This window comes from Paenibacillus sp. FW101-FHT12H11, assembly GCF_058790355.1.
Genome location: NZ_JBYTCO010000003.1, coordinates 381504 through 439174, shown reverse-complemented (window position 1 = coordinate 439174; position 57671 = coordinate 381504). Strand labels below are relative to the sequence as shown.

The window sequence follows — 57671 nt, the reverse complement described above, 5'->3', positions numbered from 1 at the left end:
TGTAACTAACCGCAGGGTTGCCCTTTGAATCTGATGGAATAGTCAAGTTCGCGCTGAGGGTATTGTTCACATCGTCAACCGTTCGGCTGTTGCGTACTGGAGGGATAGTACTATCTGACTTATCCGGAGCATTCAGCAGGCTGATGTCGCCGTTGGTGGCGATACGGCGTCCGGACTGGATAAGCTCGATGCCCGCATTCTTCTTGTCGCCGGGTGCAGCGTCAAAGGTGTTATCATACATGAACAGGTTGAAGCCTGGGGTCTGCAGATATCCATCTGTGGAACTCGTCTTCTTAATACCCATCATGAAGTTATTTTTGAAGTCCTTGGTTGGTGCTTGAGTCTCAGTGGAAGACTCGTTGGCGATCATACTCGCAGCCATACCTACAGAAATCCACTTAGACTGGTAGTTGATGATCGACTCGTTTTCAAACCACAGGAAGTTAAAGTCACCAAGTGATTCCACGAAATCTGGCGCAAAAGTGATGTGACCAGGCAGAATGGAACCGGGAATGAAGGACTGGTCCGCACGGTTGCTGTTGTAGGGTTTCAATTGGGACTTCGTGCCCACACCTGACACCCACGAATTATTGTTGGCAGGGTGTCTGCCCAGGATATAGTTCGCAGAGCGTAGAGTATACATTTTCAAGGAATCGATAGTTGGGAAGTATTTATACATAATGGCCAGGCGCTGACCAAAGCCAATTATGGTCGGTGATCCGCCCCAACCTGCTCCTGTGGTAAACTGCACTCCGAATGGGTTGGTTATGGTAGGATAACTAACCGTGGCCGCGTATTGAGTTACAGCATTTTGCACCTGAGCTCTAAAAGTGTCGTCCATAAGATCCATGATGAACAAGGAGTTGTATCTTGAACTTATACCGTTTGAGTTAAATGCAGTGGATGTTAGTGATGAAAGACGGTTCTTAAAATATTCAAACCTGCTGCTGTTGCCCATCTTTTTGGTCGCAAGCATCAACTGAACCAGCGTATTCCATTCGGTGCCCAAGTTTGCCGGCTGGGATGCTCTTTCTTTGTCCCATATGGCGAGTGCAGTGTTCAGGGATTTGGTCGCAAGCTCAGGATAATAATCATACAGTAAGTATGCGGCTCCTGCGATATCCGCTGAGGTGTTGCTGGTAAGAGTGCTGGTGAAGTTTCCTCCGCCGCCGCCGAGCAATAATACTCGATCGTCAGGTTTGCCAGAATATACGAGACCGTTGCGCTCAACGATTTCATTTGGGCCAAGGGTGGAGTCGTATATATAACCGTCGGTATCGGAAGAAACATCGCCTAGATGAGTGTACTGGCGCAGAGTACGTAATTCCATTGTTCCGCCGTAGCCGCCGAGATTATCGATCTGTGCAAGGACATACTTGATTCCGTGTGCAACCTGCTGCACAATATCAGGAATTCCGTCAGGCTTGTGCATCTGTACCACACCGCCTGTTTTGTCATCCCACTTAACAGATAACGTATCGCTGTTGTCCATATTGTTGAAAGCCTCAGCCGCAAAAATAAGGTCCTGAAGCACTTCGATTTCTCTGGAACCCTGAAGGTCAAAATCACCAGCGTCATACCACCCGCCGACATTCAATCCAGGAATATGCTGCCCCGGTTTGATGCCTTTCGCAGTGATTGAATCCGGCATCGTTGCTGGCATGCTCATACCGTCAAACCAGGAAGCACCTAGAGGTCCTATGCTACCGTCATCCATATGCGCTGCTCCATGCCAGATGCGGTCGCCGTCGCGAACCTCGATATGGTCCATTTGAACCGCAAGAAAGCCACTCAGAGCCGATTGCCAGGATTTATTATATACGTCGTCCGCAATCGGAAATACATCACTTTCCTTATCGCCATACTTTATGACGTACATACCAGTCTTGATTTCGCTTGTAAAGTCAAAATTCACATATTTATACCGTTGCCATGATACGGGAGCAGATACGTTGGCAGTGTATACCACTTCCTTAGAACCGTCTGCGTTTACATGGAGCAGGGATGCCGACGATGGAAAATTATTTTCATACTTGTCTAATTCAATAACTGCAAACTTCTCCTGGTTGGGAGAATAACCAACCTGGCTGAAAGCTATATTTGGCTCTCGCACCCAGTTCTGAACTACCTTGGGACGGATATGCCATTTTGCAACAGTGTCGCCTTTCTTGCCATCCGTAATCAAGTTACTGAGCACATACCAACCATTCTGCGCGCGGTCGCGAGCGTCATACAGCTGGAGTTTGCCTGTATCAGAGGTAATACTGATATTATTCAGCTCGTCCTCAGCGGCAAATGTAAAGCCATATCCCTCGACAAACGGAAGCGGCTGAGAATTGCCCCTATCCGTGTTCCAATCTTGTACGTACCATGACTGGGTCGGAAAGTTGGGACGCTCAACTTCGGACATTGTGCTCTGTGGATGAAGCGGGAATACTCCGAAGGTGTCATAAGGTCCGTTTTCTACGGAGATTGCCTGAAATGTCTTGTTCTCAAATTTTGAGGGGATGAACTCCATGTTGAACCTGGCCTTGCCAGCAAGGCTTGCTGGTAAATCCGAGGTAAGTACGACTGAGAGCAATGCGCCGCCTTCCTCTGGGGTGGCGATCAGATCATACTTGAGAGTTCCGTCCGTGGCCCCGTTGAAAGTCATCGGGCTGGTGATTTTGTTAGTCGTCATGTCAAATATTTTGGTACCACGGGTAGGCGCTGGAGTCGCGTCCCACTGCTCGGGAGTGGGCATATAGTGAATGTCACCATTGGTAGCTATACGATTCCCATGGAGAAACAGTTCGATTCCCCCCATGTGCTGGTCGCCGAAGACACCGGAATAGGTGTTGTTGTACATAACTACGTTGAAAGCATTGGAGTTTGCCGTTGTGAGATATCTGTTTGCGTCGGTTGAGCTGCTGAGAACCATGGAGAAGTTATTGTCATATCTGCCAGCGGCTTGTACGGGAGGAATGGCTCCGAATGGCGCTAAACCTAAAACCATGCTAGCGCTCAGAGCTATCGACACGATTTTTCTCTTTAAAGAGTTAATGATAACTGCACTTCCTTTCAAAATTTTTTTGAAATAAGATTCTGGGCAGTCAAAAGTTCTAAGCATCATTGATTTAATTCGCTTGCTCTTACCTTCTCCTTTGGTTTCGATACATTTTGTATCTATATTTGCACACATCCCCCCTATTCAGATTGTGCCTTGTCATTGCACTAAATGAATGCGTGGTACACTTTCAGGAAAGAGACTTGTGCGAAGTCTCTATGCGAAGTCTCTTTGGTTCCCTTCCATGGGTTTGGCGCAGAACGGGAGCCGCCATACAATTGAATCTGTTTTGCTTCAGTCAGGATTTGAATCTTTTTCACTTTGGCTTCCTGTTTTCCTTGTTTGGCAGGGTCGCCTCACCCGAGCTTCCCACCATTTGTTCATTTCCGGTTGCCCCCTTTAATTAGATAAACGAATTGATTCTGCTTACACGATCTATTCTATCAGCGTTAAAGGCGAGCCCGCTACAGCGGCAGTCTGCATTCTTTTGCTCCCTATCAGCATTCATTTAATCCGGCATGAAAACGGATACAATATTTTTTCAGTTTCTAGCATTATTTTATACCTTTAGTAAATGAGTCCTTTCATGCTACCTATTCATGCACTTCGAGTTAATTCATGGTAAATTCCCGGTTTAGGAGTAACCCGAAGAAGCATCAAATAAAAAGCGATCATTAAGCTGCTTGTTGTAACTCGGTAAATCGAGGGATATCCCGGATCATCTCTTCTTCACTAAACTCACGGCCCTTCTAACATTCCCTATTCGCTAAGGAAATGAATCATAGAGAGGGAAGCCAGCCTCCCTCTCTATCTATCTCTCTATTGCTGCTGAGTGCTACTTAGTTAAGTATTTTCCTAGCCAAAGACGCAAGGTCCAAGATGTCGATCTTACCGTCGTTATTCAAATCGGCATTCTTATAGCTGGACCAGTCCGAATCAGCGGAGGTTTTGCCGTAGGCTGCCGCAACGATTGCCAGGTCACCCACGGAATAACGGCCGTCACCGTTCGTATCGCCAGGCTGCGTGCGAATCACTGCATCGTTAAATGTCTGCAGGGCTGCATTCAACGTGCTTACTGCCTGCTCAACTTGATACTGGGTCGCCGCAGCGTTATTCGCTACTGCCTTCGCCTGATTGATAGCTGCCTGCAGCGTTGCTTTGGAGCCCGCCGGATACTGACCTACCTGGGTTCCCACAACGGCCGCGTCATGCTTGCTTTGTGCATCGGCAATTAAGGTATTGAGGGCTGTTTTATCAACGACCACACTGTTCAGCTGAACCGTATAAGACGTGCTCTGCAGTTCTTTTTCGACGCCGACTTCATTGGCAACGACAGCCTTGGACAAGGAAATCGTAGCTGCTGCAGCCTTAGTGTCGAATTTTGCTTTCCAAGAAAGCTTCAGAAGACTACCGTCAAGATGGGCGTTTTTCCCAGTTGTTGCTACAAGGAACCGAACTTCCCCTCGCTTCTGAGCCTTGTCGACGATCACAACTTCAGTCGGCTTCACGGATTCGGCCGATACGTATTCCAACTGACTCGGATCATAAGTAAACGTTAAGTCCTGGGCATAAATATTTTGATCCATGCCGCTCAAGCCATAATTCAGATCAAAGGCTTCTTCTTTGGAAGCTTCCGCTGGGCCTTCAAGAACAGCGCCCGCTTTCAATACCGGTATTGCTGCCGTCAAAGCGTTTGCGGCGTCCTTCACGTTATTTACGCCATTAATATCATAGATTCTTACGCCCAGAACATCATTGGCTGCTTTGCGGGCCGCAACAAATTTGTTCCAGCTGTCAGGAGTGTACTTATCCTTGGAGGAATCCTGAGGAAGATTACTCAGCATCTTTTTCAATTCAATCCGGGCCACGCTGCCTATCATCGCATAGTAGGACATCTTAGCCGTATAGTTCGTATTTCCATTGCTGTCAGCCGACATGAAGATATGCGCACCCTTTCTGGCGTTGAAGGTGCTTGTATCGCTGACTCCGTCAAAGGCGTACACGCTCAGCTTGCCGCCATTGCCCTTACTGTTCTCCAGCAGGAAATCGAATTGATCCGCCTGCCAATCAGCTTGTTCCCTTTGGATTTCTGGCAAATTCGCCATAGCAGCCGTCCAGCCGTTTCTAACCAGTGCCACATGTGCGTTGGGCGTGTTATCCCAATTCGTTTTCGTCCAGTTCGGATTCTTCGAGCCGTCCGACAAATAGTACGGCAGTGCGTTCGGATCATAATTCGGATTGGCCACAAGATCGGAACGTGTGTCGGATTCGGTAAATTGGATTTCATCGCAGATGGCGGCGAACTTATTGAAGGTCTCTTTAAACACGTTCAGGTCGAGTGAAACCGCGTTCCTGTTCTGCATACCCACGACGAAGGTTGTACCGTCTTGCTTCATCTGCTGATAGATAGGCTTCAACATGGTGATGGTGGCGCTGCGCTTTGGCTCATAGGGTTTATCTGCGTCGTAAAAGTCATTGTATACAAACGTCCAGTTTGCTCCCAATGCTTTGTTGTATTTCGAGGCTGATGCAAAAGCCTGCCTGATATACTCACTCTCTGCCAGGAGCCTGTCTTCACCGGTCAGATCCGTTTTTTTGAAAATGCGACCCCAATTGCTGACCTGGTAATCGCCTTCATTACGGATATAGCCTGTATAGTCATCAATAGCCTCGTTGACCACATCCCACGAGTAGATGACATCGTTGTAAGGGGAGAATTTTTCAAATACAGCTTTGATATAGGAATCGATTCTAGCCAGCATAACCTCCCTGCTTGCCCAGGGCTTAGTGGTTGAAAATCCTTCATGGAAGAAAGCTTCCGGCGTCTGGTTGTGCCAAAGGAGCGTATGACCTTTGATCTTGACCTGATCGTTAGGCCCCCGGTTTTTGTTCAAATTCCTGACATTGTTCAAGAAAGCCTCTTGAGAGGTTGTTGAGGCAAGTATGGCGGTCTTATTTGCCTTATCAATCGCAGCCGCACGCTCTTCATCGCTGGAATAGGCTGCGTTTAAAGCGCTGTTATATGCTGCAGCCGACTGGCTGGAGCCAAACAGAGATTGCGGCTTTAATTCATTAGCCGGGGACCAGCTGTTATAGTGGTGCTGCAGCATGCTTTGCGGATCGCCGCCCCCAAAAAAGCTGTTCATCCCATTAAATGAACCGAACTTAAAATAGTTTTGAAAAGTCTGGTAAAGCGATGGAAGCTCAGGCTGATAGGTTGCCGAAGCAGGCTGAACTAAAAAAGTCATCAGCATGGCAACCAAAAGTGATAATGCTGTTATCTTCTTTCTCATCGTGATTTCCTTCCCTCTATATGAGATTCATTACAGCAATCTGTTTCTCCACCATTTCATCCGATAGTAATTCTCAAAAGAGGACTTTAAATAGCACCTCTTATCTTTTTGATACGTTTTGTATCATAAATTGCATAACCCCTCCAATTCAGTGGCTATCCTTGGCTGTGCTCCAAGTGCCTTCAGGTAAATGTCCCCATAACTTTCAATTCATAATCTTGTCTACCATTTGTTCATGTTCTGCTTTCCCCCTCTATTGGTTTAACATACTGATTACGCTTACATCATTTATTGTATCAGCGTCAAAAGCGGGCCGCTATGGCGGCGGCCCGCATTCCTTTGCCCCCTATCAGCATTCATTTAACCCAATATGAAAACGAACACAATATTTTTACAGTTTCTAGCATTATTCTGCGTTCGCCAAAAATTTACTGTTCCCTTCATTAACTGAAGAGGAGGGCGCAGAAGCGCCCCCCTCTTTACTCTACTTTCATCAATTGTTTATTACTCAAGCCAATTCGCTACAATCATACGTGCTACTGCTGCTAATTCAAGAATCGTAATCTCATGATTATCGAACAAATCAGCCTTCTCTACCTTATCCCAATCAGGTTGATCTTTCTTAACACCGTAATATTTAGCAAGTATCGACAGATCCTGGATCGTAATGGAGGTAGCACCAGGTACAAGAGTCACAATCTTCGTTGTGAATGTTGATATAGCATCATTCAATGTTACTACCGCTGCATCTACCATCGACTGTGTAGTACCACTGTTGACCTTCACGTTGTTCGCTGCATCAATAGCTGCTTGAAGGTTCATGATTGCAACTTCTGGATATTGACCGATTTTGTTGCCCGCTGTAGCTTTAGAAACCTTAGCTTGAGCTGCAGCGATCGCTTGATTTAATGCTTCTAAATCAACTGAAGGTGAAGTCGTTGAGTTCACGCTAGCTCTGAATGTGCTCTCTGCTGTCGTTAATGTCGACACTGCTAAGTTCACCTCAGATTGCGTTACCGTAATACTATCACGGACACTGATTGCAGCATCAATCGCAGCTTGAAGTACAGCCTTCGTACCCGTTGGATATTGACCCGGCGCTGATCCTTCCACTGCAGAGTTCAACACTTGCTGAGCATCTGCAATTGCTGTATTCAATGCCTCCTTATTGATATGGATAATCGAACCAGTGAAACTTGTAACTGCATTATTCAATGTAACAAGTGCATTAGCAACGTCAGATGGTGTCGAAGCTCCATTGTGCACCACTACTGATGCACTATCAATTGCAGCTTGTAAGATTGCTTTGGAACCTGCTGGATATTGGCCCTCTTGATTTCCTTCAACCGCTGCTTGAAGAAGTGATTGCGCAGCTGCAACTGAAGCAATCAATGCCGTCTTATCTGCCTGCACAACTTGTATGCCAACCGTAGCCTGAGATGTGTCGGGTAATGAATAATGGTTCTCGTCACCGACAATTTCCTGCTTGGTTACAGTAACATTTGTAGTCCCGGCAGCAGCATCAGCCTTGGCTTTGCCGTGAAGAACGAATAATTCCCCGTCACCTGTTAAGAATTTGCCTGTGACACCCATAATAATCAGGATTTCTCCAGTTTCCGGTTTCACAGCTGTCTCAAGAACTTGGAGTCCATTCCGTGTAGAAGTAACTGAACCTGCTTGCAAGACGTTGACACCATTATTCAGTGAAGTAGCAAACTCAATCATAGCCGGATCGTACTTTAACTCCACACTTAGAATATTAAAATTATGAGTCAATCCAGTAACGCCAACCGGAAGATTAACCGACTGACCCACGACCACTGGCGATGAAGGGCCACTAATGCTGGCCTTTGCACCAACTTGAGGTGCTGATCCTTCCGATCCAGGTACGCTTAAGTGAATAGGAGTACTTACTACATTGTTAGTTCCATCAGAAATCGTATACGTGTACGTGATTTCTCTTGTGTAGACAGATTGAGTAACACTACCTGTTGCAGAGAGGATACTCGCGTCACTTGAACCGTAGCTGATGGTATACGTTGGAGTGATGCTATTAACGAGTTGTACAGTGTTTGATCCTTCACTAAATTGTACGGTTTCGGGTAATAGCGTTCTAACATATTCAGAAACTTTGGTTGCAGCATTAATTTTCATTTGAACTGGAGTGACCGGTAGTGCATCATTTGTATTCAGTACCTGAACATATTCTACATAGGTATCTATCACTGGGCTACTAGCTGTGTTCTTCGTTGCAAATAGTCCCATTTTGATATTGTTAAGGCTTAAATTAATTGCTCCACCTACATTAGTATAATTGATACCATCTAACGAATATGAGCTCTGGTAACTATTTCCCGTCTTGGACATTCTTAGATAAACGGTTAAAGTGGAGTCTCCATTCGCATTGACAGCATTTGTTCCAGATGAAGCGAATACCTTATTGACTTCACGTCCAGATTGGACTTGAATGCCACTTCCGTTGTTTTCGGCATCCAGCTTAACATAGTTATCCTCATCCTGCCATGCTAAGAACGCAAATTGTTGATAGGTTGCAGATGGTGCTACAGGATAGTGGACCTTAGTAACAATATCCCAATCACCACCGGCAGGGGCTGTAAATACGTTATTCCAAGCGGCATTTGTTTGATAGATATCCCCCGTTAATGTAGGAAGACGTAGTCCCTTACCTTGTACTAATGAGTAATTAGCAGCATCTTGTTTAAGAATTGTCCAGAAGTTTGACAAATTCTCAGAGGTTGTATGAACAAAGTTGAAGCTTTCAGCCCCATAATTAAGCTTAAAGGTATATGTTGTTGTACCGAAAGGACTAGTTATAACAGCAGTGGCATTTCCTGGAATGGTTGTTGCTTGGTTCACGACACACGTTAAACCATCTCCACACTCCACTGAGTACTCGTAATCTTCAGGCAATGCATCCTTTGGTACAACTACATCATAGGTTGTAATACGCGGATCAAACCCTGGAATATCTACTCCGCCCTTTTGGATTTTATCCGCCACAGGATTTAATGCATCAAGGCTTCCAATTCTCAAGTATTCAAAAGATACATTGAGTGCATCCGCGCTTACATTACCATTAGTTGCAATTAGGCCTAATTGTGGCGCAGCGAAATTCACTGCAGCTGTTCCGGAGTAACTAGACCAAGTGACACCGTCAGCGGACCATTGTGCTGAAATCGTTCCATTGCTTCTAATCAGACGTAAATACATCTTTGTGTTGCCTGCTGAATTTGTGTTGCCCGTAACTACAGTTGCTGTCCCATTGACGACTTTATACAATGCAATTCGGTTTGTAGTTCCCGTAGAACGTTCATAAACAAATTTTACGTAATTAGAGTCATCTTGATAATAAATCAACCCGCCTTGCTGATTGTTAACAGTAGGAGTGGCTGAAAAATTCATAGCAGTCTGAGATACGAAATCGCCAATCGCTGGCTGCATAACTAAGTTCTGAACTGCATTTACTGCTGCCTGTTTTGTTCTGATAGTCACTCCATTATTCGTGTCGAAAAAATAATTCGAATCTTGTCGTACGATGGAGTAGTGACTATCCAAAGCTGTTGTTCCTTTGAATTCAGCACTTACCGGTGGCCGACCAAAGTTAACTGTATAAACCTTACTAATCGTTGAATCGGTTACTGTAATATTTGCTGTGCCAGGAATACCATTTGCTTGCACGATTGTTACAACGCTATCAGCGTTAGCAGAAGCAGCCGTTACCACTGGAGCTGCACTCTGTTCGAAAGGAACTACTACATTATACTGATTTATGGAAGGATCAAAACCGCTAATTGTAGTCCCGTTAATCTTGAGGTCCTTAAGAGTGGTAGCAGGATTAACATAGACTATAAAGTCAGTTGAACGTTGTTCTCCTGCATAACTAACGGTTGCGGTAATCGTTGCGACGCCAGCTGCGACAGTCGTGATTTGGTCGCCAGCTACTGAGACCACCCCAGGTCTATTGCTGCTGTATGTTACGGTCATTCCAGCTGGCATAGCTTTGCTGGAACCCTTGGCAATATATCCGTACAGCGAATCATCATTCATTGCCACTGTAACTTGTGGAAGTACAGTTTTTCCTTTGTCGAAGAATACCCGAGTCGGGATATCTAATGCCACGTCATTGTCCTGACGAGGTTTTGCTGTTACAACACTTAACTTAGGAGCTAATGAGCCTGTAACAAAAATATCCTTGTTAAGTTTAATGTCAGCATCTGCACTCGATGTGCTGAACTGCAAATTGTGTTTCCCTGTATCCATAACCCATTTGCCTGCTGCTTCATCATAAAAACGTAAATCTGGCACTTTAACGGTTATGGTAACTGGAACTGTTTGCCCTGCATTTACCATTACTTTCTTGAATCCAATAAGACGTTTGATAGGACGTTGATTAACACCTGTTTGGGTAGAGTCTGGTGTTGAAGCATATAGCTCTACAATATCATTTCCGTCTCTATCACTTGTATTCGTAATATTCATAGAGACATTGATCGTATCGTTAGCATCAACAGAATTCCCTGCGCCTAAACCTGTTACTGTCATATTGGAATATGCGAAGTTTGAATAGCTCATTCCATATCCAAAACTGTAGAGAGGAGCTCCTTTTGATCCATCATAATACATATATGTGCGACCAGGGGAAGTAACCGTTGTGGATGCACTTGTATTATTACCTGTTTTATAGGTATCAGGTCCAGGTGTAATTCTGTAACTTCTTATGCTAGGGAATTGGTCATTTTTGAACCAAAGGGTTGATGTACGCCCACTTGGGTTATACTTACCTAGTAAAACATCTGCTAGTCCCAATCCCTTAACTTGACCGTTGTATCCACTCCATAACAGGGAAGGAACATCTGCAGATAAAGTTGATAGGTCGTCTGGGCTGGTACTTTCAATAACGGTGACTGTTTTAGGATTTTTCAGGGCAACAGCATTAGCCAGCGCCAGCTGCGCTCCTGGTAATGTGTTATTAGGGTTTGTATTGCCGCCTCTGTCACTATCCTCTGCAGCAGTGGCTTGTTCTGTGCCAAGAGCAACGATAGCTAAATCATAACCTGATGCAAGATCAATCGCTGCATTATCAAGTGTCGTCATACCTGCATAAGTTGTCCCCGTATTGGTGAAGCCCTTTTTCCAGTCAACCACAGCATTGGGATTGATTTTTTGAATTTCTGCTTTGATACCGTTATAAGGGTTTACCATTTTAGCGATGCCGCTAGCGCCGGAACCTGAAGAATAACCACCTAAGAAAAAGCTATTATTCGTTGTATTGTAGTTAGCATTAAGACCATACACGACAACTTTAAATTCACCAGTTGAAGGCACATTGATTGGAAGCACTGGTTTGTTGCCATTTGATGTGACTGGATTGTTTCTTAACAAGATCAAGGATTCTGCTGCTGCTTGACGAGCAATATCAGATCTTTCTTGAGTTATGTTCTTACCGTCACCGCCGGTACCCGAATTAAATGTCCACAAGCTTCCATTTCCTAAAGCAGTTCTTCTAGCAATTGCATCATCATACCAGGAAACTTTGTTTGTCGATGATTGAATGATGCCTGCCGCATTTCTAACCGTATCATCAAACTCGCCCAGTTTCATTCGAGTAGTATACAGATCAAGCATATCTACATCTATCGCATTCTCTGTGAATATGCCTGAAGGAGTAGGCAGTTTTGCTGCTGCTGCTCCTGGAAGTTCTGCGCCATAGTTAGAGCCGGCATACCCTGCATTACATACTAAATTCGTACCAAACATTGCAGCCCATGCGTATCCTTCTTGCGTAGTCATGGCCCTGGTCGTTCCGGGATACATATAGTTCTGTCTGGATGGTGACACAGCCATAGCTATACTATCGCAGTCCGTTGTTACATAACCGGAGAACCCAAAGGTTTGACGAAGAAATGTTTCCATTAAATTTCGGTCTAATGTAACCGGTGTACCATTAACACTATTATAAGAGCTCATGATAGAGGTAACATCCGTATTTTTAATAATCTCTCTATAAGGTTTAGTATAGAACTCTCTGAGCTCCCGACCTGTTACATCAGAGCTGCCATTCAGACGGTTTACTTCAGAATTATTCGCAGTATAATGCTTTATGGTACTTACAGTCTTTAAGTACCCATTGGGATCAATTAGGCTACCGTCCATATTCTTACCTTCCAGGCCATTTACAAACTGCCCGGCTATTCCAGCTGTTAACAAGGGATCTTCAGAAAAGGTTTCATCCGTGCGTCCCCAACGCGTATCACGAGCTAGATTGATAGTTGGTGAGTAAAAGGTTAACATACGGTCGCTATCAGGAGCTGTTTCACGAGCTTCATCACTAATAGCCGTTGCTACTTTGTGCATAAGCTCTGGATCCCATGAACTTCCCATGGAAAGCCCAATTGGATATGAAGTTGCATTATTAATGGTTGTCGCGTTACCAGAAGCATTAAGCTGGTACCGGGATACACCGTGCAGCGCCTCATTCCACCAGCCATATGAAGGAATTACTTTGCCGTCGGAAAGGGTGATTGATGGCGATGCGCTTCCGTTCATTTGAGATGCCTTCTGTGAAATAGACATCTTTGAAATCATGTCTGCTGCCCTTTCCTTAAAGGAATAGTGCTCAGAATCCATATAAATCGGCAATGTCTGTGGTGCAGGCTCAGCTGCATAACTTCTTTGAGGAGCCAGCCCTGTTAATAGTGGTGTTGCACATATGGCCCCACATAATGTAATAGAAATAACTCGTTTCCACTTTTTTAGCATTTTTTCCTTTCCCCCTATGACTACTGATTCGGTGATAGCTACCTAGAAGCTAAAACTTACCCTACCTTTTTCCTATAAATGCAAGTTCCTACAAAAGTAATTATTAGATTCATTGCTGTAAACTGCTTCTGCGCCATATATTCCGAAAGTAATTTCCAAAAAGGGGCACAAGTAGTACTCTCTTTTGAATTAGATACATTTCGTATCAACGCTTGCACACACACCCCTATTCAGATTGCGCCTTGCCATTGCCCCAAGGCCCGCCTTCTGTCACCATACTACATTTCCGGTTTCCCCCTCTTATTAGTTAAACGAAATGATTCCGCTTACACGATTTATTGTATCAGCGTCAAAGTAACATTGTATACAACGTAATCTTGCAAATCGCCCTTACCCAAGTAACGCGAAAGGCAGCGCCAAACCCGCCATCGGAAAATGACGGGCGGAACTCTTATTTAGCCGCTTTTTTATTTCTATTTGAAATGTCCAACCATACGGCGAATACAAGAATGCTTCCCTTCACGACGTACTGCCAGAACGATTCCAACCCCATGAGTGACATGCCGTTGTCGAGAGATGTCATCACGAGGGCACCGATGATCGCTCCAGACACCTTGCCCGAGCCTCCCATCAGTGAGGTTCCCCCGATGACGCAGGCGGCGATCGCATCCATCTCCGCCATGTTGCCCGCCGAGATGGTGGCCGAAGATAAGCGGGATGTCAGCACGATCGAAGCGATAGCGGCCAGCAGACCGCTGAACATGAAGACAGTCATGGTTTTCTTTTTGATATTGATGCCGGACAGACGCGCCGCCTCCACGTTGCCGCCAAGCGCGTAAATGTGTCTGCCGAAAGTCGTCCTCGTAGCTATGAAGGAAAACAAGAAGGCTAACACGATGACGAAAATAATCGGAAACGGGATGCCCTTGTAGCTGTTCACGACGAGCACGAACAAGACCACCAGCAGGCTATAACCAGCCGCCTTCAAGATATCCACTCCCAGAGGCTGCACGCCGAAGCCGTATTTAAGCTGGGATCTCCGCTTGCTGAACATCGACCAGACGATGGCGGCGATGGCCAAAACGGCGAGAATCAAGCCGAAGCCTTTGGCGAAGTAGGCGTTGCCCATTAACGCCAAAGCCGGATCGGACACCGAAATCGTCGTCGATTTCGTCACGCCCATCAAGGCCCCGCGAAAGACGAGCATGCCCCCTAGCGTGACAATAAAGGCGGGCACCGCCTTGTAAGCGACGAGCCAACCTTGGAAGATACCGAGAATCGCCCCGGCCACCAGCGTCCCCAAGATGACGACGCCTGCCGGCATGCCCCACCAATTGCTGAGTATGGCGGCGATCCCACCGGTCAGCCCGACGATGGAGCCTACCGACAAATCGATATGGCCGGCGACGATCACAAGCACCATGCCGATCGCGAGGATGGCGGTTACAGACATCTGCGTGAACAGATTGGACAAATTCCGCGGAGTGAGAAAGGTATCGTTCAATAAGCCGAAAAGCAGCCAAATCAAAATCAATGCGCCTACCATCGTATAAGCGCGCGCATCCATGTTGCCGAACAAGCTTTTCCATGCCGGCCGGTTAGGGCTGACGGAGCTCTTCGTTTCTGTAGTGTGTGTGGCAGGTTGCATCGTTATTTCCCTCCTGTAGCGGCCAGCATAATATTTTCCTGGGTCGCTTCTCGATAATCCAGCTCGCGGACGAATTGTCCTTCGCTCATGACAAGTATCCTGTCGCTCATCCCGAGAATCTCCGGCAGCTCCGAGGAAATCATGATGATGGCCACGCCCTGATCGACCAGCCGGTTCATCAGGTTGTAAATTTCATACTTTGCTCCGACATCGATTCCTCGTGTCGGTTCGTCCATGATCAAAATTTTCGGATTGGACATGAGCCATTTTCCGATGACGACCTTTTGCTGGTTGCCCCCGGACAAGGTGCCCACCGGAGTGTCCAACGACGACGTCTTTGTCTTTAATTCCTGTACATACTTCTGGCCCCACTTGATCTCTTCGTTATCGTTGATCACGCCGTATCTGGATACTCGATCCATCGTAGCCAAGGTCGTGTTTGTTTTCACGTCCATAGACAATACGAGCCCCTGACGTTTGCGGTCCTCGGTCACTAGCCCTATTCCGGCCGAGATGGCGTCGGCTACCGAGCGGATCCTCGCCGGTTCGCCGTCAATCTTCACTTCCCCTTCGGCCCTTCCTTCATAGGCCCCGAACAAGCTCGTAACAAGCTCCGTCCTTCCCGTTCCCATCAAGCCGGCGATCCCTAAGATCTCCCCCTTGCGCAAAGCGAAGCTGACGTTGCGGATGACGCGGTGGCCGGCTTTTTCCTTATGCCATACGGAATAGTTGCTCACTTCAAGCACCGTTTCCTTGGGGGTGTGCGCGACGCGGGGATATCGCTCGGTCAGTTCGCGCCCCACCATCAAAGAGACGACTTCATCGTCATTCGTGTCGCACCTGTCCAGCGTCGCTATAGTCCGACCGTCCCGCAGAATCGTAATGCTGTCGGCAAGACGGAACACCTCGGGCATTTTGTGCGAAATGTAAATGCAGGAAACCCCATTCTCGCGAAGCTGATGGAGAATGCCCATCAGAATCTCGACCTCGCTCTCCGTCAGAGCTGCGGTCGGTTCATCCAGAATGAGGATCCTCGTATGCTTGGACAGCGCCTTGGCGATTTCGACAAGCTGCTGCTGGCCGATGCCAAGCGAGCCGACCCGCGTATCCGGTCTGACATGGAGACCGACGCGCTTCAGCCAAAGCGCGGCATTGTAATACAGATCATCCCATTGAATGACACCTCGCTTGGTAGGCTCAGCCCCCAGAAAAATGTTCTCCCCGATCGTCATATCCTTCACAAGCGCAAGCTCCTGATGGATGATGCCGATACCGGCCTTCTCGGCATCGGCGATGGAACGGAACTCCTGCTTCACGCCGTTGACCCGGATTTCACCCGTATATGTGCCGGCTGGATAAAGTCCGCTCAGCACCTTCATCAGAGTAGATTTGCCTGCTCCGTTCTCACCGCAGAGCGCGTGGATTTCTCCCTGACGCACCTTAAAATTTACGCCGCTCAAGGCTTTGACGCCGGGAAATTCCTTCGAGATATCGATCATTTCCAATACGTGCATCTTCCCAGCTCCTATCGGATCGTTACTTTTGAGGAAGGGGCAAGACGGCCAGGTGACGGCGCCTTACCCCGAATTCGAATCCCGTTATTGCTTTGGCCATTGGTCCTTCGGCACGTTCTTGTACACATCCTCCACCTTGTGGAAGCCGTCCTTGATGACCGTGTCCGCCAGGTTCGATTTGTCAACAGAGATCGGATCCAGCAGGACAGAAGGAACATCGATTTTTCCGTTGTTGACCTTTTTCCCGGCATCTGCGACTTGGCCTTGCTTCGCCAGCGCTACAGCCATTTCAGCCGCCTTCGTGGCGATCGCTTTAATCGGTTTGTACACCGTCATCGTTTGCGTGCCTTGGGCGATACGCTGAACAGCCGCTAAATCGGCATCCTGTCCGGATACCGGGACTTTACCCGCCAGCCCTTGCGCCGTAAGCGCCTGAATGACTCCACCCGCCGTACCGTCGTTAGCCGCAACCACCGCTTGGATGTTGTTGTTGTTGGCAGTTAACGCATTCTCCATGTTTTTCAATGCCTCTTCAGGCTTCCAATCCTTGGAGAACTGGTCGTACACGATCTTGATGTCGCCCTTTTCCTTCAACGGATTGAGGATATTCATTGCTCCTTCTTTAAACATGTGGGCGTTATTGTCCGTATCCGCACCGCCGATGTAGACAAAATTGCCCTTCCCTACTTTGTCGGTCACGGCTTTAGCCTGCATTTCGCCAACCCTGACATTATCAAAGGAGATGTAATAGTCTACATCGGAATTTTTGATCAGACGGTCGTAGGAGATGACCTTGATCCCCTCCTTGTGGGCTTTTTCCACAATCTGAGCCGTCGCTTCCGCATTATGCGGAATAACGACCAACACGTTAACGCCCTGCGAAATCAACTGCTCCGCCTGGCTCAACTGCGTGGCGTCATCTCCGTTGGCCGCCAGCGCCTTGACTTCCCCGCCGAGCTCTTTCACTTTTTCCGTAAAGATGTCGCGGTCTTTCTGCCAGCGCTCTTCCTTCAATGTGTCCATCGACATGCCGATGACGATCTTGCCGCTATTTTTAGCTCCTGCAGCGGTCTGGCTAGGTGCTGCCGCCGCACCCTTCGTCTCCTTGCTGTTGTCCGATACGATGCCGCAGCCCGCTACGGAAGCGGCCAGCACCAGCGTCACCATGCCAAAACCCGATCTTTTCAACCATTTGTTCATGTCCAGGTTTCCCCCTCTAATTGGTTAAACGAATTGATTCCGCTTACACAATTTATTGTATCAGCACCAAAAGCGGACTCGCTACATCGGCGGTCCGCACTCCTTTGTCCTTTAACAGCATTCATTTGATCGAATATGAAAACGGATTCAAAAATTTTCAGTTTCCAGCACCATTTTGTGCAGGAAGCAAAAAAGTCCTTGCCGGAGCAAGGACTTCAAGGGCTGAGATGCTGACGGTATTCCGTCGGCGTGACTCCCGTCGTTTTTTTGAAAATGCGGCTGAAATAGTTCGGATCGTTGTAGCCGGCCATATAGCATATCTCTTTAAAGCTGAGCTCCTCACTTTCCAGCAGCCGCTTGGCCTCATCAATCCGCAGCCGGGTTACGTAATCGATGAACGTTTCCCCCGTATGCAGCTTGAATGTTTTGCTGAAATAATACGGGCTCAAATTCACGTATTCCGCCGTCTGCTCCATGGAGATATCGGACTTGTAGTGCTCGCCGATATACGACTTCGCCCGCTCGATCACGCGGAATTGGCGGTGCTCCCGCTCCTCGGTCATATCCTCGAGCATCCGCTCCAGCTGCTCTGCCGCGGCCTGGCGCAGGGAGGCCATCCCCGCCACCCCAGCGAAGTAGGATACGATTTCCGCCGGGGACCGATGCGATATTTGCCGGGCCAAGGAGATCAATAACCCAACGACCTCATCCCGGCATACACGGTCGTCAGCTCCTGAGCCGGCGATCAGACGTTCCAGCACATCCAAGAAGCGGATACGCGCTTCTTCCTTATGCTGCCGCTGCAGCGCGTCCAGCAGCTTTCTTTCCTCATCGAGCGCGATACCCGGTATACCGTCGCGCTGGCAAATATCTTCATAATGCCGAATGCGTACGACATCCGAGGAGTCCGCCGAGGCGGCGGCCGCTTCCTGGTAGGAGCGGCGAAGCCCCTCCATCCCTTCCCCGACCGTGCCGATCCCGATGGACAGGGACAGCTTGAATCGGTGTTCGGCGAAGGCCTGCAGCCGTTCCCCAAACACAAGGGCATCCACTCGGTTTGTAAAGCCCGCACCAGAAGACGGAACCGGGACGAAAACCGCCATCCGGTTGCCGAGCATAGGAGAGACCATGCAGGCAAGCTGCAGCTTGGCGTACTGCTTGAGATCTTCGTGCAGGACCTTTCGGACACTTTGCAGGTGTTCCCAATCCTTCCGCTCCCCGAAGGGAAAGGATAGCACCATCGCATAGCCCTGCTCCCAGCTTATATTCAGCAGCTCCACAAGATACCGCAAATCAAACTCCTGGATGCAGTCCATCATCAACATCATCGTCAGCTCATTCTCCGCCAGCGGCAGCAGCCGGGTCAGCTTCTCGCGAATCTCAAGCTCCTCCCCGCGTCTGAGCTTCTCTTCCTCCAGTTCGGCAGCCTGCTTACGCAGCACCTCTATCAGCTCATCGCGCTTGGCGGGCTTCAGGATGTAATCCTTCACACCGAGCGACAGCGCTTCCTTCGCGTAAGCGAAATAATCGTGAGCCGTCACCAGAATGATCCGCACCTCCTGATGACGTGACATAATCTCGCGTACGGCCTCCAAGCCCTGTATTCCCGGCATTTTGATATCCATAAAAATAAAGTCGGGGCGCTTCTCGTCCGCCATTTGAATCGCCTTGCGCCCGTTTTCCGCATGAATAAACTCAAACTGGCCCGGCAGCATGCGGCTGACCATCATTTCGAGGCCTTCCCGCTCCAAAGCTTCATCATCGGCAATCAGCAATCTGTACATCGTTCATTTCCCCTTTTCCGGTTCAAGCCACACCTGTAGACAGCGGCAGATAAAACCTGATTGTCGTACCCTCTCCTTCAGCGCTGATAATCTCGATGCTCTGCATTCCGTCGTAAAACAACTGCAGCCTCTTAAAGACATTCACCGTCCCAAGCCCCGTCGATTGTTCCTTCCCTCTATGCGGCCGCGGAACATCCTTCACGATGGATTGAAGCAGCATGGCTCTGATGTCCTCGCTCATGCCGGCTCCGTTATCGGCGATTTCGATGAGCACCCGGCCTTCCCGGCAGGCGATGCCCAGCTTTAATAGCGCACCTTCCTCCATACCTTCAATGCCGTGCACGAGTGCATTTTCCAAAATTGGCTGCAGCGTCAAACAAGGAACAATCTGCTCCATGGCCCTTTCGTCAATCTCCGTTACAAACTGAATCCGATCGCGGAACCGTGCCTTCTGAATCGCCAAATATTCCAGCGCATTCTGCACCTCATCCCGAAGCGTTACCGGATGGTCCAGTTTCTGCAGGTTGTAGCGCAGCAGGCGCGAGACGGATACCGTTAAATCGCTCGTTTTCTCCGCTCCTTCAATGTAGGCGAGCTTCGCGATCGCATTCAGCGTGTTGAACAGAAAATGCGGGTTGATTTGGCTTTGAAGCGCTTTCAGCTCCAGTTCCTTCACCAGCCGGTCCTTCTCCAGCCCCTTCATGTTTTTATCCATAAGTTCCTGAATATTGTCGAGCATGCGATTGAAGGTTTGGCACAGGATACCGATTTCATCGCCTGTCGAAAGCTCCGGAGCTTTCGTATCCAGTTTGCCCTTGGAAATTTGCTTGGCCGTAAGAACGAGACGACGGATCGGACCGCTAATGCTGCTTGACAGCCATAGCGAGAAAACAATACTGAGCAGCGCGACTGTAAAAACCAGATACACGCCAAGATTGTTCATCTTGGCAGTGGTCAGCATGATGTTCTCGTAAACCGGCCGGTAATGCTCCAGCTCCAAATCCACTAGCGCCTGACCGTCCTCACCGATATAACGGGAGATCTGCTCCGCCTGCAGATAAGCCCCGGCTTTTGCGTTGGACCCCCCCTCCTCACCGCCGATCATGCTCCGTGCCTGCTCCTGGAACGTATCGATCATATTCTGATAATTTAGAATCGGGAGCGCATTCACTTCATTTTTTTCCATATTCGCCAACTGCTCTCTCAAGCCTTTCAGCGCCTCCAAATGCTTCCTCAGATCCGGGTAGCTCTCCTCATCGATCTGGATAACGTACCGGTTCAAGTACCGCATAACCTCCTTGCTCTCTTTGGTAACCTGCTTATAGAGCAAAATGCGGTCCATCATCAGGTAATAGCTTTCCTGGACGTTCTTGCCACTTTCGAACAAAAAATAGGAAACAAAGCTCATCAGCAACACAAGCAGGGGGATAAAAATAAACAATTTCGAACGAATGCTCATGAGGATCTCTCCGCTTTCAATTGGCTTTTGTCGATGACCTCCACCTTGGTAAACTGTGTGGAAGGAAGCGTGAGGCCTTGGAAGTAATCATTAAACAGATGGACGGACATCTCCCCCATACCGTACGGCTGCTGAACGACAGTCGCTTCTATCTCGCCCTTGCGGATGGCATCCAGCGTTTCCTGCAAATCGTCAAATCCCGCGATCCGGATATCGTCCCGCTTCAAGCTCTTTTGCGCTTGGAGAATGCCGAAGGCGTCCGTAGCGCTTGTTCCGACCATCATGCCGATGTCCGGATGAAGCTGCAGCATATCCGCCGCCTGTTGGATCGCCTCCATCATGGAGATGTTGGAAGCCCGCACATCCACAATTTGCAGCCCTTTGTACTCGTCGACGACACTTCTTAGCCCGCTTAATCGCTGCAGCTGGCTCTCAGCCGACTCGCTGCCGATAATAACGCCAATTTTGCCTGTTCCGCCGGTCGTTTGCACCACGATTTCCCCGAGACGACGGCCCGCTTCTACATTGTCCGTTCCGATATAAGCCAGCCGCTTGCTGGTTGGAGCATCCGTATCGATGGTCAGCACCGGTATGCCCCGCTCCACCGCCTTATTGATCACGGGCGTAAATAGGCTGTCATTCAGCCCCTGCACGATGATCCCGTCCACCTTGGAAGCGATGGCTTTCTCCAGCAATTTAATCTGCTCCTCCATGCTGTTACGTACCGGTCCGATGCATTCGATGGCAATATTGTCGGCCTGCGCCGCCTCCGTCGCCCCCTTCTCCACCAGCTGCCAATATGGATGCCCCTGCTCCTGCTCAATCAGTACGATATGCCGCCCCTTGAAGGCTTGTTCCTTTTCCCCCTTCAGTTCATCGACAATATACTGGATTTTGCTGGACTCCGAAGCAAAGCGGATCAATAAGAAGCCGAACACCGATATGATCAGCGCGATGCTGACCAGCCACTTTTTATCCGTCATGTTTCCACCTCTCAACTTACCATTTATCATAGCGGAAAAAGAAAGCGGATACAATAAGGGAAATGGATTAAACTCCCATGAATATTTATTGTTACCAGGAAATATTTGTTAACAGGTTTGTAACATAAGACGTCAAGACTTTGTTTTAGCGAAAAACAAAAAAGCAAAATAATCGCCCTAAAATAAGGAAAAATATTTTATAATCCATAAAATATACCAGTCCCATAGAACGTATTTGATAGATTTATATTTTTTCGATAATAACTTCAGCGAGGGTCAATACGGAACTATATCAAATATAATCCTGAATTACGAATGTAAAATCTTCAGCTTGTACAACACAAAGGTCAGTTGTTAGGTGCTCGTGAATTTTCATGGCTTCCCTCAGTTCGGCATAAACGCCTTGAGAAAGGCTCGGTACAGCGTATCTCCCGTCTTTGACCATCTGTGCAATCATTTTGCGTCCTTCATGTCATTCTTCGTTGGCGAGTTGTCATCGAGTTCTTTGCTTTTCTTAACGTGCAGCGGATTTACTACGCCGTATTTTACTTGCTCTCCTTTAAGAAAATGGGCTAGGGTTAGCCCTCTCCTATTTTCAAAACCTTGCCCATTAAAATGAAATTTTAACAAGTGTAACGGTTCTGCCTTATTTTTCTCCTTCGCCGTCATCTCAATCTACCTTGAATACCCATACTTTATCACACTCAATTAAGATTACTCCCAACTCCCATTTGCATAATAAAGGGCCGCCAGATTGGCAGCCCACATGATGTTATGCTCTTTCCTGTTAGGAAATTTAACGATCATTTTGATCATATAATAAAGATTTCGAGTTACTTCCCAGTTACAGGATTTGTACTAGGATCCCAGTTTGCGAGAGGGTCCATACGGAATCTGGTTAGAACCACACTGTTGATTTTCCAGACACCATTCACACGCTTATATGTTTCGCGATATGAACCATACCCGTCATGCCCCGGTGGAGCATCTTTCGCGGCAGGGTAGGTCAACATATCCTCCATTGCCCAGATTCCCTTCGCGTTATCCATATCGATCAAATCAATCTCGGGCATATGTCCGTGGTGAACCGTAGGGGCCGCACCGATGACAGCTCCTGCCCCATTGGCGAATGCTTCCCCGCCGGTAAATACATTGCCATCGATCTCAATTTTGGCATCAGGTGTAAAAAGCTCGGCAAAATCCGACCATTTTTTTTCATCGATAAAACGGAAATAACGGGCCTTCAATTCTTTGATCTCTTCAACGTCTTCTAATTTTTGATATCTCTGTTCAAGTTCAGTGATTTGCACTTCTTGCTGGTCTTGAGCTGCTTGCTGTACCTGATTATTTTGATCCGTACATCCCGAAATAATAATAGTTAGAATAACTAACCCCAAAATCAAACTTGTTTGAAACATTTTTCTCTTCAACATATCGTCACGTCCTTTGTTTATATACGAATTTAATTGTTTGTTCATGGTTATGGCTTTACGAACGTTACAGAATCCATTCGGATACTTGCTCCATCGTTCTTCTTGTTTTATCACGCGGTTCTTTTGCCCGATAACCGAAAGCGACCATAACGCTTACTTCATACTCGTCGTCTCCGAGCAAACCTCGTTTTGCCAAAATTTCGTTGACTCTATCAGGTACGAAGCCTTCGATCGGACAAGAATCGATTCCGATCATCGCCGCGGAAGTCATCATATTCCCTAGAGCGATATAAGTTTGCTTAGAAGCCCAAGCTGTTCTCGCTTGTTCGTTATCGAGATGGAACGAATCGAAGAAATCGTGCCATGCTCCCACGTTGTTTCGCACCATTTCAGGGGGATATTTTTTAACTTTTGTCAGCTGTTCATAAATATAAGGGGATTCCGGGATAAGTCCTTTACTAGCAAGAATAACGACCATGTGACTCGCGGTAGGCAGTTGATTGTACGCGCCGTAAGCGAACGGCCGAAGCTCTTCCCTAAGTTCCGGATTTTGAACGACTAGAAATTTCCACGCCTCCAGACCGTTGGAGCTAGGCGATAATCTCCCTGTTTCCAGGATAAACCGGAAATCTTCTTCGGATATTTTTTGGGTTGGGTCAAATGCTTTCGTTGCATGTCTAAAATGAAATGCTTCTAGCACTTCTTTTTTTGTCGCGCTCGTACTCATGTCGCTTCCTCCTTGGTGTGGTTAACAATTTTTAAGCTTGCAGCAACGCTGCCTTTTTCTTTCTCAAGCTGAGTAAGGCCAGGAGCAAAGCGAATAATGCAAAGCAGCCGCCAACGACTAATGCTGTTTGAAATCCCGACAGCATCGCTTCGTTGGACGATGCATCGGTTGCCGAAGCGGTCACCGAGCTCGCGACCGTAGCCAGAATAGACAATCCGAGACTTCCTCCTAGTTGCAAGAACGTATTTACGATACCGCCTGCTACGCCATGCTCCTCAAGTCTCACATCCCTTACGGAACCTACGATGATAGCCGTAAATCCGGCTGCTGTCGAGAGACCTAATAGAATGAAGACCGGCAAAATAAATGCAGCATAGACGCTGTCCATGGACATGGTGCTTAACCAGAACAAGCCGAGTGCGTTAACGAGCTGCGAAACAATCAACAGCATTTTCGCTCCGAATATACGCATGAAGTAAGGCGTGATTTGCGTAGCTAGAACGGACGATAAACCGAGCGGTAGAAAAGCCAAGCCCGTTATTAAAGAAGAATAGCCAAGCGCATGGAAATACAGCGTTGAGAAATAAATAAATGCGGTCATGAAGGAATACATTAAGAATCCGATAATATTCGATGATACTAGCGAACCGATACGGAACAACCGGAGTGGCATGAGCGGGTTTTTGGCGGATTTCTCGATGAAAACGAATCCGACCAGAATAAGCGCTCCGACGAGTAAGGTTACGATTTTCGTGGTCGACCAACTGCCATCGACATCAGGCATGGATAACCCGTATACGAGAATGAATATGCCTAACAGCACGGCAATTGCGCCGGGTAAATCAATGGATTGCTTGTTCTTTTGCTCCATCGGCCGTTCTTTAACAAACACTAACCCGATTATGATCGCAATCCCGAGCGGGACGTTCAAGAAAAACAAGGATCTCCAACCGAGCGAGTCTGTCAGCAACCCGCCAACGATTGATCCCGCCGCGAAACCGCCCGAACCCAACGCGCCAAAAATGGCAAAAGCTTTATTCCGTTGCGCGCCTTCGGGAATCGACGTACTAATCAACGACATGGCCGCGGGAATGGACAGCGCCGCGCCGATTCCTTGAATCGCCCTGCTCGCAATGAGCCAAACCGGATTCATCGCGAATCCGCCGGCGAGCGATGCAGCCGCGAAAATCGCTAAACCGAGCGTTAACACACGTTTCCTCCCTATTAAGTCGCTTGCGCGTCCGCCGATAAGCAGAAAACAAGCGAAGGTGAGGACATATGACGTGACGATCCACTGTAAATTATTTGTATTCATATGCAGCGCCAATTGGATCGCCGGTAACGCCACGGTCACCGTGGAGGAATTCATAACTTCCAAAAATTGCGCAAGACAAACTAAAATCAATAACAACATATTCGCTTTAGAAATCCGTTCATCCACGTAATTAACTCTCCTCTTTTAGTTTATTTAATTCTTGATGCTCCACTGCGCATGAACCGCCTAAGCAGGCGAGCTCTTCCGTATCCCCAGCTGCGGAACGAAATTGGACGACAGGATGCTCCTCCGCCCAAGCTTTCTCTAGCGCCTCGACGAATACTTCTTTCGTCTGCGCCCCAGAGATGGCGTATTTTCCATTAATTAAGAAATAAGGCACGCCTCGAACACCTAACTTCTGGGCTTTAAGCTCGTCCGCTCTTACCTCGGCGGCGTATTGCTCACTGTCTAGCATCGCGGCTGTCCCAGCAGCGTCCAATCCGACTTCAACGGCAATCATCACAAGTGTATTCGCGTCCCCGATATGCAAAGAATCAGTAAAATAGGCTTTGTACAATCGCTCCAACAATGCGTTCGTTTTTCCGAATTGCGCCGAATAATGAAGTAGTCGGTGCGCATTAAATGTATTCGTGTGTATCGCAGTATCATAATTTAACGTCAAACCGTCTAGTTCTGCACGCTTTGTGATATCATCATGTACAGCTTTCATATGTGCTCTCGTCGATCCGAATTTCTTGGCGGATAGCCCATAAATATCATCGTTTACGTGAACGGCCATGTGCGGATCAAGTTCAAAGCTGCGATATACGATTTCCGTAGAATCGCGATGCTCGAACTTTTTTAACCCTTCTTCAAACTTCCGTTTTCCTATATAGCAATATGGACACACGATATCCGTCCAGACCTCTATCTTCATGAATTTCTCCCGCTTTCTGGATGTTTGCCGGAAAGGAGAAATACTCTCTCCTCTCCGGTTGCATCTTGCTCGTTATGTTTAGTCAAATGTAGTGTTCGTTTAATTCACTTTTTGCTCGACTCCGGTACGGGAAGCCGTCATGATCGTGTCGTATAACCTGTGGCGTTTGAGAGCATGAGCGAAGTCCGGCGTTTCATTCGTGCCTTCGCGAAGATCTTTAGCCAAGCTCGCGTAAAATTTCCCGATGTTGCTTGATCTTGCCGGCCCTTCGGGAATCGATTTGATATCTTCGGTGTATTGGCTTGGAATGACGATCTCGCCGAGCGTCTTGTCTTCGCCTTTGCCGCCCCTCAATTTCAGCTCGGTATTTTGCATATTTCCGTTGAAATCGGCGGTGATGACAAGCTCGCCGTCCGTGCCGATGATCTCCCACCGCAAGTCGAAATCCCGCGAAGTTCCGCTGCGGTATAAGGTTGTCGCTAACACGCCACTTTCAAGCGTACCTATTATGGCCATGTGATCCGGAGCCGTCACTTTTAGTGTCGTCCCATTATCCGTGATTTGAACTTCAGGGTGACGAACTTCAAGCCTCGCGGACACGTTATCGTAATCGCCGAGCACGTAATTCAGCCCGTCGATGGCGTGAAGTCCTGCGGACGCCAACATGGTCGCGCCGGCATTCACGTCGTAGGTATAAGCGAATTTTTGGATCGTAACGGGTTCCCAGATCAAGGCTGTACCAGATAATGTAGTTGCGAGTACGTTGCCGATATAGCCTTGAGTGATCAAATCGCGGGCATGTTGGATTGCCGGAGAGTAACGCGCCTGCAAGCCGATAAACGTCCGAACGCCAGCTTCCTTAGCACGGTTCGCCAAGTCTTGCGCCTGTTCCGTGGACATGCCAAGCGGCCATTCGCTGTAAACCATTTTGCCTGCTTCGATAGCAGCTCGAGCGATATCGTAATGGTATTGCACATTAATAGCGATTACGACAAGGTCTACTTCAGGATGCTGTATCAAATCCTGGTAATTATCGAATCCAGGAACACCGAACGCTTCAGCAGCAGCATCCGCGGATTCGCGGTTGCTCGTGCTCACCGCAACCAGTTGGAAGTCCGGCAACGCTTGAACCGCCGGGATGTGCGCTGCGACAGCCCACCCTGGGTTGGACGGACTTGCTCCGATAATACCTACACCGATTTTCTTATGATTGGCTTGCTGTTGATGATTGGACATTGTAGTTCCTCCTCAAATCTAATTGGCAATCGCGAACCTCGAACTCTAACGATATTGACCCACCTGTACAAGATGGATAAGATATGTTCTAATAAGAGTTATTCGAGCTCGTTAGTGGACTGCGGTCCGCTTGTTAAATAATATAACCGGATCACAGTCCGGTTGTCAAATGGATAATATTAATAAACGGGGGAAATCTAATGTTGGAGAAAAACCTTCGCAAAGATGCGGAAAAACGCAGACAAGTCATTTTAGAAAAGGCAGCTGCTTTATTCGCCGAATATGGGGTCGAGCATGTCAGCATGCGTCAGATCGCCCGAGAAGCCGGAGTCGGTCAAGGTACACTTTACCGAAGCTATAACAACAAAGGGGAATTGTGCTGGGATCTCATTGGCGAAAGCTGCATCCAGAACTACGATCGGATCCAATCATTTTTAGGGGACCATACTTCCAGCCCGATTAAAGATCGGTTGGAAACCGTACTTCTGTATCATTTGGAGTCGCTTGAGACGCATTCTCCTGTTCTTGCAGCCATCCAGGCGAACAGTGGCGGTGATGAGCAGCAAAACGTCCCTTTCTATTCAGAGCATTACGAATCCATTCATTCCGTTATCGTCCAATTATTGAACGAAGTCGCGAATAATACGGAGAACCTTGCCCTCGATGCTGTTTTTACGGCGGATGCCATCATGGCGATATTGCGTCCAGATGTTTATATTTTCCAAAGACAGCATCGCGGTTATTCACCAGAAGAGATTAAAAACAAGCTCTTTCATGTGTTTATTGAACCGCTATTCCATAAGTGATGAACATGGATTTTGTATTATCTTTACTTTAATGAAAACAGGGAGCAGATTGCCGCGGCAATCTGCTCCCTGTTTATTGTGCTATATAGCTCCTAGTTGAAATATCCCATTTTTATATTATTTCAACCAATATGGCCCCAGCCCGACAAGCAAAACCCTTCTCCAAAGTATAATAATTGCATTTCATAAACTCCCGCATTTCGTCGCATACCTTAGAAAAATGTGGAAATACTACATTTACAGAAAGGAGGAGAAACATTGTTTAAAATTGATGAAATACAAAACCATTTTTTTGAAAACACCGATTTTATGTATAATCGGGTTCAATTGGGAAATACGACAATATTAATAACTGGGCTGAAATCCTTAATTAACTTCCCGCAAACGATCCATTTGATTCGAGAACAAATTCTTTCGACTACAATTTCAAATCTGGACTTTCTAGATGTATTTGTTCGGCTCGGCAAAGAGTTATTAACGACGAATGTGGAGAATGTCGTATCCGAAATGTTAGATGGCATGCTGGTAGCTGTTCACGAAATCTCTGGAACTTGCGTCAGTATTTATCCAGTTCCTCAAGTACTTAGCCGTAATGTTTCAGCCCCAATTACTGAGAATAACTTACGTAGTTCCAGCAGTGCATTTAATGAGAATTTAGATATAAATATTGGGCTTCTGCGCGCACATATGAATTCGAACGACCTTCAAATTAATACGTTTACTTTCGGGAAAACCGTTAAGAATAAAGTGATAATTTCCTATTTCTTGAATACTATCGATCCGTCTCTTCTACAAGCATTAACGGAAGCCCTGGAGTCAAACCTGAACTGCGATGTCACCAACTTACAAGAACTTTCTAAAGTTTTAAATTTATCAAAATTCTCTTTGGTTCCTCGTTTTACAGTGGTTGAATTGCCACAGAACGCAGCTCGAGCATTGAAAAATGGCAAAGTTGTTCTGTTTATCGATCGTATTGCGTTTGGACTTGAATTGCCTAGCCTTGTATCAGATTTGTTCGTCACTGAAGATGACAAGAATCATTCGCCGCCTTTCTCATTTTTACTCCAACTTATTCGTTTGTTAGGTACTTTGACCACTCTAATTGCTCCAGGATTATATGTTGCGCTCGTTTCCATTAACCCCGATGTACTAAGATTCGAACTTGCCCACTCAATTGCAAAAAGTCGATTAGATGTGCCTTATCCAGCTATTATAGAAACGTTGCTCTTGTTATTCATTTTGGAATTAATTATGGAAGCTATCGTACGACTTCCTTCTAGCATAGGCCCGACAGTAACTATGGTAGGTGGCATTGTACTTGGTCAAGCAGTTGTCTCTGCAAAGTTAGTAAGCAGTTTATTAATTATTGTTCTAGCCGCCATAACAATCTCGAATGCTACCGTCGTAGGCTTCTTTCAGAACTCACTTTCCATTCGATTTTTTAAATATTTGCTTTTATTCCTTGCATCGTTATTGGGTATGCTTGGCCTTTTGTCAGGGCTAGTCATTCTCAGTGCCTATTTGGCAAGCACTAAAACGCTAGGTATTCCTTACTTACAGTTAAAATATCCAAAAGGTGAATAATATGATCAAAAATTCACAAATATCCGTCGCTTACATCATCACACACATAGGTTTAATTTTTTTCATGTATCCGACAGATGTTATCGAAAATACAAAGGAGGCTCACTGGCTACCGATACTAGTCGGATTTTCGTTACATGTTTCCTTGATTTTTGTTTATTTAAAGGGGTTGAGCTATTTTGATAAAGGGAGTATCATAACCATTCTTGAAAAAAAGAAAAAAATTCTATCATGGTTACTACTATTTCCTGTTTTTCTTAGTCTATCAGGTAACATTATTTTAACTGTTAGGGCATACGCCGAGATTATCTCCATCGTGATCCTAGCCAGTACACCTTTATGGATACTTATGTTTTCGTTACTCATCATTCCCTCTTATATGGTGCTGCACGGAGGGTTGACTGGTCTTTTCAGGACAGGAATCTTGTTAGGTTCTATGTTTGCACTTCCAATGTTTTTCGTAATCATTGCTTCTTTCCAAAACATCGAAATTCGATATGCTCTCCCCTTACTTCCTTCTAATTCAAATGTTTTTTCTTTTCTAGTCGACTTAACTTATTACAAAAGTTTATTCACCTTTATTGCAGGATTCTTATTTCTTGGGTTTATCCCTTCGAATGTCTCTTTCAAACCCAAGACCATTTATCTTGGGAGTTTGGTGCTATTCCCCTTATTCCTACTTTCCGTCTATGTTCCAATTCTAACATTAGGTGAAGAAACAGCCAGTCAACTTCAATTTCCCTTTATTTTTGCAATCGATACGATTGAAATAGATTGGCTCATGTTCGAAAGGGTAACGGTGTTCCTATTACTTAGTCTGATTGCATTTTCCATGCTTTTCATTGCACTTACCCTTTGGCAAATCATGTGCATGATTAGATTCAGCGTCAAGAACATCCATCCGACACGACCGCTTCCGATCATCATTTTTGTAATACTCATTTTGATGGTTTTCGGGTTTTGCCTCAGCATACCTGATTGGAAATCGATTGATTACTTCGTTAAATGGCACACCATTCTGAGGTTATACGTATCACTAGCCACACCTTGCATCATATTCTTCATCGGACGCACACACGCAAACCAAATGAAACGAGAGTTGAAGAAGCGATAATGTTAAAGTATATTGCAGCAGCTATCTCACTTCTTTTTCTAAGTGGTTGTTGGGAAAATAAAGACATCAATCACCGAGCACTACCTATTGCAATGGGCATTTCGTATAACAAAGGCAGTTATACCATATACCTGGATATCCCGAGAGTGAGCGCTCAAGACCAAGGCAGCCAAGTAATCACTGCACAAGGGGATTCCATTAATGAAGTTATTGACCGTATAAGTATGAACATGGAACGCCAGGTGGATTTGCTTCACATGAAAGTTATTATTGTCGATAAGGCTTATGCCGTTCACGGCTTAAAAGACGGTGTTGAGAGCATCATACGTTCCCGCCATATTGCCCCAAAAACCATGGTCGTTGTATGCGATGAGCCACTTGACCACTTTTTCGAGCAAATAAGTAAAAACTCAGAAAGTAACGGGACAGAAATTTATGATTTTTTCCAGAAAAACGCTGGATGGAGTCCCGAAATTGCCTATACGCAAACTTGGAGAATTTTTAGAAGCATTCATTCTTACACAAATGACGTCGTTCTCCCATCCATCAAGTCTGGAGATACTACTGTTATTAAAAGTACGGGCTCTGCGATTATGAGAAATGGTAAAATGGTCGGTAGGTTAAACAATGAACAAACTCTTCTTTATAACATATTCAATGGGGTTAGCACAGAAGGTAGAATCGAAGTGATGGGTCACGCTACTGTTCAAATTGTAAGCAGCCGTATCCAAAATAACAGTTTTTTTAAAGACCAAATACCCCAATTAAAAACCAACATAAATCTGAAAGTCATTATTTTAGATACACTTGGAAATCCTTCGACCGATGAAATTAAATCGGAGCTGCATGCACTTGTCAGTAAACGTTTCGAAGAAATGTTCAAGATTATTCAAAAGGCCGATGCGGACATCTTCGGACTCGGACAACATTTTCGAAACGATTTAAGCCGGTCTCAGTTGACCGAGTGGCGTACTGTATATCTGCCTAAATTAAAAATTGATCTAACTGTTAATACAATCATTCGAAATACTGGAAACTTGAAATCTGCAAAATGATGAATTTTTTTGAAGAATAAACTATCTATTCATGAAAGCCCGTAAAAATAATTCCTTTGATTTAAAAAAAGAAAGGGCTGCTACTTAGCAGCCCCTGTGGAAATTAACTGCTGATGTTACGCCTTATCATTCATCAGCAAAGACCTGGTCTCTTCAACTTTATCAACCAGCACCCCATCGATCCCCATTTTCTTCCATGCTAATAAATTTTCTGGGGATGTATAGCCAACAGTGCCTTTATCGCCAGCCATAACCCAAACTTGTTTTCCTGCTTCGTGAATTTGGCGTACCGCTTCCTCGTCCACCCATCTCTCCCAAAGACGAATAACTTCTGCCTCATTTTGGATAAATTCCGAAGCGTGGTCCTTAGAAGGTATAAATGCAAGGACTTGGACATTCGGATTAAGTCGTTTCACATCGCGGACATCCCCGCTGGTCATGACCCCCATCATCACCTTATCTTCATACCCATATTTACGAATGTCTTCTAGAATCTGTGTAAGACGTTCGCCTCCCTCTTTAATATGGAAAAGGATCGGCGCCACACCGCTGGAAAGCACTTCTTCTAGCGTGTGGGGATGTAATTCGTGGTCATAAATGTAACAAAGAGATGAAAACTGCTCTGCCGTTAGTTCATTTATTTTAGCCGGATTACCGAACAATTTTAAAGCATCTGCGTCATGGCTGATAACAGGGACATTGTCTTTTGTAAAACGAATATCCATTTCCAAGTAATCCGCTCCGAGCTCCAAAGAAAGCTTCGACGAAGCAAGACTCAATTCAGGATAACGATCTGTTCCGCATCGATGTGCAATCAACAACATCTAAAGTATCACCTGCACCTTTTATTATGAGTTTTTATATTTAGGATCCAGCACGTCCCGAAGCCAATCGCCTATCAGAGATACCAAAACGACAATCACGACAATGACCACGCTCGGCGCGATGCTTAACCACCAGGAGTTGATCAAGTAGTTGCGCCCGGCGCTGACCAGCAAGCCAAGTGAAACATCCGGAGGCTGAATGCCGATGCCTAAGAACGACAGCGAACTTTCCAATAGAATAAATGAGCTGAACCGCATGGTTGCATGAACAATCAAAGGCGACGAAATATTCGTAAATACATGCTCGAATAGAATTCGCATTTTGGAAGCGCCAAGAGCACGGCTGCATTCCATAAAATTCGCTTCTTTAAGCTGAATGGTCTGACCGCGTACCAGCCGGGTAAAGGTAGGATAACCGGTTAACCCAATGATGAGCACCAGGATCCACTTGCCCGAGCCAAAAACGGCGGCGCATACAATCGCGATAATAATAGAAGGTACGGAAAGTTTAACATCCGTCAAAAAGGACACGATCGTGTCAAATGGACCTTTGTATAATCCGGCCAAAACCCCTAATACCGTCCCGACAAAGGTAGCTATCAGCAAACTGCCTAAAGCGACAAGCAGTGAATTTTTCGTTCCGTAAAAAAGCCGAATCATAAAGTCCCTTCCTAGATGGTCGGTTCCCAAAAAATTTTGCGGCTTTCCACCTTCCAAAAAAGAGGGGGGAATCAATCGTCCTCCTAAATCTGTAGCTCCCAAATCAATAGGAAATAGCAGCGGACTTAGCGATGTGAACAAGGTAATCAACAGGAACATAATAATCAACACCGTGATGAAGGGTGGAATACGTAAGTTTACTATTCTCATTCTCGTCTCCTCCCCTCTTAAAAATTATCCCGGATGCGCGGATCCAGGAAGCCATAACTTAAATCAACCAGTAAATTGACCAGAATAACCGTCGTTGAAACGAGCATCACACCGTATTGAATAACAGGAAAATCCCGATACTGTGCAGCTTGTACAATTAACATGCCGATACCTGGAAAGGCAAACACGGTTTCTACCACCACCGCGCCTCCTATCAACGTGCCCAAATGTAAGCCAATAATAGTCACCACCGGAATCAAAGCATTACGTAATGCGTGCTTATAAATAACCATTCGCTCTCTGACACCTTTGGCTCGGGCGCTATCCAAATAATCCTGACGCAGAACATCCAGCATGGAGCCTCGGGTTAAACGCGCAATACCGGCCACAGAATCAACAGTCAAAGCAAGCAGCGGCATGATATAGTGCAGAGGTGTGCTCAAGCCGCCGCTTGGCAGCAGCCTCAGCTTGAGGCTGAATAGAAAAATCAGCAATATGGCGAACACAAAGTTGGGAATTGTGTAGCCCGCTATGGATATTCCCATCGTTATTCGATCCAGTATGGAATTTCGGTTAACCGCAGCAAATACACCAATCGGGACGCCAATCAATATGGCTAATCCAAAGGAAATAGTGCCTAGAGCTATAGTAGGGCCTGCACGTTCGGCGAATAATTCGCCCACCGGACGCAAATAGTGATAGCTCTTGCCCATATCGCCGGTAAATAACGAGCTCAGATATTGAACATATTGGGAGAATAGCGGCTTGTCCAAACCAAGTGAGATGCGCAGTTGGTCTCTTACCGTTGCCGTAGCATCGTCTGGCAGCAGCCACTGAGTCGGATCGCCTGATAATCGGGTAATCATAAAAACCAGAGTCAGTATGAACCAAATCGTGATGAGCGCCTTGATAATCCGAGTTAAGATAAACCGGGTCATTGTAGTCCCTCCTTATCGGCAAACAAATGACAAGCAACGAAATGGCCTGGTTCCACTTCCCTAAGCGAGGGCATTTCCATGCTGCATTCCAGCTTTACATGAGGACAGCGACTTTGAAACGGGCAGCCTGCAGGAGGGTTGATCGGACTGGGCAGTTCTCCCTCTAAGAGTGTCTTGCTGCGGGCAGACTCCGGATTCGGTATGGGAATCGCATTCATCAGGGCAATGGAATAAGGATGCAGCGTGTTGCTAAAGAACTCTTGTTTGGAAGCAAGCTCCACAACCTTGCCCAAATACATAACCATAATGCGATCGCTAATATGCTTGACCACACTCATATCATGGGAAACGAACAAATAGGTCAGGCGGAACTCCTTTTGCATTTGCTTAAACAAATTTAGGATCTGTGCCTGAACCGACATATCCAGAGCGGAAACGGGCTCATCGCAAATGATGAATTCCGGACCTAACACCAATGCTCGGGCAATGCCGATACGCTGCCTCTGTCCACCGCTGAACTCATGTGGAAACTTGCTCAGCGCATCTTCCGGGATGCTGACCTTCTCCAGCAGCGGCAGCACCATTTCCCGCTTTTGTTTGGCATTATAATTCGTATGAATCCGAAGCGGTTCTTCGATAATTCGCCGTATTGTCATACGAGGGTCCAGGGACGAGTATGGATCTTGAAAAATCATCTGAGCTTCCTTCCGGAAGCTTTGGGGACCCTTGGTTCCCACCTGTTGTCCTTTAAACAAAATTTGCCCGTCGGTTGCGTCCATCAATCCGATCAACAAGCGGGACAGCGTCGATTTTCCACAGCCTGATTCACCGATCAGACCCAGCGTCTCTCCCTTATAGATGGTGAAGCTGACATCATCAACCGCTTTGACCGTACCGACGGTCTTATGACGGAGCATCCCTTTGTTAACCGGGAAATGTTTTTTTACATTTTTAACTTCTACCAATGCTTCCTTATCATTCATTTTGAGCTCTCCCCGCTTTATCCTCGAGCAGCCAGCACTTTGCTTTATGTCCATTTCCCAAATCAAACAAGGGAGGTTCAATTTCTTCGCACTTGCCGAACGTATGAGGGCAACGACCTGCGAAACGGCAATGTGTGACTGGCGCGGTTAAGCGAGGAACTGAGCCCGGTATTGAATACAACTCCTCCCTGTCTTCCTCGATGCTCGGAATGGAAGCAAGCAATCCTTGGGTGTACGGATGAGAAGGAGCAGCGAATATTTCTGCTGTCGCCCCCTCTTCCACTACCACACCGCCGTACATGACCATCATTCTGTCGCACATCTCGGCAACAACACCCATGTTGTGCGTAATCAGAATCATTCCCATCTGAAATTGCCGTTTAATACGGGTCATGAGCTCCAGAATCTGCGCTTGAATGGTGACATCCAACGCCGTTGTCGGCTCATCGGCGATCACGACCTCAGGGTTGCAGGCCAAAGCGATCGCAATCAGGATCCTTTGCTGCATACCGCCAGACATCTGGTGAGGGTAATCATTCAGCCGAGTTTCCGGCGCTGGTATGCCCACCAGACGTAAAAGCTCGATGACTCTCGCTTTTACTTCCTTCTTAGATATGTTTTCATGAAGCCGCAGCACCTCTGCAATTTGATCACCAACCGTATAGACCGGATTCAAGGCTGCCTGAGGATTTTGGAAAATCATTGAGATTTTTTTCCCTTTTATCCGGTTCAACTCTTTCGCCCTCAGTTGTAATAGATTGCTGCCGTGAAACAGAATTTCGCCGTCTTCAATCTTCGTATACGACTTGTCCAACAGATTGAGAATGGAACGGGCGATGGTGCTCTTGCCACAGCCGGATTCGCCGACAATCCCCAGCACCTCGCCTTTATACAGACGGAAGCTTACGCCATCCACCGCCGGGACCTTCTTGTTGTTGGAGTAATAGTAAGTTTTCAGGTTATTCACGGTTAATACGTCTTCCATTATTGTTCCACCCCCACAATTACCGGATTATTCATTCAGCACTTTGAAATTTTCCGCTCTAAAGTCCATGGCTTGCGAAGAATATGGCGTCCACTCCAGACCTTTACGGATTCCCCAGCCTTCGTATGGATAATAAAGCACAGTGCCTGGTACTTCATCGTCGAAGATCTGCATCTGCTTTTTGGCCAGTTCCTTCCGTTTGGCTGGGTCGAGGATAGAAGCCAGTTCTTTAGCATTTTTAAGGAAATCCGGCGTCATGTCCTTCCAGTAGATCTTCTCAGCATCCGTTCCCGGACCCCATAACAGCGACAATCCGCCAGACGGATCTGGAAAACGCATCGTATTCGACCAGTTTGCAACCGATTTTCGCTCAACTTTATCGCTAAACTTGACTTTGGCGTTAATCCCGATTTTTTTCCACATGTCCACGATGGCTTCAGCCGCTTCGTTGCCGAACGTGTAATAATTGGATTTCAGTTCGTATTCAATCAATTCACCTTTATAGGAAGACTCTGCAAGTAATTTTTTGGCCTTTTCCACGTTATATTCAGGTGTAGGATAATCGCTCAAGTAATAATCACCGAATTCCGAGTATTGATGGCCTTTTGGAATCACGGCTTTGCCTTGCCACAGTTTATCGACGAGCATTTGACGGTCAATGGACAAGCTTAGCGCTTGGCGCACCTTTTTATCGGCTAGCGGGCCGCTCGTTGTGTTAAACGTCAACACATGCATATTGCTGATATTAAGTCCTTTTACGCTGAGATTATTGTTACTCTCAATAACGGATACTTGATCAAGAGGCACTTGCGTAATGAGATCTACTTCTCCGGTAATAAGTGCTGTAATACGAGTCGACGTTTCGTTATATACAATGTACTCAATTCTTTTCGCTGCCGGTTTCGGACCCCAATAATCGTCAAACCGCTCTAAAACCACTTTTTCCGGCGAATAGGAAACAACTTTATAAGGACCTGTACCGACCGGTTTTGCAGCAAAGGCTTCATCGCCGACTTTCGTGAGGTAATCGGCCGGGACGATCCATGAGCCCCAGCTTGAAGCGATACGTTGCTCCAACAGTGGATCGACTACATTCGTAATGATTCGGAACTTGTAGTCATCGATTACCTGCACTTCCTTTACGACGGAGAGCATATTCGTCGCATCTGCCATTCCCGGCAAATTCTGGTGCAAACGGTTGAAACTGAAGACAACATCCTTGGATTTTAGCTCATCTCCGTTGTGAAATTTAACACCTTTCCTAAGCGTTACATCTAGCGTGTAATCGTCAACTCGTTTCCACTCCGTTGCAAGCATCGGCTTCAAAGACCATTTATCTTTCGGATCGGAAAGCAGAATCGTTTCGAAGATGTCATACAGAATACGAATGCTTGTGTTACCGCTGGTACGCTGCGGATCCAGCAGTTGAGGAAGCTCAGTTACACCGATTTTCAGAACATCGAGTTCCTTCGAACCTGTTGCTTCAGAACCTGAACCTGACGCTTCATTCGTAGACGGTGTGTTGCTGCATGCCGAGAGCACGATTACCAGAAGCATACTAACAATGAGTAAGATTGCAGTTTTCTTCATTTCAAAATTCCCTTCTTTCTGTTTTTATTTTTCCACTTACAACTTCCGTTATTTTTTATAACCTTCTATATAGGTGGTTCCATTAACATCGATAAGCCGTATGCCTATGCGATTTTGTTGGCTTCCTATTTCCTTGGTTACTGCTTCAAGTCGGCTTAATGGCATGTCTACCTGCTCAGGTACAATCCCTTCCGCTAACACTCTGCCATCGAAGCCTGACTCTGCACTTAACCCAATTAAATGACAAACTGTTGGTGCTATATCAACGATGCCGCAAGTTATATCACTGACATAGCCCTTCTTAAAGCTGCTGCCGACCCCCAGACAAAAAGCATGCATGTCATAAGGAGAAACTGTACCATGTGAAGATTGAAGCTTGGTAGAAGAAGTCAGTGCTCCAGTTATTCCCGGCACACCATATTCATTTGGTTCATTGTCCCATTTCGGTTGAACCACTAGAAGCGGCGCTCTCTCATGTGTGATTGATCCCAATAAAATTTCGAGGGGATGCACATTGGGCAAATCCGAATACTTCGCCTCCCTAGCAAAAACGAGTCCGCACCAATCCTGAGATTGCAGCCAGCCGATTAAAGCCTTAACCTCTGTTGGGGTCTCTTCCACTTCTTCAACCGCATAGATATAATAACCGGCCGCCATAAACCTAGTTTGAAGCTTTAGTTCTTGGACAGCTCTTTGCATATGCCCTTGAAGCGAGCCTTGAGCTTGTATCGTGGAATGTCCGTGATCGCTGATCCACATGATATCGATCACTTCATTTAGACCTTCCCGTTCAATAGCTTGCAGAACCTCCGCTACACATTCATCTACCACTTGCAACGCTTCACGATGTTCGGGAGATCCAATTCCATAATCATGCTGGCTTGCATCCGGCTCTGACAGCCATAAGACCATGACTTGATTTTGCTCATTTTTCAAGTGATTATTTATCAATGAACGAGTTGCCCATAAAGCCCGTTCCTTTTTAACACGTGTTTGTTCTTCAGGAACATCGCCCCATTGGCGATGCACCTCTTCCAATGCGACTGTCCCGTATACGGAGGAAGGATTAATGACCAGTTCGGGATGATTCAGGTTCCAAAGAAGTGAAGCACCCGGTGAGCTGGAAGCGGCAACCGCCAGACGCTTTCCGTGTCGATGCAATCGATCCCCCAATGTAGGATGCAGAATGAAAGGCTCCAACATAGCCTGACGATAGGCCAACAGGTGCCTATCGTTTCCGGTTTGGAGTAAACCATCCTCGCCAAATCCCTGTACATACATCAAATTACTGACAACTCCATGGCGCCCCGGATAAACGCCGGTTGTCAAAGTTGTCATACTAACCCTTGTTTCCGAAGGGTAAGCCGCATGAAAGGAGGTGAATAAGGTACCGCGTTCCATCAGCTTCGCGCATGTCGGCATCAGTGCCGGGTCCACGCTATCCGGCCGTAATCCATCCGTGCCAATAATCAGTACCCTACGATTAGAAAAATCAGGTTTGCTTGATAGTGTCATAGCGTTCTACTCCTCTCGTAATTGCATCAATTCTTTGCAGTCGTACCAAGGATTCCCCGAATGGCTCTACTTTCAAAACGAAATGAAACCGATCCAAGCTCATGCATAAATCAAAGTCCTCAGGAGGAGCGGAGGCATCACGCACATCCAGGAACTTCCCTGTTTTACTTTCGTTTAACATGTAATGCAGAATGGCATTAAAGTCCACTGATTTTCCTTCCAAAACGTTCTTTATATATTCAGCTAGGAGGGTATCTTCATCCGCCTCTTCTGTTGCCTCCCAACCCATGCAGACCAACGACACGGTCGCCGGATTTTTCATACGGATGTAATCGATAATAGCCTGTGCATTTACAAAGCTACCCGTAATAATTTCATCCGCTTCTACGGCATTTACGATTCCTTGTGTACCTGCGCTTGTCGTATGTACAATTGTTTTGCCCGAAAAGTCTACTAATTCAATAGAAGAAGGAGAATTCCCGTAATCGAATCCGGGTTGAATGATTCCTCCTCTTTCTCCCAACAAGATAAATTCCGGGTTTTCCTTCTTCAGTCTGTACGCAGTCCCTATATCTCCAACAGGGATCAAATCCTTAACTCCATTTTCCACAGCATAGCAGGCAACTGAAAAAGCCCGGAAAACATCAATAATGACGGTTAGGCCCTTGGCTTTGCGAGCCCCTTCGATTAACTGGTGAATATTAATTTCCATAAAGATAGATTCCTTCCTGTGGCGTGAAACCATCGTCAATTTCGTTATGTATACATCCTAACTTCCGAATGTCATCATGAAATTAACTGCAAATTAATATAAATTTAACGAAGTCATGACATTTTCGCAGTATTGTATAGATATCATCTATACTTGAGGAGCTGGATTTATGTTTAATTTGCAGCAATTAAAAATTTTAGTCCTACTTGCAGAATATAAGAGATTAACGCTCGTCGCGAAAAAGCTGAAAATCAAGCAGCCTTCCGTCACATTTCATATGAAGAAGTTAGAGCAATCAACAGGTGTCCGTCTTTTTATTCACAAGCATAAGATGGTCCTATTTACGGAAGAAGGCAAAGCCCTTCTGCATTACGCCACCCGAATCATTTCGTTGTCCGAGGAGGCGGAGCAAGTATTAACGGACTATCTGCAATTTAAAAAAGGGAAAATTATCATTGGATCGAGCAATACTCCAGCAACCTACTTTCTTCCAAAGCTGCTTGGGGAAATGCGCCAGGCTTACCCGCATGTCAACATTGCCATCCAAGTGCATAATTCTCCTCAAATTATAGACTTGGTTAAAAAGTTGGAAATCGATTTTGGACTGGTAGCCGAGCATAAAGTGAGCGATCCTGAACTTGTCGCGATCCCGATGGTTAACGATGAGCTAGGCTTGGTCATGTATCCCGATCATCCGCTGGCACTTGCAGACACGGTCGAATCAGAACTTTTGCAAAATGAGTTATGGATTTTGCGGGAACAAGACTCCGCTTCACGTAGAATGATGGAGCTTTGGGCCGATCGGAACAATATTAGCTGTAAGGAAGGGCTGGAGCTTGGAACAACGGAAGCCATCAAACGAGCGATACAGTGTCGATTGGGGATTTCCATCTTGTCCCGATTAGCTGTGGAGGATGAAGTGCGAAGTGGACAATTGATCTTTAAAACTTTAAACTCTGAGACGTTGAGTCGCAGCCTATTTTTCATCTATAGCCGAAATCGGTTTGTCACACCGATTCTTCAGGAATGGATTCATTTCTTCAAAACGATGAAGGTTTAAAATGGTATAAGAAATCAATCATCTAAACCCCCACTATCCGGCTGGTAAAATCACTAATCCAGTCATGCCATTAAATCGCTTATTAAACTATGCTGCCCGATAGGTAAGCAGAGGCTACCGATCAAACCGGCAGCCTCTAAAGATCTGTTTATTGAGCAAAAGTATTGGTTAGCTCAGTAATTTTTTTCACCGGTTCCAAACTCTTTCAATTAGTGGCGTATTATTAAATTCTGAGAAACAGTACACATCTGGGTTTGATATGCTCTGCCATTGTTCATATCCAAATTGATGGTCATAATATCTCAGAAGTAATGACATAAGTTTGCCATGAGTAACAACAGCGATATTTTTAAAGTCAGTAGTAAGTACTTCATCTATGACTGAAACGATTCGGTTCATGGCATCACTACTAGATTCACCGCCCGGAAGACATCTATTCAAATCATTAAAACTAATACGTAAATGATCCATCCAGTCCGGAAGGTTCTCACTGCTTAGAACTCTTTCAGCCAGCCGGTCATCAATCTTTATTTTTAAATTTAATCGTTGGGCTAATGGTTGAATTGATTGAATAGTCCGCACGAAAGGGCTACTTATTATTGTTTCAATTCCTCTAACAACAAGAAAGTCAGCAAGTGTTTCTGCTTGTGTAAGTCCCTCTGCAGTTAATTCTGCTTCCGGAGACTGCCCCATAGCCTTACAGTGACGGACAATGTACAGTTTCATGATTGGTTGCACCTCCTTAACTGAACGGTATGTATCAATTCAAACATTTCCACTATGTTTGAAAAATTCCTGCTCGTCAGTTGAGAAAAGATAGGCGATCATCTGTCCAGATACCATCATGCTTTATTGGTTGAATTATAGTTCTTCGTTAGTGCAACAAACCGTTGTTTATTAAATTAATTGCCCACCATGAAAAATTTTCAGAATAAATTCACGTTCAGGAACCTGCAATCTATTATAAGAATACAGAAACTCCATATTGTCGTAGGGCACCTCAATTAACTCTTCACTGATCGAATTCTCCATTATTGAGACAATGCCATACCTTGCACGAGGTTTATCGTAACAGCCTAATGCACCAGGATTAAAATAACTTCTAATGTACTCAGGGTTTATTCTGTCTGCCAACCATTGGTGATGGTGCCGTTCATTTTGATGCCCTTTTGGAGCGTCAACACCAAAATAAGCTGCCATTACTGCTACATCATGATTACCCACAACGAATGAAACATCAGTTCGAGACAATAGTAATTCAAGAACTTCGTTGGAATCAGGTCCAATACCAACTACATCCCCTAAACAATAAATGTGATCGACACTCTTGGAAGTGATATCCTGAGACACCGCTATTAATGCAGGGCTATTTCCATGAATATCAGTTATTACTGCTATTTTTTTCACTTATATCCCCCCCAAGCCAAGAGTTAATAGGTTTATATTCAAATTATTCATTTAATTCCAAAATCCTGCTATTTCTTGAAAAGAGGAGCTGCATTTTTCGCAGCTCCTCCACTCTCGTTTTTCGCTAGCGTAATGAACCTTCATTTTTTAAAAGGGAAATAAAATCTGTTGTGTTTGAGAATACATCATCAGGTTTTATGTCAAATACTGTACTTTGATATGTGGATAACCACTGCACCGCATAAGTCCGAACCCCTGCAGATTTCCCCGCAGTAATATCTGCATTACTATCACCTAGAAACACTGCTTTCTCTACTGTTGATCCAAAGAATTGTATAGCTTTATGTACACCTTCAGGATCGGGCTTAGCCTTTTCAACATCATCACCGGTTACAACGAAATCAAAATATTTCGATATATTTAACGCTTCTGATGAGATATTAAATGCTTTTCGACTCTTTCCAGTAATAACTGCAACTTGTTTATTATTCTCCTTAAGTAAATTTAATAAATTTAGAATTGAATTGATCTCCTTAATTTCGGCGTGTCCTTGTCCATATAAATAATAGTATTCATTTATTGCATCTTGTACTAAATCTTTATTTTGGAAGTTCATCGCAATAATCTCATCTTCTGTAGGGCCGAACATGGATACAAGCATTTCATTAGTTACATCTTGGCCATCATATTTTTTGAAAACTGCTCTAAACGCGGCAAAAGATGAAGGTAATGTATCTGCTAAAGTACCATCAAAGTCAAATAAAATTAGTTCAGTAGTCATGAAAAAACTCCTTTTAGAAAATCACTTATTACCATTAAGTTCCATATCTACACTTGAATATCCTGCCTTATTTCAATAAACAGGGAGCAGATGCCAATGCGACGACCTACTCCCTGTTTTTAACCTATTGTTTATCGTTAGCTTCACGATGCCAATCCCAAAGTCTTTTAGCCTTATCAAACACCCAATTCAAGTCAATATAGCCTCGTTCCATGTGGAGTCGAAGTGCATCTCCCCAAGCTAAATATTCAGCACTATTAACCTCGTTAGCCTGGTGAACAGGCTCATCCTGTTCCTCAATGGCTTCTAAAAGGAATAAGCGGACTTGCTTTCGAATGGTTAGCCCATTTTTTATCATAGGATATTCAACATCGCCAAGCGGTGAAAGAATTCTTGATTTAATCCCTGTTTCTTCAAAGATTTCCCGGACTGCAGCGTCCTCCCAAGTCTCTCCAGATTCCAGATGTCCTTTTGGGAACCCCACATGTCCATATCTATCGTGAATGAGTAGAGCTTGTAAACCTGTCTGTGTCTCGCGAAGAACTAATCCCCCCGCAGCTCGTTCAATGAGATTCTCTGTCATAGTAAACCTCCTTTGTCAATACAAGCCGAAACCTATTATACCAAATGCTCAGATAGAATTTCATAAGAATTGAGTTAAGCAGAACTGTCAGTTAACGTAATGGGAGCTGCCGACTATGCCGGTAGCCTCCACTTGTGTTTATTGCGCTATAGTTCCCCGTCTAGCTTAATCGTGGAAGTGTTTCAAAAGGCTCGACTTATTACTTGTCCTCGATATTCTAATGTATCTTGAGCCCTTGTTCGTTGGACCTCACTTAACTCAGATAAGGGCGACCATCTATATTCGGAATGTTCCGAACTAAACTTTATTTCCTCATTTTCAGGGAACGAACAGCGAAAAATTCCGACTTGTGCATTAATATTACTGTGATAATAATACCTGTTAACACTGCATTTTGAACTTCTATTCCAATTTCCTCACGACATTCACGAATTAACGCTTGATGGATAGTTTCTCCAGGGTCTACACCACACTCCATCCCTTATTGCCGTACGTGCGTTTTAATGTAAGAAGGTGCCCTTGGGAATTAAATATCATCGTATGAACAAATCTCGGCTTCCTGTGTTGATAGCGATACTGCGGCGGATACAAAGAAAACCAGGTTACTATAGTTCATCGTAAGGTGGCCAATGATCAGAAAAATTTCAGAAAGAAGATAAACTTGTTATTTTTCCATCCTTTGAAGTAAATCTTCTTTTACTTGGCTTCCCTCCATTGGCAAGCTAATCTCCATAATTTGCATAAAATGCACCTCTTCCGTATGCCTCTACTCACGGGTCAACCTGTTCCATGATGGGCTGAACTAAAGTTCTATCGTTAGCTTAATCGCATATTGGACAAAAACACCATACTCTCTTCGACCGACCTGTTAATATAGTCAATGATTTCAAAGTTATTGTTGTTAAACAGCTCCAGCGCTTCATTCATAAGGGCTTCATCAATTGTAAAGTCCTTTCTCATCAAATCTAGTATGGCAGGTAAGTATTCGCTGTTATACCCGTCAATGTTCACGGTAGGCAGTACATGCTGATGAAGTTTCAGAGAATATTGTTTTATTATTCTTCCGTTTAGTCTTTCAAAGTCACGATAAGCGACTAGTGCTTTCTCCTTTAATTGCAGAGGAGATGCGAATTCCACGATTTTTAAATATAGTTCCAGCCAAACTACATCCGAAATTAAGTGACATAAATAGCCAAGGTAAAAGGGTGTATTCATCGTATCCTTGTACGTATCATAAAAGCGACAGTAGTTGATACGACTTTTTCCATTTGAATCAATATCTTTAAAATGTGTTACTCCTTTTGCCACACCCATGAGCCCATGTATATCAGGTGCTATCCCGCCGAGCATAAACTCATTCCTGTTCTCAATACCTAACCTATCAGCTAATAGAGATGAAATACAATAATGCATGATTCTTGAACCCATCTGTATGCCTCCATCTTAAGCTATAGACACTATATTTTTATTTTCCTTTATCCATATTCTGATATACATGAATATATTTCAATAGTCGTAAACTAACATGTCAATGACAATAAGATAATAAATTGTGCAGTATCTAGGTCCATCACAGTTGAGCCACTATTGCTCCATTAAACCCGTTAGATGAGCAAAAGGCTGCCAATCGTGCCGGCAGCCACTTTAGTATATTTATTGAGCTATCGTTCCCTGATAGTTCATTGACGTGTTTAATAAAACTTTATAATCCGTTTTAGTTTTACTACAAAATCAGGTTTGGTTACTATTTTTATCATAAGCTCATCGTGGGATGCCCCTACAGACTGTTCAAAATTACTGTGGATGCACAATAACCTGTACTCCCCCCAACAAACCGACGAGAATGTAAAATCCATTGTATTGAACATTAATTTTCTTCGTGGAAGTGGTAAGTACAGTTTTTATTGCATCAGTCGTTTGGGAATCTACGTTAACTCCTATCGCCTGCATCATCTTCACTGTTGCCTCAAGATTGTTAGAAATTGGTTGATGATTCGAATCAAGCGTTTTATAGATACTGAACATTTGTAGACCGCCGTGAATACGACCATCAGTATAATTAGCTACGATATTTCCAGTACTTGATTCTTCGAGATGAATCACACCCTCAACATTACTAGCCTTTACTACATAGTTACTACCCACCTCAACCTGAATCCTAGCTATATCTTGAACAGCATTATTTTGTGGTTTTGTCACATCTGTAGGTATTTCTGTTAGTTGGTTGGGATCACTTGCAGTGCTCGGTCTAGCCAAAGGAGTTTTGCTGCTTGCATTCTCCAGAGCGTTCTTAATAAACTGGACAGCCTCTGCACGTGTCAAGTTGTCGTCGCCAGCGTACCCTGCTATTGTTTTGGATGTCTTACCCGAAGTGAGTCCTTTACCGAACATGTAACGGATTGCGTTATCCCCGCTGTAACTAACGCCTTGTGTGGACGAGATTACTTCTGCAACGGTTTTACGACTGATAGGAGCATCTGGGTTACTTGTTACAGGATACGAGTTCTTGTAGGAGAAAGTGTAGTACTTGTTGTACCAAACTTTGCTTTCTGTATCAGGCACATCGCCCATACTGCGGAGGAGCATTGCAAGGAATTGGCCTTCTGTTACCTTGTCGTTTGGTCTGAAAGTACCGTCCTCAAAGCCATTTGCGACTTTATTAGCGGAAGCCCAGTTAACTGAATCTTGAAACCAATCTCCTGCTTTAACGTCACTAAACAAGACTTGCTCATTTACAGTGCCTGATTTTTCAGTGGCAATACCAGTACTCCCACCTCCTGTATCCGCTAAAACTGTAGTTGCTGTTGTTGTTAATACTGTGGCGATCGATGCCGCGATTGTTAGTCGCGTAAGTGCTTTCACTATAACACCTCTTCATTTTGGGTTAAATAAATCTCACTCTATGGAGCATTCTACTGGGATGTTTTTCGGTTGTGACAAAATAAATTTTGTTCTGACACATATACGAACATGTAATTTGACAAAACTATTAAAGCACAAATTGGTACTTTTATACAACAGCCTAATCCGCGACCGCTATCATCGGAGACTTGTATGCTTTAGTTGCTGTCGTAACCAGACTCTTGCCGTCTCACATCATCTTAATCCATCATACATTCACTCCCATCTGCTGACTGCTAGGTGGGGACTGTTTGTCGCTCACATGGGAAGGATATTTCATTAACGTAACCTTCCCGTTAGCGTGGAAAAAGCAGCCGCTTTATGTTGGCTACCTTCACTGGTGTTTTATTAAACTATAGTTCACCGGTAGTTAAATCACTCGTCGCAATTAATGACTAATCCAGACTGTTATGTATCAAAATTAAAACGAGTTGGAGCATCTACGTAGTCATCTACTTGATTATCTCTCCATAACTTTTCTACTTCTGATGGACCAATATTGATCCCCAAAAATGATGGGTCCAAAAATATTTCTTGCTTATTTTGAAGTATTATCTTCATTGCATCACATAATATTTCGCTAAGATTATTTACTTGTAAGTTATAGAACTCGATTGCTGCAACTTTATTATCTATTGATGGATTATTAAATATTATATTACTTATTCTTGATTTTGCTGGGATAACATCTTCCAGATCAATTTCTAATTGGACTGATATAGTTTGGGAAATTGATAACTTCGAGTATTGCTCAATTGATTCTATCTTTATAAGTTGACCATTAAATTCAAAAAATAGGTATCTCATAAGAGCTGTAAATTCAGTGACGCCTAAATTATCTGTATCTACGAAACCAGTTAAATAAATTTCATCTATACAGCTGTAATTAATTATATCGAGAATTTCTTTCAAGACATAACCTCCATATTATTTTGAACTAACGTTCTGCGTTAGTTTAGTCCCATATCATTTATGGTTTTTGAATGTATAATTTTTCGTATTTCCTCGGTAAGAGGTACTATCGTGCCTCCCTGAGATCCCGTAATACTACCATCCGAATTTAAACCTATCCCATTTGTAAGATGGATTTCATTCATATTTACGCTTTTTATTGTAGTAATTTCGAACTGAGTACCTTTACCAGTTATATCAATTGCCACTTCATCACCAGTCTTTAGCGATTGTGCCCAGGAAAGCTTTTCTTGATTGAATTTGCTACCCAGTCTAAGTAGATTCGTAAGCTTTTGGTTCCTCATACACATCTCCCTATCATAAAGTTTCACATTTACAAGTATTAAGCTATCGTTACCCGTTAGTTAAATCTTTGATTTCTACATATTGCTTAACCATATTGGTTTATCCACGCTGATTACTTGAGGAATAAGTTCTTGAACAAGGTGAGGTAAGACATTATGTTGTTTTAATTTCTCAATTGTGGGCTCAATCCAATAAAACTCAAGATGTGATTCCTTCGAAATTGGTGATGCATTTGAAGACAATTCTTTTGTTATTACTTCGAACAAATGGTTAATCTCGTGGTACTCTTTGTCTTTAATTCCAAACTCAATGACTCCCAGAAATCGAGTGATTTCACAATTGGTTACTCCCAATTCCTCTTCTAATTCTCTTTTGAGAGAAGTCTGAGCACTTTCCCCAAGTTCAACCCCACCGCCTGGTAAGAATGAATGTGCACCTTTCATTCTAGCAATTAGAATGTGATTATTATCAATTATTAAAGCCCTTGCAATATGCCGAAACTTGATACTCATCTAAAAACCCCCAAACTCAAATGCTCTTATAATCGAATCTCTATAGCCCTTTGGCATAGTTAAAAGTCCTATTTCTTCAATTGAGAACCAATTATACTCCAAGTGTTCATCACTAATCTGAACCTCAGTTGAGTCATCTGTACTCTCGCAAAAATAGGTAACAATTAAAACATGTTTATTCGAAATGACTTCATAAACCCAAACATCTAAAATTGATTTAGCATTACAAGATTGCCCCAATTCTTCATAGATTTCCTGTGATACACACTCCTCTGGAGTTTCTCCTTCCTCAAGCCTACCTCCTGGTAACTCCCATTCATTGCGTTCGTTCTTAAGTAGAATAACCTTGTTATTCTTAAAAAGCACACCTTTTACGGACACCGGTAGCATCCAATTCATAATATCCTCCTAATTATAGTTTTCCTTATTTTAACATATGGTGCATTATGAGTTTGTTGCCCGTTAGGTGAACGAAAGGCTGCCATTTATGCCGGCAGCCTCATGATGTATGGATTATTATCCTATCGTTCCTCGTTAGTTCAACAAGCTATTACCAATGAGCCTGAAGTTTGTTCCCATTTGGGTCAAAAAAATGGAAAAAGAAATGTCCATCTTCTTCTTTCATATCATCTACTTCGACACCGTGTTCAATAAGTTTTTCACGTAAGAGTTGAATATTCGGGCTGGTGAATCCGACTGCAAACTCTAATTGACCATTTCTACTAAAGTGACCACGAGATTCAATGTCAGCTTTCACTAAGACTAATAATGGACCAGCTTTTAATTCCACTACTGCCAATTCTTCTGTCATACGTCTTAATGCGAATCCCAAGAACTCTGTATACCAACGCACAGAGTCCTCTAATTCATTTACTGGTATGCGGAAATAATGAATTTCATCAATTAACGACGGTAAATGAGACATGAGAATGACTCCTTCAGAATAGATTGAATTACTTAAGGTAAATATTCCACATTTTCCCTTACACCCCTTTTTTTATTTCGCATTACTGCCCGGTAGTTGCCTGGAACAATAAAAACAAAATAAGCGATGGATCTGTCCCATCGCCTCATAAAAAAAAATTAATTAATAAAATTTATTCGTTAACTGAATGCCTCTTAGTCGATTACTTCCTCTTTATTGGAAAATGTAACAGAAAATCTGCATTTCCACGTTCTAATGGTGAGTGTACCTTCGAATACATCTCGAACCCATGAGTTCCTGCTTGTTCATACTCTGAATTCTTTATCCATTCATACAACTCTCCATATGCATCTCCAGCTCTGTCAATATCTCCTTGGTATTCTAAAACAGCATAGGTCGCTTTAGGAAGTTCATAAGACATCATATCAACTGGCGGTTCTACATCATGGTTAACTTCAACACCAGCTATCCATGTAAACAGATCAGTATTAGGATTATAATTTGGCGGGTCAATGAAAACTCCATATGTAATCGGAATTCCTATGGCTCCATTTACCTCTTCTAATCTTTCATTAAAAGATTGTTGGAGTTTTGGAATTATCAATTGCTCTCTAGTGTCTTGTAGTAATGTTTCCAGTTTCATTCCTATAATACGTGTTTGTTCTCTTTCAATTATTTTTATGGGCATACTTTGACCTCCATGATTAATTTTTAATATTACTTCCACAAATATACATATTTGACCTTTATTCAAATGTCTTTTTATTGATTTAATCTGCCCGTTCACTTCAATAATAAAGGGAGCAGCTGCCGGCCCCGCGGCAAACTGCTCCCTTTATAACTTTTGCGTCCTTCATGTCATTCTTCGTTGGCGAGTTGTCATCTAATTCTTTACTTTTCTTTACGTGTAGTGGGTTCGCTACGCCGTATTTTACTTGCTCTTCTTTAAGAAAATTGGCTAGGTTTAGCCAGTAGTGCCCCGTTGGTTCCATACCAACTAGGGCGTCCTTGAACCCTTGCTCCGTCGCAATCTTCCTGAACCAGCTCACAAATAATTCAAAGCCTTCTCGATTGTTTTCAAACGTAAGTGCCTTCCCGAACTCGACCCCGCGGAAGTCTTGCGCACGAGCCACATGTCTGAATTTTGCGATGTCGACTCCGATGATTAAAGTAGAAAAAGTCATTTGATTAATTCGTTCATTTTGAGTAGAATGCATGGTGTAGTCTCCTTGATATTGTTATTGGATCTGTCGCTGGCCAGCAACTGGGATCCATAAACATCATACCAAGGAGTCTTTTTATTTCTCAAACCTCGTATTTCCTCATAATAGGAATGCTGCACGTTAGCGGGAAGAAGGGCTACTACTCGGCAGCCTTTCCTGTATACCAATGGTTAAAACACAGTTCAATGAGTAATGTGACTACGTCGGGAATGTTACAAAGTTCATGTCACCAGACATCAAACAAAATAATAAGTTCTGGTCTGGGGTCCACTTAAAATAAAGAAAAAAAACAGCAGCAATAGACCAGACCTGGGAAACACCGTGGCCCACAACCAACATCCAATAACCGACCCTCGCCTAAGTACGTAGTTATTTTATCTGCGAAAATCATTTCAGCCCTCCGTTCCTCGAACTGAAACTTCCACGGGTGTACCTATATTCCTTCTAGTATTACATTAACACTGCATGCTGCTGAGACGCTGTCAGAGCCAGCAGCCAGGCAGTTTTAAGTAAAACAGAAAAACAGCCCCGGTGTTGAGCTGTCTTCTTTGTTTTCTCCCATTTCTCCTAGAAAAGCGGTCCTTGTTATTAAACTCATTTAGTTTGTCCCGGCGACTATTCGATGCCATCAATTTGCCCAACAAGAACTGCATAAACCAGTTTTCTATTTGTATCGCTCCTTGCATCTTTATCTCTCGTTCGTGGTTGAAATCCTATATTTGTTGCTCTCCCACCCTTAAGTGGTTCTGACTTCACGATTGCTACCCCGTGTTCATCCTTTCCTTGAGGTCTAACATTAGGATATAATTCCTGTGATTTGTTGTCGCCGCTACCAACACGCGCATTATCGGAACCGATCAGATCTGCCATCGTTCCCCGAACATAATGCAGCTCCACCATATACTTATAACTATCCATCAATTGAACGTCCTTTTTAGCGAAGCCCTCTTTCCAGTCAGCGAACGCTAATTTCTTGGAATACTCTAAATTATCTGAAACGAATTGCTGCCCGGTTTCATGCCCCTTATTGTTCACTCTTGAAGTAAGTCCAGAATTTTCGACAAATTGATCAAGCTCGGCCTTGCACATGGCTCTGTACATGGTTTCGGTATTTTCAAGGTTTTCGGCTTGTGTACTAGCATTAATGAAAAGCACCTTTTTCATCTCTGTAAATTTAGGATCTGGCAACGTCTTGGGATCTATTTGAGCTTCTTTCACTTTAATTGCCGCTTCTAAATCCCCCCAAGTAGCATATTTCCCCTTGTCCGCCGCGTCTTTTACCCATAAGGCAAGTTTCGACTTTTCCTTCCCATTCAGATTGGTAACATTCCTCATGGCATCCTGCATACTAACGGGTTCTGCTCCCGCTTCATCGACAGTGACATACCGCTGAATAGTTGTTTCTGACCGGGATGGCTTAAGTTTACCAGACTTCATTAGCTGGGCGACTGCGCGATTGCCGATTGTTCTTTGGAGTTGCAGTATATGAGACTGTGAGAAAGGCGATATAGAATTACCTGAACCTAAATCAGTCTTGCTAGCCTCCTTCGCCTGAAGTACAGGACCTTGCGTTGTTTGTAGACGCTTATCAGTATGACTTGCCGGCTGCGATTGCAAAAACAACACCTCTCGATTTTTCTTTATAATTTAAATTAAATTTCAATAAGAGAGTTAAAAATACCTTCTTTTGGAAGAAAACTATGGATGTCCCCTGATTCGATACTAAGAGCATAAGAAAAAAAACCACGGCGGTTTTTCACCCAAAGTGGTCTGATTGCACCTTATTACTTATTCATTTTTACGAAATCCCGGTATAGTTTTGTTGCTTTGTATGACGGCAATTTTACCTTATTGTACATGTCTAGAACTTCAGCACGCAACTCTTCGCTCGTTCCAGAAATAATTGGCATCTGACTCAGGCCGGGGCCATCTATGTTGAAAACGCCAAAAGTATCCTGCTGATCAAGAAAGAGACCTACAACAAAATCAATGACCTGCATGAGATCAAAGAAGGAACACTAAAGATCGGTTTAACTCCTGAAAGAGGTACCGGCATGTTTGCAGCCATCTATCCCGGTTTTTAGATAAATAAAAAGATTTTATTGCTCTGCAATTTTTACCTCGCTGTAGGCCATAAGCAGCGGTGCAACGCCATGTCCGTTATTATCTACAATGATTTCATTCTCAGTATAGTATTTGAAGCTTCCATCACGAACCTTACCGGTATCAGGGTTTGTACCAAGACCAGCACTTCTGCAGATCCCGCCAAGCAGCACTTCACCATTCTCCTCACGGAGATATTGCCGGGTTGTGCCATCCAATGCAGACTTCCCGCGATTAGCGTATTCTTGAGCAAGATAGCCAAGGCGTGAACCTTTTAACATGGCATAAGCAAGCATCAAAGATCCACTAGATTCCAAGTAATTCCCTGGACTATCCCCCATATCGACAACCTGATACCACATACCCCCGCTATGTTGGTAAGGCAACATACCATCTAGCGTTTCCTGCAAAATCATCTTCAATGGCTCACTATCAACCCGTTCATCTTCCAGAAGTTCAATTACATCAACCAATGCCATCACAAACCAGCCAACAGCACGGCCCCAAACATTCGGAGACATTCCTGTCGTTTTGTCGCACCAAAACATCTCTTTACTCTCGTCGTAAGCATGGTAGTACAAGCGATTCTCTTCGTTAAAAATAAATTTCCTAACGTTAAGAAACTGATTAATTATATCGGAATAATTCTTGTTTTTCTCAAACTCCTTCATGTAGCGCACATAAAAAGGTTGCCCCATGTAAAGTCCATCCAGCCAAATTTGGTTTGGATAATTTTCTTTATGCCAGAAGCTACCTGACTTTGTTCTTGGGTATATATTCAGTTGATGATAAATCAAGTCAAGCACTTGCTTATATTTGGGATCTTTCTCTTTCTTGTATAAGTCAAATAGAATGGTGGCCGGTCTAATCTGATCAATACTAAAATAACGCACATCAATGGCAGGGATTCTGTCCTTCCCATCATAAAGACGATCGATGAAATTTTTCACAAACCGATAATATTCTTCTTTCCCGGATTGTTTATAGCTATCCATATACGATTTGAGAATGCAGCTCTCTATATAATGCCATCGCAAGGAAAACCATTTTCCTTCACTCTCTAAATATTGGTCTCTTAATTGATCTAGCATTTGATAGTTCATATACAATCCCTCTCTCAAAGCTAAAATGGGTAACTTAATTGTCTCGATATTGCCCAGGTGTCATTCCTGTCAGCTTTCGGAATGTCCGGATGAAGCCAGTAGAATTAGTATAATGAAGTCGCTCTGCAATTTCTGAAATCTTCATATCCGTCTCATTCAGCCACTTTTTCGCCATATTAACCCGATAATTCGTTAAATAGTCAATAAACGTAACACCTGTTTCCTTCTTAAAAACACGACTTACATACACAGGATGATATTTGAGATGCATGGCACACGATTCAAGGGAAATATCCTGTTCATATCCGTTATGAATCATTTCGATCATTTGATATGCGAGATTGATATATTGTGAATCCGCGTGTGCTTTGAAGAAGGCAAGAACTGGTGGCAGCAAATTCGTCTTAAACCATAACATAATCTCTGGTACTGTGTTTAGTTTCATGAATGTCAGGAGCACTGATTTGGTGCTGATTAGGCTTTCTAACATTCCACCCTGTTGCTGGACATGGCCATGAATCTCCGAGATCAGCTCAACCATCACGAATTGAAAATCGTTAAATCTGATGTCTCTTTCCATGATAGACGCAATATATTGATCAAAATGTTCAAAGGCGGCGGTGGCATCACCTATTTTTAAGGCATTGACAAAATAATCTTTCAAGTAATTCAGAGATGCTGCCAGATGTTTGCTTTTCTCTTGAACCGTTTCGATATCATCATAATGAATGATAATATCACTCCCAAGACGGATCCTTCTTTTCAGTGCTTCCAAAGCCTCTGTATGCGCATTCGTGGCATCCGTATATCGCGTAAACACTCTGCTAATCCCGATACTGACCTTCAGCTGAAGCAGTTCGTGAACCTTGGATTTAATTTCCTCTGCGGCCTGATGAAAACTTTGTTGAAGTTCTTGTGGATCTTCCACATCACCAGTAAGCAAAGATACCTGCGATTGATCTAGCAATAGTGATCCTAGCATACGATTAGCTGGCAAAAGCTCACTGACGATGTTTTGGATAGCAAATAACAGCAATTCCTTATCGCTTTCCATGTATCTCGTATCTTGAAGAGAATCGATCTGCAGTGCAATCACACCCAGATGCCTCCCTTTTTCCGCGAAGCCATAGGTATCACACTTGAAAGCAAATTCGCTCTCCTTCACCTGTCCCATAAACAGTTTCAATAGGATGAACTCTTTCATCTGTCCCATTTGACCTTGAAGCTGCTGTTGAAACTGCTTCCGTGTTCGGAATAAAGCATTAAATCGATCTTCGATATATGCAAATTCATCTTTCCTGCGAGACTCTGTCGTTTCGCCACCGAACTGCTCCATCGTTTGAAACAACCGGCGGATGGGGGAATACATTCTTCTACTCCCGTAGAATGCAGCGGCTGAAATCACGATAAAGACAATCAAGCAGACATTTATCGTGACAAGTGCAATTTTCTTGGATTCCATCGTCACTTGATCAATGGAAACAATGGAAACGTAGGTCCAATTATTCGAAGATACTCGGTAATTCACGGCCGTAGCTTTGCCTTCGAAGTATCCGTTTGCATCTTTCACTGCTTTCAATGGCGCCAATAGCGCATCTGTATTGAAGCTCGTGCCTGCATTACTCAAGAAAGGAACGTGCTCTTGGTTCAGTACATAGATTTCTCCCAGCTGCTTCGTTTGCGCTAACCCTTTTTCCAATTCACTCTTCGACATATCAATAATTAATAAAGCTTTCGGGGATGTGGAGGGTGCAATCATCGGAAGTTTCACAACCATACGGATGCCATTTTCATCAGCAAGCCAGAATAAATTTTTGGGATTCTTTGCGTAATCTTTCAATAATTCTTTATCCGTATATTCTTGCATATCGGTAAAACCTAGATTGCCTATCATCCAGTCATTTTCCAGGTTAATGAGATGGGTATCCGCTACTGCGGATAAAGAGTGTAAATTATATAAGCCCTTGGCAAGGCTTGTAATCGTTTGGAAATCGTCCTGATTCAAATCATCGTAGAGGTTGTCTGATACAAGCGGTGAATTTAAATATTGCACAGCACCCATTTCTACATTTTTTAAGACTTGCTCAATTCTCATCTGGTTCTGCAGCAAAATTTGGGCATTGCTTTCTTTAACCTTCTTCTCAATGTCCTTAGAAGAAATCTGATAAGAAATCATTCCGATTGTTGTGACTGGAATAGCAACCAGCAACATAGCGAATAGGATCATGCGATATAAATAGGTGGGCAAATGAATTCCTCACTTCTGTTTACTTTCGTTTTAACGACCCTAGTATACCAAAACCAGCCGCCCGACTGTTAATACCCGGACGGCTGCTTGAAACATGACTTCTATTGATTGAACGCTCTATTTCTTCTGTTTAGTATATTCTTCCGAATATTCAGCGATGACCTTCTCACCGCCTGCTTTCAACCATTTATCAAGCTCATTTTGCCAGCCGGCATCATCGATTTTCCCCATAATGTATTTGGTTTGGGCATCACGAATCATGTTATCCAGCTCCACTCCTTTTTCTGTATATGTCTTTGAATAATACGTCAAAGCCACATTCGGCACGACACTTTTCAGATTGTCATCCGCTATTTTCGAACCTTTTGCCTGCAGCTCGGATTGCTTCAAAGGTAATCCTTTACCTGCTGTCTCAAAGGAAGGCAAGCTGTCACGATATGGTTTCACTTCAAGGTTAAACAACGTCAGATCTTTAAATTGACCTTTGCCATCCTCTGTTTTCGTAAAGTGTTTGCCTTCAACACCTCTCGTCAACAATGTAGACATTTGAGCATCAAGCAGCTTATCGAAGAAACCTAACAGACGCTTCAGCTCTGCTTCTGTTTTCACGCTGGATTTAGGGAATAAGAAGAAGCCATTGTTTCCAGACTCAGCGGGTACTTTAAGTCCAGATGGACCTTCAAATGGCACTACATCTACAGCTGCTGTCGGCGTAGACTTCAGAACATTGTCAGAAGAAAGCTGCGCAGCTGTAGCTACCGTGTTAACACGGATGCCCACTTTACCTGCATTCCATTTGTTATCAGAATCAGCCGATTGCACGATGGAGAAATCTTGATTAATTAATTTCTCAGCATACAAACGTTTTAACAACTTCAAAGAATCCATGTATGGCTTCGTCATAAATTCAGCAACGATTTTACCGTTTTCAACTCCCCACTTATTAGGTGCTCCATTCGGAACAGAAAGTCGAGTCATAAAGCTGGCACTAGCAGCTGGATCATTATAGTTTTTATCTAGGAAGAAACCGTAGGTATCTGCTTGACCGTTCTTATCAGGATCTTTTTCTGCAACCGTTTTCGCCATGTTGTACCAATCATCCAGTGTAACGGGAGGCTTTATGCCAAGCGCACTAAACCAGTCTTTGCGGTAAATGATGCCGGCACGCCCAATATCACGGTATAACGGAAGCCCATACAGTTTGCCGTCCACTTTAATGTTATCGTAATACATTGGGCTAAGTTCCGATAAATTTTTGTAATCCTTCAACAATGGACCAATTTCCCAGAATAAGCCG

45 protein-coding genes and 2 pseudogenes (2 of these 47 cut by a window edge) are annotated in these 57671 nt (G+C 44.5%); 5 read left to right on the top strand and 42 right to left on the bottom strand.

Annotated features, from left to right (window positions below):
* The 16 genes and pseudogenes from AC3WTJ_RS12155 to AC3WTJ_RS12080 all read right to left on the bottom strand — a co-directional run.
* On the bottom strand, window positions 1–3181 hold the 5' portion of the coding sequence (locus tag AC3WTJ_RS12155; protein ID WP_492521951.1) for a glycoside hydrolase family 9 protein. It extends 3212 nt beyond the left edge of the window; 3181 of the gene's 6393 nt are visible here — the first part of the coding sequence; the start codon lies at window positions 3179–3181; the stop codon falls past the left edge of the window.
* A gap of 32 nt (window positions 3182–3213) precedes the next feature.
* Window positions 3214–3366: a hypothetical protein gene (locus AC3WTJ_RS12150; protein WP_492521950.1), complete on the bottom strand. Its 153-nt coding sequence runs from the start codon at window positions 3364–3366 to the stop codon at window positions 3214–3216.
* 519 nt (window positions 3367–3885) lie between these two features.
* Window positions 3886–6339 carry an endo-1,4-beta-xylanase gene (locus AC3WTJ_RS12145; protein ID WP_492521949.1) on the bottom strand — a complete coding sequence of 818 codons (2454 nt, stop codon included), beginning with the start codon at window positions 6337–6339 and terminating at the stop codon, window positions 3886–3888.
* Window positions 6340–6843: 504 nt separating this feature from the next.
* Window positions 6844–13119: a glycoside hydrolase family 3 N-terminal domain-containing protein gene (locus AC3WTJ_RS12140; RefSeq protein ID WP_492521948.1), complete on the bottom strand. Its 6276-nt coding sequence runs from the start codon at window positions 13117–13119 to the stop codon at window positions 6844–6846.
* A 451-nt stretch (window positions 13120–13570) separates the two neighbouring features.
* Window positions 13571–14686 carry a sugar ABC transporter permease gene (locus AC3WTJ_RS12135; protein ID WP_492522227.1) on the bottom strand — a complete coding sequence of 372 codons (1116 nt, stop codon included), beginning with the start codon at window positions 14684–14686 and terminating at the stop codon, window positions 13571–13573.
* Window positions 14687–14769: 83 nt separating this feature from the next.
* On the bottom strand, window positions 14770–16281 hold the full coding sequence (locus tag AC3WTJ_RS12130; protein WP_127455872.1) for a xylose ABC transporter ATP-binding protein: 1512 nt from the start codon (window positions 16279–16281) through the stop codon (window positions 14770–14772).
* A gap of 84 nt (window positions 16282–16365) precedes the next feature.
* Complete coding sequence (xylF, locus tag AC3WTJ_RS12125) at window positions 16366–17481, bottom strand: D-xylose ABC transporter substrate-binding protein (protein WP_220138855.1); 1116 nt, start codon at window positions 17479–17481, stop codon at window positions 16366–16368.
* Window positions 17482–17696: 215 nt separating this feature from the next.
* Complete coding sequence (locus AC3WTJ_RS12120; RefSeq protein WP_492521947.1) at window positions 17697–19265, bottom strand: response regulator; 1569 nt, start codon at window positions 19263–19265, stop codon at window positions 17697–17699.
* A 22-nt stretch (window positions 19266–19287) separates the two neighbouring features.
* The gene (locus tag AC3WTJ_RS12115) at window positions 19288–20724 is read right to left on the bottom strand and encodes a sensor histidine kinase (RefSeq protein WP_492521946.1); all 1437 of its coding nucleotides are present in this window, start codon (window positions 20722–20724) and stop codon (window positions 19288–19290) included.
* Complete coding sequence (locus AC3WTJ_RS12110; RefSeq protein ID WP_492521945.1) at window positions 20721–21707, bottom strand: sugar-binding protein; 987 nt, start codon at window positions 21705–21707, stop codon at window positions 20721–20723. Before AC3WTJ_RS12110 ends, AC3WTJ_RS12115 begins: the two co-directional genes overlap by 4 nt.
* 325 nt (window positions 21708–22032) lie before the next feature.
* A pseudogene (locus tag AC3WTJ_RS12105) lies at window positions 22033–22283 on the bottom strand (IS110 family transposase); the annotation flags it as partial.
* Between the two features lie 257 nt (window positions 22284–22540).
* Window positions 22541–23140 (bottom strand): nuclear transport factor 2 family protein, encoded by a 600-nt coding sequence (locus tag AC3WTJ_RS12100; RefSeq protein ID WP_492521944.1) that lies wholly within the window; start codon window positions 23138–23140, stop codon window positions 22541–22543.
* A 64-nt stretch (window positions 23141–23204) separates the two neighbouring features.
* Window positions 23205–23867 carry an NAD(P)H-dependent oxidoreductase gene (locus AC3WTJ_RS12095; RefSeq protein ID WP_492521943.1) on the bottom strand — a complete coding sequence of 221 codons (663 nt, stop codon included), beginning with the start codon at window positions 23865–23867 and terminating at the stop codon, window positions 23205–23207.
* 31 nt (window positions 23868–23898) lie between these two features.
* On the bottom strand, window positions 23899–25308 hold the full coding sequence (locus tag AC3WTJ_RS12090) for an MFS transporter (RefSeq protein ID WP_492521942.1): 1410 nt from the start codon (window positions 25306–25308) through the stop codon (window positions 23899–23901).
* A gap of 4 nt (window positions 25309–25312) precedes the next feature.
* The gene (locus AC3WTJ_RS12085) at window positions 25313–26059 is read right to left on the bottom strand and encodes a DsbA family oxidoreductase (RefSeq protein WP_492521941.1); all 747 of its coding nucleotides are present in this window, start codon (window positions 26057–26059) and stop codon (window positions 25313–25315) included.
* A 99-nt stretch (window positions 26060–26158) separates the two neighbouring features.
* On the bottom strand, window positions 26159–27295 hold the full coding sequence (locus AC3WTJ_RS12080) for a Gfo/Idh/MocA family protein (RefSeq protein ID WP_492521940.1): 1137 nt from the start codon (window positions 27293–27295) through the stop codon (window positions 26159–26161).
* Window positions 27296–27495: 200 nt separating this feature from the next.
* Between AC3WTJ_RS12080 and AC3WTJ_RS12075 the strand changes: the two genes are divergently transcribed.
* The 4 genes from AC3WTJ_RS12075 to AC3WTJ_RS12060 all read left to right on the top strand — a co-directional run bounded on the left by AC3WTJ_RS12075 (window position 27496) and on the right by AC3WTJ_RS12060 (window position 31854).
* The gene (locus AC3WTJ_RS12075; RefSeq protein ID WP_492521939.1) at window positions 27496–28101 is read left to right on the top strand and encodes a TetR/AcrR family transcriptional regulator; all 606 of its coding nucleotides are present in this window, start codon (window positions 27496–27498) and stop codon (window positions 28099–28101) included.
* 258 nt (window positions 28102–28359) lie between these two features.
* Entirely contained in the window at window positions 28360–29685 is a 1326-nt protein-coding gene (locus AC3WTJ_RS12070; RefSeq protein ID WP_492521938.1) for a spore germination protein, read from the top strand.
* A gap of 1 nt (window position 29686) precedes the next feature.
* Complete coding sequence (locus AC3WTJ_RS12065; protein ID WP_492521937.1) at window positions 29687–30799, top strand: GerAB/ArcD/ProY family transporter; 1113 nt, start codon at window positions 29687–29689, stop codon at window positions 30797–30799.
* Window positions 30799–31854 carry a Ger(x)C family spore germination protein gene (locus tag AC3WTJ_RS12060; protein ID WP_492521936.1) on the top strand — a complete coding sequence of 352 codons (1056 nt, stop codon included), beginning with the start codon at window positions 30799–30801 and terminating at the stop codon, window positions 31852–31854. The genes AC3WTJ_RS12065 and AC3WTJ_RS12060 overlap by 1 nt, the downstream gene beginning before the upstream one ends.
* 116 nt (window positions 31855–31970) lie before the next feature.
* Here AC3WTJ_RS12060 and AC3WTJ_RS12055 read toward each other — a convergent pair whose 3' ends face one another.
* From AC3WTJ_RS12055 to AC3WTJ_RS12020, 8 genes are read right to left on the bottom strand one after another with little or no spacing between them, the layout of a single operon-like run.
* Window positions 31971–32678: a glycerophosphodiester phosphodiesterase gene (locus AC3WTJ_RS12055; RefSeq protein ID WP_492521935.1), complete on the bottom strand. Its 708-nt coding sequence runs from the start codon at window positions 32676–32678 to the stop codon at window positions 31971–31973.
* Between the two features lie 24 nt (window positions 32679–32702).
* Complete coding sequence (locus tag AC3WTJ_RS12050) at window positions 32703–33548, bottom strand: ABC transporter permease (RefSeq protein ID WP_492521934.1); 846 nt, start codon at window positions 33546–33548, stop codon at window positions 32703–32705.
* 17 nt (window positions 33549–33565) lie between these two features.
* The gene (locus tag AC3WTJ_RS12045) at window positions 33566–34486 is read right to left on the bottom strand and encodes an ABC transporter permease (RefSeq protein WP_492521933.1); all 921 of its coding nucleotides are present in this window, start codon (window positions 34484–34486) and stop codon (window positions 33566–33568) included.
* A complete protein-coding gene (locus tag AC3WTJ_RS12040) occupies window positions 34483–35469 on the bottom strand; it encodes an ABC transporter ATP-binding protein (protein WP_492521932.1) in 987 nt (328 codons plus the stop codon). The genes AC3WTJ_RS12045 and AC3WTJ_RS12040 overlap by 4 nt, the downstream gene beginning before the upstream one ends.
* Window positions 35462–36454, bottom strand: a complete 993-nt coding sequence (locus AC3WTJ_RS12035) for an ABC transporter ATP-binding protein (protein ID WP_492521931.1) — start codon at window positions 36452–36454, stop codon at window positions 35462–35464. The genes AC3WTJ_RS12040 and AC3WTJ_RS12035 overlap by 8 nt, the downstream gene beginning before the upstream one ends.
* A 27-nt stretch (window positions 36455–36481) precedes the next feature.
* The gene (locus AC3WTJ_RS12030) at window positions 36482–38044 is read right to left on the bottom strand and encodes an ABC transporter substrate-binding protein (RefSeq protein ID WP_492521930.1); all 1563 of its coding nucleotides are present in this window, start codon (window positions 38042–38044) and stop codon (window positions 36482–36484) included.
* A gap of 48 nt (window positions 38045–38092) precedes the next feature.
* Window positions 38093–39559 carry an alkaline phosphatase family protein gene (locus AC3WTJ_RS12025; protein WP_492521929.1) on the bottom strand — a complete coding sequence of 489 codons (1467 nt, stop codon included), beginning with the start codon at window positions 39557–39559 and terminating at the stop codon, window positions 38093–38095.
* Window positions 39537–40271, bottom strand: a complete 735-nt coding sequence (locus AC3WTJ_RS12020) for a 2-phosphosulfolactate phosphatase (protein ID WP_492521928.1) — start codon at window positions 40269–40271, stop codon at window positions 39537–39539. The genes AC3WTJ_RS12025 and AC3WTJ_RS12020 overlap by 23 nt, the downstream gene beginning before the upstream one ends.
* A 169-nt stretch (window positions 40272–40440) precedes the next feature.
* Between AC3WTJ_RS12020 and AC3WTJ_RS12015 the strand changes: the two genes are divergently transcribed.
* Complete coding sequence (locus tag AC3WTJ_RS12015; protein WP_492521927.1) at window positions 40441–41331, top strand: LysR substrate-binding domain-containing protein; 891 nt, start codon at window positions 40441–40443, stop codon at window positions 41329–41331.
* A 186-nt stretch (window positions 41332–41517) separates the two neighbouring features.
* On the opposite strand, the gene AC3WTJ_RS12010 is transcribed toward AC3WTJ_RS12015, so the two are convergent.
* The 18 genes and pseudogenes from AC3WTJ_RS12010 to AC3WTJ_RS11925 form a co-directional block, all read right to left on the bottom strand.
* Complete coding sequence (locus AC3WTJ_RS12010) at window positions 41518–42057, bottom strand: histidine phosphatase family protein (protein WP_492521926.1); 540 nt, start codon at window positions 42055–42057, stop codon at window positions 41518–41520.
* A 171-nt stretch (window positions 42058–42228) separates the two neighbouring features.
* Window positions 42229–42738, bottom strand: a complete 510-nt coding sequence (locus AC3WTJ_RS12005) for a metallophosphoesterase family protein (protein ID WP_492521925.1) — start codon at window positions 42736–42738, stop codon at window positions 42229–42231.
* Window positions 42739–42862: 124 nt separating this feature from the next.
* A complete protein-coding gene (locus tag AC3WTJ_RS12000; protein WP_492521924.1) occupies window positions 42863–43519 on the bottom strand; it encodes an HAD family hydrolase in 657 nt (218 codons plus the stop codon).
* Between the two features lie 124 nt (window positions 43520–43643).
* Window positions 43644–44102, bottom strand: a complete 459-nt coding sequence (locus AC3WTJ_RS11995; protein ID WP_492521923.1) for an NUDIX hydrolase — start codon at window positions 44100–44102, stop codon at window positions 43644–43646.
* Window positions 44103–44406: 304 nt separating this feature from the next.
* Window positions 44407–44580, bottom strand: a complete 174-nt coding sequence (locus AC3WTJ_RS11990) for an NUDIX domain-containing protein (RefSeq protein WP_492521922.1) — start codon at window positions 44578–44580, stop codon at window positions 44407–44409.
* A 338-nt stretch (window positions 44581–44918) separates the two neighbouring features.
* A complete protein-coding gene (locus AC3WTJ_RS11985; RefSeq protein ID WP_492521921.1) occupies window positions 44919–45530 on the bottom strand; it encodes a zinc dependent phospholipase C family protein in 612 nt (203 codons plus the stop codon).
* 366 nt (window positions 45531–45896) lie between these two features.
* Window positions 45897–46964 (bottom strand): S-layer homology domain-containing protein, encoded by a 1068-nt coding sequence (locus tag AC3WTJ_RS11980; protein WP_492521920.1) that lies wholly within the window; start codon window positions 46962–46964, stop codon window positions 45897–45899.
* A 447-nt stretch (window positions 46965–47411) separates the two neighbouring features.
* A complete protein-coding gene (locus AC3WTJ_RS11975; RefSeq protein ID WP_492521919.1) occupies window positions 47412–47915 on the bottom strand; it encodes a hypothetical protein in 504 nt (167 codons plus the stop codon).
* A gap of 38 nt (window positions 47916–47953) precedes the next feature.
* Window positions 47954–48259, bottom strand: coding sequence for a hypothetical protein (locus AC3WTJ_RS11970; RefSeq protein ID WP_492521918.1), 306 nt, complete (start codon window positions 48257–48259; stop codon window positions 47954–47956).
* 75 nt (window positions 48260–48334) lie between these two features.
* Window positions 48335–48772, bottom strand: coding sequence for an NUDIX domain-containing protein (locus tag AC3WTJ_RS11965; RefSeq protein ID WP_492521917.1), 438 nt, complete (start codon window positions 48770–48772; stop codon window positions 48335–48337).
* Window positions 48773–49171: an NUDIX hydrolase gene (locus AC3WTJ_RS11960; RefSeq protein ID WP_492521916.1), complete on the bottom strand. Its 399-nt coding sequence runs from the start codon at window positions 49169–49171 to the stop codon at window positions 48773–48775. It abuts the gene before it with no gap.
* Window positions 49172–49322: 151 nt separating this feature from the next.
* Window positions 49323–49697 carry a VOC family protein gene (locus AC3WTJ_RS11955; RefSeq protein WP_492521915.1) on the bottom strand — a complete coding sequence of 125 codons (375 nt, stop codon included), beginning with the start codon at window positions 49695–49697 and terminating at the stop codon, window positions 49323–49325.
* Window positions 49698–49899: 202 nt separating this feature from the next.
* The gene (locus AC3WTJ_RS11950) at window positions 49900–50385 is read right to left on the bottom strand and encodes a GyrI-like domain-containing protein (RefSeq protein WP_492521914.1); all 486 of its coding nucleotides are present in this window, start codon (window positions 50383–50385) and stop codon (window positions 49900–49902) included.
* A 127-nt stretch (window positions 50386–50512) separates the two neighbouring features.
* Window positions 50513–50914, bottom strand: a pseudogene (locus AC3WTJ_RS11945) (IS110 family transposase); the annotation flags it as partial.
* Between the two features lie 621 nt (window positions 50915–51535).
* A complete protein-coding gene (locus tag AC3WTJ_RS11940) occupies window positions 51536–52537 on the bottom strand; it encodes a hypothetical protein (protein ID WP_492521913.1) in 1002 nt (333 codons plus the stop codon).
* A 482-nt stretch (window positions 52538–53019) separates the two neighbouring features.
* Window positions 53020–54126 (bottom strand): glycoside hydrolase family 88/105 protein, encoded by a 1107-nt coding sequence (locus AC3WTJ_RS11935; RefSeq protein ID WP_492521912.1) that lies wholly within the window; start codon window positions 54124–54126, stop codon window positions 53020–53022.
* Between the two features lie 34 nt (window positions 54127–54160).
* Window positions 54161–56374 carry a helix-turn-helix domain-containing protein gene (locus tag AC3WTJ_RS11930; protein WP_492521911.1) on the bottom strand — a complete coding sequence of 738 codons (2214 nt, stop codon included), beginning with the start codon at window positions 56372–56374 and terminating at the stop codon, window positions 54161–54163.
* A 117-nt stretch (window positions 56375–56491) separates the two neighbouring features.
* Window positions 56492–57671, bottom strand: the 3' portion of a protein-coding gene (locus AC3WTJ_RS11925) for an extracellular solute-binding protein (RefSeq protein ID WP_492521910.1). It continues 341 nt past the right edge of the window; only the last 1180 of its 1521 coding nucleotides appear in the window; its start codon lies off the right edge, out of view; it ends in the stop codon at window positions 56492–56494.

Coding starts and splice junctions, on each gene's coding strand:
- AC3WTJ_RS12000 (WP_492521924.1), bottom strand. CDS start 43,519: ATGACTACTGAACTAATTTTATTTGACTTTGATGGTACTTTAGCAGAT.
- AC3WTJ_RS11965 (WP_492521917.1), bottom strand. CDS start 48,772: ATGAGTATCAAGTTTCGGCATATTGCAAGGGCTTTAATAATTGATAAT.
- AC3WTJ_RS12100 (WP_492521944.1), bottom strand. CDS start 23,140: ATGTTGAAGAGAAAAATGTTTCAAACAAGTTTGATTTTGGGGTTAGTT.
- AC3WTJ_RS12135 (WP_492522227.1), bottom strand. CDS start 14,686: ATGGATGCGCGCGCTTATACGATGGTAGGCGCATTGATTTTGATTTGG.
- AC3WTJ_RS11970 (WP_492521918.1), bottom strand. CDS start 48,259: ATGAGGAACCAAAAGCTTACGAATCTACTTAGACTGGGTAGCAAATTC.
- AC3WTJ_RS11960 (WP_492521916.1), bottom strand. CDS start 49,171: ATGAATTGGATGCTACCGGTGTCCGTAAAAGGTGTGCTTTTTAAGAAT.
- AC3WTJ_RS12010 (WP_492521926.1), bottom strand. CDS start 42,057: ATGAAACTGTACATTGTCCGTCACTGTAAGGCTATGGGGCAGTCTCCG.
- AC3WTJ_RS12085 (WP_492521941.1), bottom strand. CDS start 26,059: ATGAAGATAGAGGTCTGGACGGATATCGTGTGTCCATATTGCTATATA.
- AC3WTJ_RS12110 (WP_492521945.1), bottom strand. CDS start 21,707: ATGACGGATAAAAAGTGGCTGGTCAGCATCGCGCTGATCATATCGGTG.
- AC3WTJ_RS12015 (WP_492521927.1), top strand. CDS start 40,441: ATGTTTAATTTGCAGCAATTAAAAATTTTAGTCCTACTTGCAGAATAT.
- AC3WTJ_RS12030 (WP_492521930.1), bottom strand. CDS start 38,044: ATGAAGAAAACTGCAATCTTACTCATTGTTAGTATGCTTCTGGTAATC.
- AC3WTJ_RS12075 (WP_492521939.1), top strand. CDS start 27,496: ATGTTGGAGAAAAACCTTCGCAAAGATGCGGAAAAACGCAGACAAGTC.
- AC3WTJ_RS12130 (WP_127455872.1), bottom strand. CDS start 16,281: ATGCACGTATTGGAAATGATCGATATCTCGAAGGAATTTCCCGGCGTC.
- AC3WTJ_RS12115 (WP_492521946.1), bottom strand. CDS start 20,724: ATGAGCATTCGTTCGAAATTGTTTATTTTTATCCCCCTGCTTGTGTTG.
- AC3WTJ_RS12045 (WP_492521933.1), bottom strand. CDS start 34,486: ATGACCCGGTTTATCTTAACTCGGATTATCAAGGCGCTCATCACGATT.
- AC3WTJ_RS11955 (WP_492521915.1), bottom strand. CDS start 49,697: ATGTCTCATTTACCGTCGTTAATTGATGAAATTCATTATTTCCGCATA.
- AC3WTJ_RS12080 (WP_492521940.1), bottom strand. CDS start 27,295: ATGTCCAATCATCAACAGCAAGCCAATCATAAGAAAATCGGTGTAGGT.
- AC3WTJ_RS11995 (WP_492521923.1), bottom strand. CDS start 44,102: ATGACAGAGAATCTCATTGAACGAGCTGCGGGGGGATTAGTTCTTCGC.
- AC3WTJ_RS11985 (WP_492521921.1), bottom strand. CDS start 45,530: ATGGGTTCAAGAATCATGCATTATTGTATTTCATCTCTATTAGCTGAT.
- AC3WTJ_RS12035 (WP_492521931.1), bottom strand. CDS start 36,454: ATGGAAGACGTATTAACCGTGAATAACCTGAAAACTTACTATTACTCC.
- AC3WTJ_RS11935 (WP_492521912.1), bottom strand. CDS start 54,126: ATGAACTATCAAATGCTAGATCAATTAAGAGACCAATATTTAGAGAGT.
- xylF (WP_220138855.1), bottom strand. CDS start 17,481: ATGAACAAATGGTTGAAAAGATCGGGTTTTGGCATGGTGACGCTGGTG.
- AC3WTJ_RS12040 (WP_492521932.1), bottom strand. CDS start 35,469: ATGAATGATAAGGAAGCATTGGTAGAAGTTAAAAATGTAAAAAAACAT.
- AC3WTJ_RS11990 (WP_492521922.1), bottom strand. CDS start 44,580: ATGGAGTGTGGTGTAGACCCTGGAGAAACTATCCATCAAGCGTTAATT.
- AC3WTJ_RS12050 (WP_492521934.1), bottom strand. CDS start 33,548: ATGAGAATAGTAAACTTACGTATTCCACCCTTCATCACGGTGTTGATT.
- AC3WTJ_RS12060 (WP_492521936.1), top strand. CDS start 30,799: ATGTTAAAGTATATTGCAGCAGCTATCTCACTTCTTTTTCTAAGTGGT.
- AC3WTJ_RS12140 (WP_492521948.1), bottom strand. CDS start 13,119: ATGCTAAAAAAGTGGAAACGAGTTATTTCTATTACATTATGTGGGGCC.
- AC3WTJ_RS12055 (WP_492521935.1), bottom strand. CDS start 32,678: ATGTTGTTGATTGCACATCGATGCGGAACAGATCGTTATCCTGAATTG.
- AC3WTJ_RS12120 (WP_492521947.1), bottom strand. CDS start 19,265: ATGTACAGATTGCTGATTGCCGATGATGAAGCTTTGGAGCGGGAAGGC.
- AC3WTJ_RS12065 (WP_492521937.1), top strand. CDS start 29,687: ATGATCAAAAATTCACAAATATCCGTCGCTTACATCATCACACACATA.
- AC3WTJ_RS12095 (WP_492521943.1), bottom strand. CDS start 23,867: ATGAGTACGAGCGCGACAAAAAAAGAAGTGCTAGAAGCATTTCATTTT.
- AC3WTJ_RS12145 (WP_492521949.1), bottom strand. CDS start 6,339: ATGAGAAAGAAGATAACAGCATTATCACTTTTGGTTGCCATGCTGATG.
- AC3WTJ_RS11950 (WP_492521914.1), bottom strand. CDS start 50,385: ATGCCCATAAAAATAATTGAAAGAGAACAAACACGTATTATAGGAATG.
- AC3WTJ_RS12020 (WP_492521928.1), bottom strand. CDS start 40,271: ATGGAAATTAATATTCACCAGTTAATCGAAGGGGCTCGCAAAGCCAAG.
- AC3WTJ_RS12025 (WP_492521929.1), bottom strand. CDS start 39,559: ATGACACTATCAAGCAAACCTGATTTTTCTAATCGTAGGGTACTGATT.